General features: G+C 62.1%; 47 protein-coding genes (2 of these 47 cut by a window edge). 26 read left to right on the top strand and 21 right to left on the bottom strand.

Annotation, left to right across the window (positions count from 1 at the left end):
• From HBN54_RS03950 to HBN54_RS03940, 3 genes are all read right to left on the bottom strand, one after another.
• A protein-coding gene (locus tag HBN54_RS03950; protein ID WP_168671863.1) for a WD40 repeat domain-containing protein crosses the window boundary here: on the bottom strand, nucleotides 1–515 show its start. It extends 583 nt beyond the left edge of the window; only the first 515 of its 1,098 coding nucleotides appear in the window; it begins with the start codon at nucleotides 513–515; its stop codon lies beyond the left edge, outside the window.
• A gap of 121 nt (nucleotides 516–636) precedes the next feature.
• Nucleotides 637–1,995, bottom strand: coding sequence for a glycosyltransferase 87 family protein (locus HBN54_RS03945; protein WP_168671862.1), 1,359 nt, complete (start codon nucleotides 1,993–1,995; stop codon nucleotides 637–639).
• Between the two features lie 28 nt (nucleotides 1,996–2,023).
• Entirely contained in the window at nucleotides 2,024–2,785 is a 762-nt protein-coding gene (locus HBN54_RS03940) for a L,D-transpeptidase family protein (RefSeq protein WP_210427942.1), read from the bottom strand.
• A gap of 178 nt (nucleotides 2,786–2,963) precedes the next feature.
• On the opposite strand from HBN54_RS03940, the gene HBN54_RS03935 reads away from it, so the two are divergent.
• The 4 genes from HBN54_RS03935 to HBN54_RS03920 all read left to right on the top strand — a co-directional run bounded on the left by HBN54_RS03935 (nucleotide 2,964) and on the right by HBN54_RS03920 (nucleotide 8,810).
• Nucleotides 2,964–5,447: a beta-propeller fold lactonase family protein gene (locus HBN54_RS03935; protein WP_168671860.1), complete on the top strand. Its 2,484-nt coding sequence runs from the start codon at nucleotides 2,964–2,966 to the stop codon at nucleotides 5,445–5,447.
• A 103-nt stretch (nucleotides 5,448–5,550) separates the two neighbouring features.
• Nucleotides 5,551–6,216, top strand: a complete 666-nt coding sequence (locus tag HBN54_RS03930) for a DUF2461 domain-containing protein (protein ID WP_168671859.1) — start codon at nucleotides 5,551–5,553, stop codon at nucleotides 6,214–6,216.
• An 811-nt stretch (nucleotides 6,217–7,027) separates the two neighbouring features.
• A complete protein-coding gene (locus HBN54_RS03925) occupies nucleotides 7,028–7,774 on the top strand; it encodes a DUF4386 domain-containing protein (RefSeq protein ID WP_210427941.1) in 747 nt (248 codons plus the stop codon).
• A gap of 304 nt (nucleotides 7,775–8,078) precedes the next feature.
• Nucleotides 8,079–8,810 carry a CPBP family intramembrane glutamic endopeptidase gene (locus HBN54_RS03920; protein ID WP_168671858.1) on the top strand — a complete coding sequence of 244 codons (732 nt, stop codon included), beginning with the start codon at nucleotides 8,079–8,081 and terminating at the stop codon, nucleotides 8,808–8,810.
• A 300-nt stretch (nucleotides 8,811–9,110) separates the two neighbouring features.
• Here the strand turns inward: HBN54_RS03920 and HBN54_RS03915 are convergent, their stop codons facing one another.
• From HBN54_RS03915 to HBN54_RS03885, 7 genes are all read right to left on the bottom strand, one after another.
• On the bottom strand, nucleotides 9,111–9,368 hold the full coding sequence (locus HBN54_RS03915) for a transposase (RefSeq protein WP_168671857.1): 258 nt from the start codon (nucleotides 9,366–9,368) through the stop codon (nucleotides 9,111–9,113).
• A 349-nt stretch (nucleotides 9,369–9,717) separates the two neighbouring features.
• Entirely contained in the window at nucleotides 9,718–10,599 is an 882-nt protein-coding gene (locus HBN54_RS03910) for a carboxypeptidase-like regulatory domain-containing protein (protein WP_168671856.1), read from the bottom strand.
• 1,234 nt (nucleotides 10,600–11,833) lie between these two features.
• Nucleotides 11,834–12,337: a DUF6702 family protein gene (locus HBN54_RS03905; RefSeq protein ID WP_168671855.1), complete on the bottom strand. Its 504-nt coding sequence runs from the start codon at nucleotides 12,335–12,337 to the stop codon at nucleotides 11,834–11,836.
• Nucleotides 12,338–12,517: 180 nt separating this feature from the next.
• Nucleotides 12,518–13,864 carry an RIP metalloprotease RseP gene (gene rseP, locus HBN54_RS03900; protein ID WP_168671854.1) on the bottom strand — a complete coding sequence of 449 codons (1,347 nt, stop codon included), beginning with the start codon at nucleotides 13,862–13,864 and terminating at the stop codon, nucleotides 12,518–12,520.
• 113 nt (nucleotides 13,865–13,977) lie between these two features.
• Nucleotides 13,978–15,150 carry a 1-deoxy-D-xylulose-5-phosphate reductoisomerase gene (locus HBN54_RS03895; RefSeq protein ID WP_168671853.1) on the bottom strand — a complete coding sequence of 391 codons (1,173 nt, stop codon included), beginning with the start codon at nucleotides 15,148–15,150 and terminating at the stop codon, nucleotides 13,978–13,980.
• 53 nt (nucleotides 15,151–15,203) lie between these two features.
• Nucleotides 15,204–15,914 carry a GAF domain-containing protein gene (locus HBN54_RS03890; RefSeq protein WP_168671852.1) on the bottom strand — a complete coding sequence of 237 codons (711 nt, stop codon included), beginning with the start codon at nucleotides 15,912–15,914 and terminating at the stop codon, nucleotides 15,204–15,206.
• Nucleotides 15,915–16,129: 215 nt separating this feature from the next.
• Nucleotides 16,130–16,834 (bottom strand): GAF domain-containing protein, encoded by a 705-nt coding sequence (locus HBN54_RS03885; RefSeq protein WP_168671851.1) that lies wholly within the window; start codon nucleotides 16,832–16,834, stop codon nucleotides 16,130–16,132.
• Nucleotides 16,835–16,940: 106 nt separating this feature from the next.
• On the opposite strand from HBN54_RS03885, the gene HBN54_RS03880 reads away from it, so the two are divergent.
• The 4 genes from HBN54_RS03880 to HBN54_RS03865 all read left to right on the top strand — a co-directional run bounded on the left by HBN54_RS03880 (nucleotide 16,941) and on the right by HBN54_RS03865 (nucleotide 22,013).
• Nucleotides 16,941–18,101: an NAD(P)/FAD-dependent oxidoreductase gene (locus HBN54_RS03880; protein WP_168671850.1), complete on the top strand. Its 1,161-nt coding sequence runs from the start codon at nucleotides 16,941–16,943 to the stop codon at nucleotides 18,099–18,101.
• Between the two features lie 161 nt (nucleotides 18,102–18,262).
• A complete protein-coding gene (locus HBN54_RS03875) occupies nucleotides 18,263–19,270 on the top strand; it encodes an SMP-30/gluconolactonase/LRE family protein (protein ID WP_168671849.1) in 1,008 nt (335 codons plus the stop codon).
• Between the two features lie 223 nt (nucleotides 19,271–19,493).
• The gene (locus HBN54_RS03870; RefSeq protein ID WP_168671848.1) at nucleotides 19,494–21,038 is read left to right on the top strand and encodes a SulP family inorganic anion transporter; all 1,545 of its coding nucleotides are present in this window, start codon (nucleotides 19,494–19,496) and stop codon (nucleotides 21,036–21,038) included.
• A 402-nt stretch (nucleotides 21,039–21,440) separates the two neighbouring features.
• The gene (locus HBN54_RS03865) at nucleotides 21,441–22,013 is read left to right on the top strand and encodes a hypothetical protein (protein WP_168671847.1); all 573 of its coding nucleotides are present in this window, start codon (nucleotides 21,441–21,443) and stop codon (nucleotides 22,011–22,013) included.
• 36 nt (nucleotides 22,014–22,049) lie between these two features.
• On the opposite strand, the gene HBN54_RS03860 is transcribed toward HBN54_RS03865, so the two are convergent.
• Complete coding sequence (locus tag HBN54_RS03860; protein WP_168671846.1) at nucleotides 22,050–23,519, bottom strand: glutamate synthase subunit beta; 1,470 nt, start codon at nucleotides 23,517–23,519, stop codon at nucleotides 22,050–22,052.
• Between the two features lie 194 nt (nucleotides 23,520–23,713).
• Complete coding sequence (gltB, locus tag HBN54_RS03855) at nucleotides 23,714–28,237, bottom strand: glutamate synthase large subunit (protein ID WP_168671845.1); 4,524 nt, start codon at nucleotides 28,235–28,237, stop codon at nucleotides 23,714–23,716.
• Nucleotides 28,238–28,708: 471 nt separating this feature from the next.
• Between gltB and HBN54_RS03850 the strand changes: the two genes are divergently transcribed.
• The 6 genes from HBN54_RS03850 to ureG all read left to right on the top strand — a co-directional run bounded on the left by HBN54_RS03850 (nucleotide 28,709) and on the right by ureG (nucleotide 34,121).
• Entirely contained in the window at nucleotides 28,709–29,275 is a 567-nt protein-coding gene (locus HBN54_RS03850) for a HupE/UreJ family protein (RefSeq protein ID WP_168671844.1), read from the top strand.
• A 243-nt stretch (nucleotides 29,276–29,518) separates the two neighbouring features.
• On the top strand, nucleotides 29,519–30,259 hold the full coding sequence (locus HBN54_RS03845; protein ID WP_168671843.1) for an urease subunit beta: 741 nt from the start codon (nucleotides 29,519–29,521) through the stop codon (nucleotides 30,257–30,259).
• Between the two features lie 31 nt (nucleotides 30,260–30,290).
• Entirely contained in the window at nucleotides 30,291–30,701 is a 411-nt protein-coding gene (locus HBN54_RS03840) for a hypothetical protein (protein WP_168671842.1), read from the top strand.
• A gap of 29 nt (nucleotides 30,702–30,730) precedes the next feature.
• Entirely contained in the window at nucleotides 30,731–32,452 is a 1,722-nt protein-coding gene (gene ureC / locus HBN54_RS03835) for an urease subunit alpha (protein WP_168671841.1), read from the top strand.
• Between the two features lie 144 nt (nucleotides 32,453–32,596).
• A complete protein-coding gene (locus tag HBN54_RS03830) occupies nucleotides 32,597–33,268 on the top strand; it encodes an urease accessory protein UreF (RefSeq protein ID WP_168671840.1) in 672 nt (223 codons plus the stop codon).
• Between the two features lie 100 nt (nucleotides 33,269–33,368).
• Complete coding sequence (ureG, locus tag HBN54_RS03825) at nucleotides 33,369–34,121, top strand: urease accessory protein UreG (protein ID WP_168671839.1); 753 nt, start codon at nucleotides 33,369–33,371, stop codon at nucleotides 34,119–34,121.
• 90 nt (nucleotides 34,122–34,211) lie between these two features.
• Here the strand turns inward: ureG and HBN54_RS03820 are convergent, their stop codons facing one another.
• Nucleotides 34,212–34,955, bottom strand: a complete 744-nt coding sequence (locus tag HBN54_RS03820) for a LytR/AlgR family response regulator transcription factor (protein WP_168671838.1) — start codon at nucleotides 34,953–34,955, stop codon at nucleotides 34,212–34,214.
• A 179-nt stretch (nucleotides 34,956–35,134) separates the two neighbouring features.
• Nucleotides 35,135–36,160, bottom strand: a complete 1,026-nt coding sequence (locus HBN54_RS03815; RefSeq protein ID WP_168671837.1) for a sensor histidine kinase — start codon at nucleotides 36,158–36,160, stop codon at nucleotides 35,135–35,137.
• Between the two features lie 211 nt (nucleotides 36,161–36,371).
• Here HBN54_RS03815 and HBN54_RS03810 point away from each other — a divergent pair, with 211 nt between their 5' ends.
• Nucleotides 36,372–38,789, top strand: a complete 2,418-nt coding sequence (locus tag HBN54_RS03810; RefSeq protein WP_168671836.1) for a TonB-dependent receptor domain-containing protein — start codon at nucleotides 36,372–36,374, stop codon at nucleotides 38,787–38,789.
• Nucleotides 38,790–38,817: 28 nt separating this feature from the next.
• Here the strand turns inward: HBN54_RS03810 and HBN54_RS03805 are convergent, their stop codons facing one another.
• Nucleotides 38,818–39,723, bottom strand: a complete 906-nt coding sequence (locus tag HBN54_RS03805; protein WP_168671835.1) for an urease accessory protein UreD — start codon at nucleotides 39,721–39,723, stop codon at nucleotides 38,818–38,820.
• 127 nt (nucleotides 39,724–39,850) lie between these two features.
• Here HBN54_RS03805 and HBN54_RS03800 point away from each other — a divergent pair, with 127 nt between their 5' ends.
• The 3 genes from HBN54_RS03800 to HBN54_RS03790 all read left to right on the top strand — a co-directional run bounded on the left by HBN54_RS03800 (nucleotide 39,851) and on the right by HBN54_RS03790 (nucleotide 42,483).
• On the top strand, nucleotides 39,851–40,600 hold the full coding sequence (locus HBN54_RS03800; protein WP_168671834.1) for a J domain-containing protein: 750 nt from the start codon (nucleotides 39,851–39,853) through the stop codon (nucleotides 40,598–40,600).
• A gap of 126 nt (nucleotides 40,601–40,726) precedes the next feature.
• Nucleotides 40,727–41,230, top strand: a complete 504-nt coding sequence (locus HBN54_RS03795) for an ankyrin repeat domain-containing protein (RefSeq protein ID WP_168671833.1) — start codon at nucleotides 40,727–40,729, stop codon at nucleotides 41,228–41,230.
• A 608-nt stretch (nucleotides 41,231–41,838) separates the two neighbouring features.
• Nucleotides 41,839–42,483, top strand: coding sequence for a TonB family protein (locus HBN54_RS03790; RefSeq protein ID WP_168671832.1), 645 nt, complete (start codon nucleotides 41,839–41,841; stop codon nucleotides 42,481–42,483).
• Between the two features lie 144 nt (nucleotides 42,484–42,627).
• Here HBN54_RS03790 and HBN54_RS03785 read toward each other — a convergent pair whose 3' ends face one another.
• The 4 genes from HBN54_RS03785 to HBN54_RS03770 form a co-directional block, all read right to left on the bottom strand.
• A complete protein-coding gene (locus HBN54_RS03785; RefSeq protein WP_168671831.1) occupies nucleotides 42,628–44,265 on the bottom strand; it encodes an SBBP repeat-containing protein in 1,638 nt (545 codons plus the stop codon).
• Nucleotides 44,266–44,820: 555 nt separating this feature from the next.
• The gene (locus HBN54_RS03780; RefSeq protein ID WP_168671830.1) at nucleotides 44,821–45,267 is read right to left on the bottom strand and encodes a hypothetical protein; all 447 of its coding nucleotides are present in this window, start codon (nucleotides 45,265–45,267) and stop codon (nucleotides 44,821–44,823) included.
• A gap of 14 nt (nucleotides 45,268–45,281) precedes the next feature.
• Nucleotides 45,282–47,501, bottom strand: coding sequence for a methylmalonyl-CoA mutase (scpA, locus tag HBN54_RS03775; RefSeq protein WP_168671829.1), 2,220 nt, complete (start codon nucleotides 47,499–47,501; stop codon nucleotides 45,282–45,284).
• Between the two features lie 124 nt (nucleotides 47,502–47,625).
• Nucleotides 47,626–49,410, bottom strand: coding sequence for a methylmalonyl-CoA mutase family protein (locus tag HBN54_RS03770; RefSeq protein ID WP_168671828.1), 1,785 nt, complete (start codon nucleotides 49,408–49,410; stop codon nucleotides 47,626–47,628).
• Between the two features lie 199 nt (nucleotides 49,411–49,609).
• Here HBN54_RS03770 and HBN54_RS03765 point away from each other — a divergent pair, with 199 nt between their 5' ends.
• From HBN54_RS03765 to HBN54_RS03750, 4 genes are all read left to right on the top strand, one after another.
• A complete protein-coding gene (locus HBN54_RS03765; RefSeq protein WP_168671827.1) occupies nucleotides 49,610–50,377 on the top strand; it encodes a 5'-nucleotidase C-terminal domain-containing protein in 768 nt (255 codons plus the stop codon).
• A 111-nt stretch (nucleotides 50,378–50,488) separates the two neighbouring features.
• On the top strand, nucleotides 50,489–51,427 hold the full coding sequence (locus HBN54_RS03760) for a bifunctional metallophosphatase/5'-nucleotidase (protein ID WP_168671826.1): 939 nt from the start codon (nucleotides 50,489–50,491) through the stop codon (nucleotides 51,425–51,427).
• 152 nt (nucleotides 51,428–51,579) lie between these two features.
• The gene (dnaA, locus tag HBN54_RS03755) at nucleotides 51,580–53,142 is read left to right on the top strand and encodes a chromosomal replication initiator protein DnaA (RefSeq protein ID WP_168671825.1); all 1,563 of its coding nucleotides are present in this window, start codon (nucleotides 51,580–51,582) and stop codon (nucleotides 53,140–53,142) included.
• 50 nt (nucleotides 53,143–53,192) lie between these two features.
• Nucleotides 53,193–53,669 carry a Uma2 family endonuclease gene (locus tag HBN54_RS03750; protein WP_168671824.1) on the top strand — a complete coding sequence of 159 codons (477 nt, stop codon included), beginning with the start codon at nucleotides 53,193–53,195 and terminating at the stop codon, nucleotides 53,667–53,669.
• 2 nt (nucleotides 53,670–53,671) lie between these two features.
• Here the strand turns inward: HBN54_RS03750 and HBN54_RS03745 are convergent, their stop codons facing one another.
• Both HBN54_RS03745 and HBN54_RS03740 read right to left on the bottom strand, forming a co-directional pair.
• Nucleotides 53,672–54,166 (bottom strand): hypothetical protein, encoded by a 495-nt coding sequence (locus tag HBN54_RS03745; protein ID WP_168671823.1) that lies wholly within the window; start codon nucleotides 54,164–54,166, stop codon nucleotides 53,672–53,674.
• A gap of 210 nt (nucleotides 54,167–54,376) precedes the next feature.
• The gene (locus HBN54_RS03740; RefSeq protein WP_168671822.1) at nucleotides 54,377–54,811 is read right to left on the bottom strand and encodes an OsmC family peroxiredoxin; all 435 of its coding nucleotides are present in this window, start codon (nucleotides 54,809–54,811) and stop codon (nucleotides 54,377–54,379) included.
• Nucleotides 54,812–54,989: 178 nt separating this feature from the next.
• Here HBN54_RS03740 and HBN54_RS03735 point away from each other — a divergent pair, with 178 nt between their 5' ends.
• The 4 genes in view from HBN54_RS03735 to HBN54_RS03720 are tightly spaced (at most 18 nt apart) and all read left to right on the top strand, a layout consistent with a single transcriptional unit that may run on beyond the window.
• Nucleotides 54,990–56,486: a GH3 family domain-containing protein gene (locus HBN54_RS03735; RefSeq protein ID WP_168671821.1), complete on the top strand. Its 1,497-nt coding sequence runs from the start codon at nucleotides 54,990–54,992 to the stop codon at nucleotides 56,484–56,486.
• Nucleotides 56,487–56,504: 18 nt separating this feature from the next.
• Nucleotides 56,505–56,729: a hypothetical protein gene (locus HBN54_RS03730; RefSeq protein ID WP_168671820.1), complete on the top strand. Its 225-nt coding sequence runs from the start codon at nucleotides 56,505–56,507 to the stop codon at nucleotides 56,727–56,729.
• Entirely contained in the window at nucleotides 56,730–57,173 is a 444-nt protein-coding gene (locus HBN54_RS03725) for an HAD family hydrolase (protein ID WP_168671819.1), read from the top strand.
• A 9-nt stretch (nucleotides 57,174–57,182) separates the two neighbouring features.
• Nucleotides 57,183–57,671, top strand: the 5' portion of a protein-coding gene (locus HBN54_RS03720; RefSeq protein ID WP_168671818.1) for a hypothetical protein. Its footprint extends 93 nt past the window's final position; 489 of the gene's 582 nt are visible here — the first part of the coding sequence; the start codon lies at nucleotides 57,183–57,185; its stop codon lies beyond the right edge, outside the window.

The following is a 57,671-nucleotide window of genomic DNA, read 5'->3' as shown; positions in this document are numbered from 1 at the left end:
TGGGCCACTATCCAGGTATCGCGGCCGTTGGCGTGGCGCACGGCGGCCAGCTTTTCGGCCACCGGCTGAATGAGCAGCAGGTTCACGCGGGGCAGGTCGCCGAAACCATCGGCGCGGGTCATGTCCACTATCGAATAGCGCAGGCCGTTGGGCGTGCCCTGCGGGGCTACCGTGAAGATATAGAAGATGTTGCCCGAACCCGGGTCGGGCACGATGAGGGCCGATTGGGTGCTGCTGCCGCTGCCCATCAGCTGGCGGCCGTTGGGCATGGGCTGGTGCTTGCGGTTCCACACGGTTTCGCCGTTGGTGTAAAAGAGCAGCTCGCCCTTGGCCGTAGTGGCTACGGCGCAGCCCTCGTAGGTGCTCATCTTGCCGTCGTTCAGGGGCTTGGGCGTGTTGCCATCGGCAAAGGTGAGGCCGGCCTGCTGGCCGAAATACCAGATGTCGGTAGGGCGCTGGGCGCGGGCCGCCATGGTGAGCAGCAGTGGGAGCAGGGCAAGAAAAAAGCGTTTCATGGGCAATAGAAGCGTATGGTAATGCGGCGTAAACGAAAAAACCGTGCCGGATGGTGTAACCTCACCCCCGGCCCCTCTCCCGCGGAGAGGGGAGCCACGGCGGTACAGCCGGTTGCAATCGTCAGGCTCCCCTCTCCGCGGGAGAGGGGCCGGGGGTGAGGTGAAGGGGCCGCGCCAGCAACAGCCCCAGCACCCCCAGCAGCCCCAGGGGCGGCAGGAAATACAGAACGTGCAGCCCCACCGGGTTGCCCAGCGCCAGCGCAATGCCATTGAGCGGCAGCAGCAGCGGCAGCATGAATACCAGCAGCCACCACTGCAACCGGCGCGGCAGGTACCGGCTGAACAGCAGCAGCGGCAGCAGTAGAATGGCATCGTAGTACAGGTGGTAGGTGGTGAGCAGCGTGAGCGTGCTCAGGACCAGAAACAGGTGCCAATCGGCCAGCCGCCGCTGCCGCCGCTGCCGCCGGAGCCATAGCAGCCGCAGGCCGGCCGCCAGCCACAGCGCGCCGTGCAGCAGCAGGTGCCAGGGGCTACTGCCGGGGCGCAGCCATTCCAGCACGTTGGCCAGTTCCAGGCGCAGCGTCAGGCCCTGGGTGAGGGGGTAATCGGGGTCGGCGGGGTCGAAGGACTGGGCGCGCACCTGCGCCACCAGGTGCTGGTAGGTGGGCAATAACCCCGCTGGAAAAGCGGCCCAGTAGAACGCCACCGCACTCAGCAGCGCCACTACGGCAGCGGCCACGGCCAGCGTCAGCCACTGCTTTTTCCAGAGAAACCACGCGGCAAAGGGCAGGAGCAGGGTGACTTTGAACGCGGCCAGGCCTAGCAATACGCCCGCTATTATCGGCGTCCAGAGCGGATTTTTTTGGGCGGCTGGGGTAGCTGTTGCTTCTTTCGGAGCGGTTGCCGCCGTTGGTTTGCCGGTGGTGTCGGTGCCATCAAAAGACCGTTTCACCCCGCCGCCCACCGCCAGCGCGCCCACGCCCAGCGCCAGCGCCGCAAACGTGGGCTGGCCGGTGAGCAGGGCCGGTACGGTGCCTTTCAGCGCCACGGCGGCCAGCAGAAAATGCCACCACGGCACCGTATCCGCATTTTCAATGTGCAGCGCTTTGGGCCACAGCCTGGCCAGCAGCACCAGACTCAGCAGGGCCAGCCCGTACCACAGCGGCCACGCCAGCGCATAAGGCAGCTGGCCAATGGTGCCGCCGAACAGCCCCGCCGCCCACGGTGGGTACAGAAACGGCAGGTTGGGCAGCCCCGGCTGGGTGCGGCTAACTATATTCTCTTGCTGAACGATGCGCTGCCAGCCGGCTTTCAGCACTGCGTTATCGTAGGGGTTTTCGCCCTGGCGCAGCACCTGCTGGCCCACGTAGCAGGTGCGGAAATCCATGGGCCGGTCCGCATCGGGGCGGGGTTCGCGCAGCACGCGGCTAACGTTGAACAGGGCAATAAGGGCCAGGAAAAGCAGGAGGAAACGCGGCACGGCAGCAAGGTAGCAGCTAAAGTTCGCGCTACTTCACGGCCAGCTCCATCAGTTCCGCCGGCTCATGCTGCTTTTCAAAATGAGCATAGCCCGGCATCAGACCCCGCCAGAAGATGAGGTGCGGGCTGGTGGCGTGCCTAGCCAGCTCTACTTCGGTGATTGGAAACGGGAAAATGTGCACCGGAATCACCGCCTGCCCCGCCGCCCGGGCCGTGATGGCCAGCAGGTACACTTCCTCGATGCCGGCATCGGTGATGGGCAGGCAGCCAACGCTGGCCGCGCCGCCGTGGATGAAAATGTCGCCGCCGGGATTGGGCTCGCCCAGCGCCAAATCGGCGGCATTGGGGTAGTTGAGGCCCAGCGAGAGGAGGAAATTGCTGTTGGGGTTGAAGCGGTCGATTTCATAAAAGCCCTCCGGCACCTGGTAGTCGCCGGCGCGGCGCTTGGGGCCGAGCGTGCCCGAGGTGGCCGCCAACGGGTAGGCGTGCAGCAGTTCAAATGGCCCGCCGCCCCGGTTGCGCGCCCACACTTCCAGCTCCACGCGGGTTTTCACGAGGCGGAACATAATTTCCAGTCGGCGCGGGTCGAGGTAGTGGGTGCGCAACCGGCTGGCCACGGCCGGGCCAGCCGTAGCTTCGGCTGCCCGCACCCGGGGAAACAGCCGCTGCTGCCGCCAGAAATCGGCCGGGTTCGGGCCGGACTGTCCCTCGGCGGGTGGGGTGCAGGACTGGGCCAGCAGCTGAAAAACGGGCAATAGCAGAAGCACGCAACACGAGAGTCGACGCAGCATAGAAACAAACCGGAATGAATAGGAATGCGGCTACAACGGCATTCAGGAGTTTCTATTTTATGCGCTTGATAAAAGTTCAGGCACCGCATCCGTAACGCCCGCGTAATGGGCGCGGCGCGGCCCGTCCGCTACCTTCGCGGCGGCTGGCGTGGTTGTTCCTGCGTCCGGCCGCTTGCTTATGCTGATTCCCTTTACATCCCGCCGCCTCGCCCTCTTCTTGCCGTTGCTGGCGCTGCTTGGCTGCTCTGGCCACCCCAGCACCCAGGCCGCGCCCGAAGCGCCCGGTGTGCTGCCCGGCCCCATTGCCGGCACCATCCAGACGCTGCTTTCCAACGGCTGGAAACTCAGCCCCGCCGGCACCACCACGCCCCTCGGCGACCTCCCCCTGAGCCTCGAAACCAGCCCCGACGGCCGCCTGGCCGCCGTGACCAATGCCGGCTGGGGCGAAAACTCGGTGCAGCTCCTCGATGCCGCCACCGGCCAGGTGCTCGATACCCGCGTGGTGCCGGCCGCCTGGGCCGGCCTGTCTTTCGCGCCCGATGGCCGCACGCTTTACGCCTCCGGCGGGCAGCACAATCGTATTCACTGCTTCCGGATTGAAGGCCGGAAGCTGCTGCCTGACAGTGCTTTGGTGCTGGGCGCAAAATGGCCCAAGCAGAAAATCGGCGTGGCCGGCCTCGCCGTCGATGGCCGCCGCAACGTGCTCTACGCCGTGACGCGGGAGGATAATTCGCTCTACACCTTCGACCTGAAAACGCGCCGCATCCTGCGCACCCTCCGGCTGCCGGCCGAAGCCTACGGCACCCGGCTTAGCCCCGACGGCGCCCGGCTTTACATCACGCTCTGGGGCGGCCACGCGGTGGCGGTTTACGATGTGGAAAAACAGCAGATGCTGGCTTCAATTCCCGTCGAAAGCCACCCCAACGACCTGGTGCTGACCCGCGACGGCCGCCGCCTGTTCGTGGCCAATGCCAACAGCAACTCGGTTTCGGTGATTGATACCCGCCTTGGCCGCGTGACCGAAACGCTCAACACGGCCCTGTTTCCCGCCTCGCCCGCCGGCAGCACCCCCGATGGCTTGGCCCTGAACGCCGATGACAGCCAGCTGTTTATCGCCAACGCCGACAACAACTGCCTGGCCGTGTTCGACGTGCGCGATGCCGCCGCCAGCCGGCCGTTGGGCTTTATCCCCACCGGATGGTACCCTACGGCGGTGGCCGTGGCCGGCAACCAGCTGCTGATTGCCAACGGCAAAGGCAGCACTTCCCGGCCTAACCCCAACGGCCCCAACCCGGTGCGCGACGACGGCGAAAAAGGCAAAGGCTACATCGGCGGGCTGCTGCTGGGTTCGCTCTCGCGCCTGCCCGTGCCCGACGAAAAAGCCATGGCCGCGTTCTCGGCCCAGGTGTATGCCAACACGCCCTTCACCAAAGCCCGCGAGGCTGCGCCCGAAGTGCCCGCCGGCAGCCCCATACCCCGCCGCGTGGGCGAGGCCTCGCCTATCAAACACGTCTTCTACATCATCAAGGAAAACCGCACCTACGACCAGGTTTTGGGCGATTTGCCCGCCGGCAACGGCGATGCCAGCCTCTGCCTCTTCCCCGACAAGGTGACGCCCAACCACCACGCCCTCACCCGGGAGTTTGTGCTGCTCGATAATTTCTACGTCGATGCCGAAGTGAGCGCCGACGGCCACAACTGGAGCACCGCCGCCTACGCCACCGATTTCGTGGAGAAAAGCTGGCCCGGCAACTACAGCGGCCGGGGCGGCGAGTACGATTTTGAGGGCAAGCGCGGCGAAGTTGCCGAGCCCAAAGACGGCTTCCTGTGGGATTACTGCCGCCGCGCCGGCCGCAGCTACCGCAGCTACGGCGAGTTTGTGTACCAAGGCAAAGCCAGCCTGCCGGCCATCGAAGGCCACTTTTGCGAACCCTACGCTGGCTTCGATCTGCACGTGCGGGACGTTGACCGCGAAAAAATATGGGAGCAGGATTTCGACCGTCTCGTGGCCGCCAACCAACTGCCCGACCTCAGCATCATCCGCCTGCCCAACGACCATACCTACGGTGCCCGCAAAGGCGAGCTCAGCCCGCTGAGCTACGCCGCCGACAACGACCTGGCCCTGGGCCGCCTCATCGAGCACCTCTCCAAAAGTGCCGTCTGGAAAGAATCGGTGGTGATGGTGGTGGAGGACGACGCCCAAAACGGCCCCGACCACATCGACGCCCACCGCTCCACCGCCTACCTCGCGGGGCCCTACATCCGCCGCCACGCCGTGGTGCACACCGCCTACACCACCTCCGGCATGCTGCGCACGCTGGAGCTCATCCTCGGCCTGCCGCCCATGAGCCAGTACGATGCCGCCGCCCTGCCGCTCTGGGCCTGCTTCACCGCGAAGCCCGATTTCAAACCCTACACCTCACGCCCCGCCACCACCCCGCAGGACGTGCGCAACACCGCCTTCAACGCCCCCGCCCGCCGCTCCCTCAAGTTCGACCTGAGCCGCGAAGACGCCGCCCCCGACCTGGCTTTCAACGAGAATATCTGGCAGGCCATTCGGGGCGAGCACAGCCGTATGCCTGCCCCGCGCCGCAGCGCCGCCGTGCGCGAAGCCAAAACGAAACACGAGGCGGAAGAGGAAGATGACGACGATGTGCGGTAAGCTTTAGCTTGCCGTAAGTAGTTGTGGTTATCAACATCAACCGCTAACCAAGGCATTTTTCACCTTACCTGATACGGCAAGCTAAAGCTTACCGCACAACTCCATGCAGCTCAAACCCCTCTTCACCTTCCTAACTGCCCTCACCAAACACAACGACCGGCCCTGGTTCCAGGAGCGCAAGCCCACCTACGACCAGCTTCGCAAGCAATTTGAGGAAGATGCCGAATTCTGGTTTCAGGAACTACAGAAACTCGACCCGGGCGTAGCCGGCTCCGACGGCCGCAAAAGCATCTTCCGCATCTACCGCGATGTCCGGTTCAGCAACAACAAGGACCCGTACAAAACGCACTTTTCGGCCTACTTCACCGCCAGCGGCAAGGACATTGAAACGCCCGGCTACTACGTGCAGATTGGCCCCAATGGCAACACGCTCATCGGCGGCGGATTCTACCAGCCCGATAAAACCCAGCTGGCCGCCATCCGACAGGAAATCGACTACAGCGCCGAGGAGCTAAAAGCCATTCTGAACGCGCCCGATTTCCGGCGCTACTTCGATACCATGAGCGGCGACAAGTTGAAAAAATCCCCCGCTGCCTACTCCGTCGACCATCCCGAAATCGAGTTGCTCAAGCACAAAAGCTTCACCGCCACGCATCAGATGGCCGATGAGGCCGTGCTGAGCCACGCCGATTTCCGCGCCCACGTAGCGGAGGTTTTTGCGGCGATGGTACCGTTCTGCCAGTTCCTGCGCGGGGCGATAGCGAAGTAACATGAGCTTGTAGGCGTTCCCTCAGAAAGTGTAAATACAGCACGTTAAGACACGGAGAACGGCTGCTGAGACAGTGATTTTACGTGCTGGGCACAACCGTTTGTAACATGTGAAAGGGCCTTCTCGGCTCATTTAAATCACCGTTCTCGTAAACTCGAGTGGCTGTTGCAGAACTCCGAACTAATCATCGAGCATCGGTTGATTAAGCTCGAATCAGCTTCAAAAGAACCCTTTCTGGACCTTTTCCTCCGCTTGACGTTTACTTCGGCCGCTTTTCAGGTCGTTGAGCAACATTCTGCACCAGCCACGAGCGTTATGGCTTGCGATTGCGCATGGGGTTTTAAGAACTGCCCATGCGGGTTGAAAATCAAGTATGCCGCCGTTAGATTTAGCCGCCCTCATCGAATTCCTCATTGGAGCGCCCCCCCCTTAAGCTGCGACAATAGGTTCACTGTTCGCCGATGGATGCTCGACAGTCTCATTCTTATTGAGCCGAAGACGCGTTGCCCATTGCTTTCGCGTCGCTGACGCGCGACTCAACGACTTGATTGGTGGTTATTCGGACGGCGAGCCGCAGGCTCGAAGCCAGCAGGCAGCGTGTCGGAGACGCGCGCCAGCGGGCGGGTTGAGGCTGCGTCGGTTGCCTGCCGGGAGAACTTTTATTTTCCAGGCAGGCAACCTGCGCCGGTTCGCCGGCATCTGCCCGTCAGGGCCGCTTGCCAGGACCTCATGCTGGTTTGCTGCCCCCCTGTGGCCTTCGCCACCGGGTCCTTTCCACCCACTGCTTGCCCCCCTAGGAGCCTCACTGCTTATGCGTTCGGTTAATGCCTCGCCTCAAGGATACGCCCGCCTCGGCGGGGCGCTGTATTTGGCCATCATCCTATTTGGGGCTTTTTCGGAGGGATTCGTCACGAACAAGCTGCTGGTCGCGGGCGACGCGGCTGCTTCGGCGCGCAACATTCTGGCCGCGCCCGGGCTCTGGCAGGGGGGCGTGGCGGCCAATGTGCTCGTCGTGTTGTTGGCCGTCCCCCTGTTGTGGATTGAATACTTGTTGCTGCGGCCGGTGAGCCGGTCCCTGGCGCTGCTCTCGTTGCTGTTCAACGCCGTTTCGCTCGCAGTAGAGGCCGTCAGCAAAGTGTTTCTGCTGCTGGTGATGCCCACGTTGGCTAATGCCGGGTACCGCCACGCGTTTGGGGGCGCGCAGGTTTCGGCGCTGGCCAACATGGCCTTGAAGTCGCACGAACTGGCTTTCAACCTGGCGCTGCTCTTTTTTGGCGTCACGTGCCTGCTCAACGGGTACTTGATTGTCCAGTCGGGCTACTTGCCCAAGGCGGTGGGCCGGCTGCTGCAAGTGGCGGGGGCCAGCTACCTGCTGGCCTGCTGGGCGGCGCTTTTTGCCCCCGCCCTGGCCGATGTCCTGCTGCCCGGTATCCTACTGCTGCCCCTGCTGGGCGAGTCGTCGTTTTGCCTGTGGCTGCTGATTAAAGGCGTCGACGTGGCCAAATGGCCAGTCCCCGTAACGCCATACCGGACCGCCAGCGCCCCGGTTACCGCCTAACTTCAACCAAGCCAATGCCCTTTCACCCCCGTGCCCTCTTCCATCGCTCCGAACGCCACGAAGGCGTCCGCCGCATTCATCTCTACGCCTTGCGCCTGGTGTACGGGATGGCCAGGGGGGCGGTTCGGCGGTGACGAAACACCTCCCGTCGGGGTCCTTCGGCAACGGTGCACCCGGCGCTCACCCTCCGCTGGGCTATCTGGGCCGGCGCCTTTGGTGATGCGGGGCACGGGCAGGTGGGTGGAGCGCCGGTTCCAAAAGCCTTAAACCTCCGTCAGTTTCGGGAATACAAATGCAGTAGCCAATGCTTCGCCAAGCTCATTCTGCTTACTTAAACCAGCACGTCGGAAGGCGTACTAACATGAAATCAACAATGGATAACAGAGAAAGCCAGGGAAAAACGCACATGATTATTGGCGTGTTGATGGCTGTTAGCTTTCCATTCATTGTATTGCTGAGTGGCCCGCAATTTCCGAGTTTTTTGAGCTATGGTTACGCAAAAAAACTCATTGTTTGGATTTGGCTCCTGTTAATCTATCTATATGCCGTCAAAATAGAAAAGCAACGTCTTCTTTTGTGGGCAGACGAAAAACAGCCGGTCCTCTTCTATTTTATCTCTATTATCTCAGTTCTAGGATTATCCTTTCTTGCCGGGGCATTACAACCGCTTCTCTCTAAATTCGGGGTGAAAGCACAAACCAGTCAAGTAGTACATGAGATGTTAGCCTACATGCACGCGCATCCAGTATTGCTTGTACTTACTTGTGTTACGGCCGGTGTGGTAGAAGAATTAATTTTTCGTGGTTACTTAATCCCAAGACTCAACATTTTATTCAAAAACAGCTATTTGCCTGTTATATTCTCCGCCTTACTATTTGGAGCAGCTCATATCGGATATGGCACATTAATAAATATGTTTGTGCCCTTTCTGCTTGGATTAATTTTTGGTGCCTATTACCAAAAATACCGAAATATAAAAGTGCTTATCTTTTGTCATTTCTTTATAGATTTCTTATCGTTAAGTCTTGGAAAATGACTTTGTAAACAATTGATTTAAACGCCGGCCATCATTACTTTTTGAACTTAGCAGCACCGCCTATAACATTCGGTTCGTTGCGATGCTGGCGAACGGAGTAACAACCGGCTTTTGCGATGCCATCCGCTACTATCGGTCAGGCGTAATTCTCTCCGCTTCAGCAAGTGTTTGGGAATGAGGGGCTCCGGGCGCTTACTTCTCGCGCAGACTATCAAGCGAATCCGCTGCTTTGACAGGGGCCGAATCCACGACCTGCGTATCGCCCGCTAATAGCCCCGCGTACACGTACTGGGCAAACACCTAGTCAAAGAGGTGCTCGAACACGGCGGTGGGGTACCGCTGACGGGTGCGGCTACTCGTCGAGTGCCAGGGTAAGTCTTCGGCTACTTCATCGCCCGGGAAGTAGCGAATAGCTAGGCGCCGGGCGCACTGCTCGAGCAAGCGCCGGTCGCTGACAATATTTTCCAAGCGCCCCACGAGCACCAACTTGAAGACGACGACCGGGTCGAGCGAGGGCTGTCCAGTGTGGCTGTAGTCGGGGCGGGTCTGTTGACGCAAAAACGCCCAAGCTAACACATCGCGCAAGCGGCGATGGAAATTATGCTTTGGCACTCGCTCCGAGAGGCGAAAGTGCACGCTGACTTTATCGTGACAGTCTTTCCGGCCTTGCCTGCGCTTTATACGACTAGTCTACCTGTCAGGCACTTCTGCTCGTTGGTAGCACGTAAAACACTGCGCCCATGAGTCGGCGGTTTTGCCCTATTTGTTTGCCAATACCCAAAGAGATTCGCCCGACGACCCAGTAGCTTTTTTCGCCCGACATGCCAGCAGCCCCAGCCGAAACGAAACAGCCAGGCACTAACGCGTTATCAGGAGCACGGAGCAGCGCGGTAACGGTAACTATTCTTTAATCCTTCACGGTGGCATAGAGGGCCACGACCGGCCGCATTCCCAGCGCGGGCATATTGCTCGTAAAGCGGGGTTTGGTCCAGGGGGCTTGGCTGGTGCGCCGGAAGTAGAGCTGGGCCCCATACTTCATGGCCCCCCCGAAGCTGATGCGCTGCGTGAGGTCGGGACCCGCCGGCAGCGGGTTTTTCACCCACTCCAGCGCCAGCAAAAAGTCTTCGGTGAGCACCAAGTGGTCGGCCGTGATGTCGGCACTTAGCACGCCGGCCTCGGGCGTAGCGGTTATCAGCACGTCGCGCGCCAGGAGCTTTTCGGTCGTGGGCAGGCCCTGGGCATCCAGGCGATAGATGTTCAGCCGAAAGGTGAGGGGGCCCGCCTCGTTTTTGAGCACCACTACGTGCAGGCTTTGCACCAGGGCGGGTCGGTGTTGCAGGTGCACGAGGCAGCCCAGCTCCGTGCCCAGCTCGTTGGCACTCAGGTGAAGGCTCATGCGCGGCGCAGCTTTGGCCAGTCCCGCGGTATTGGGATGCTGGTAAGCCCCGGCTGCCGTCACGCTCACCTCGTTGAGCGCCACCGGTTCGGGCACCAAACCAATGGCCGGCGCGGCCAGCAGGGCTGCGAAGGGAAGCAGCAGCGGCTTAAAGCCCACGCTGGAAATGCGCACCGTGTCGGCTGCGTAGGCCGCATTATAGGGCAAATGGTAGCGGCCCTGCTCGTCGCTCACCGTGCCCAGGCCGCGCTGAGGAAGGCCTATATTAACGAATGGAATGCCCTGTCCCGTGGAGCGGCTGCTGACGGTACCCACCACCGGGGCCGTAGATTGAGCGTGCGCCGGGGCCAGTATTGCCAGCAAACAAAACAGCAGCGGAGATTGGCGGAGCATATGACAGATTGAGCGTTGAAAAATCCGATGCGAACCGCTTCCCCGATTGCTAAGAATGGGGCCCGCGCCAGGCACGTAAGCTACCGCAACTGAAATCAAGATGCTCGTACGCCAGAATGGTTGCCCAGAACCCCGCAGCGCGCGAGGCCCGCAGTTGGTTGGCATGTCAGAAACGGGATGGAACATAAGGCTCGAAACCGGAAAAACGCCACGTCGGCCGTGCCCCGGCCGGGGGCCCGAAACCACCACGATTCCGAGAGAGCCCTTGTAACACCATTTGGCTGAATGGATGCCACGAGTAGAAGCAAATGGTAACTAACTTGCCCTGCATGACCCACCTGCTCCGGTTGTCTGCGCTGCATGCCTTGACGGGCTGGCTACTGCTCGGGCCCACCGGGGGGGGCTCCCCGGCGCCGGCGCCGCCGGAGGTCAGCCGCTGGGTCGTGTTTCGCAACATGGACGACGGGGCCCGGGGCGAGGCCCGGTTTGTGACCGTGGTGGTCTCGTACCCGCGAGTGCCCAGCGTGGGCGTGGCTGGCGCGTACGTGCGGCTGCAAGTCGTGCTCGGCCGGCTCCCCGGCCCGGCGTTGCCGGCCCACGTGGCGAACCGCGTCGTGCTCGACCTGCTGGTGCGCCGGGCCGGCCGACAGTTGCGGTACTGGCCCGAATTGGTTTCCACCGCGTTGGACGGGCGCATGCCCTGCCAAGCGGCCGAAACCCCCTTGCTGGACTTGGGCGACACGCTCCACACCGCCCGAACGGGACGCTACCAAACCTGCTACACCCAGTTGGAAACGAACCTGTTCGCCGTCACCCCCCCTGCCCGGCACGGCGGACACGCTCTACCACTACCAGGTGGCGACCGTGGCCTCGTCGACCAACGGGCCCCAGGTGGGCGGCCTCGAGGTGGACCAGCAGCTGCGCTTGCGCGGCGTCTGGTACCGGCTGACGCGGGGCAGCCGGCGGCGCGGGTTTCGGGACGAGTGGTTTTTCTTCCACGGCCGGGCACTCCTGGCGCCCGCACTCCCGTAACCGGACCCCGGGGGCTGCCTAAAAATCCCTCCTTTCAATGAATGGTAGGAACTAGCGCGGCACCTACTGGTCAGATGGCCCTTATAGCGCGGGGTGAGTTTAAGAAATCCATCTACGAATCAACGTTTACGAAATGCACGAAAGGGATGAGTTTCGTAAACGCCCAAAGGTGCGGGGACGCGGACTAAAAGGCCACGCTATGCTACCACGCCAGGGTTTCCTCCTCGTGGCCGGCGCGGAACAGCGCACTTTGGTTCTTGCCGTTGGCCTCAATGTTCACGATGTTCATCTGGTCGGCAAAGGTGTCGAGGAGCACGGCCTGGCGCAGCTTCACGGCCGTGACCGGGCCGGGCAGCGGCACTTTGCAATAGAACCAGCAGCCGTCGTTTTCGGCCTGCATGCCCAGCACTTGCAGCAGCAGCGGCTTGCCCGTCACCACGCTCACCTGCAGGGTGCGCTGGAAGTAGGCCGTGGCCAGCACCAGCGGGCGCGGCCCGGCATCGGTGAGGTTCACGCGTGTGGGCTGGCCATGCGAAAGCGCCTTTTCGAAGTCATCGACGAAGACTTTAACCGAAATTTCCAGCTGCTTTTTGGCCGCGTTGTAGCGCAGCTCCGTGATGGTGGAGTGGTAGGCGTGGAACGCCGGCGCGGCCCCGGCCAGCGGAAACAGCAGCAGCGCAGCCGCTAGGATGGTGAGGAGGCGCATGGGCGGGGGAAGGAGGGGAAATAGGACGAATGCAAACAAAAAAAAGAACGTCATGCCGAGCGGAGCCGAAGCATCTTGCGTGCCATAGTAACTCAATCGTTGGACGAGGGGATTACTACCACACGCGAGATGCTTCGGCTCCGCTCAGCATGACGTTCTTCTGTGGTGGTTCGGTTCCGCTTAGTGGAACAGCTTCATCACCTGCTTAAACACAATCACATACGCCATCAGGGCCAGAATCATCACCGTGCCCACGCGCTGGGCACCTTCCAGAAACTTGTCCGACGGCTTGCGGCGCAGAATCATCTCGTAGAGCAGGAACACGACGTGGCCGCCATCGAGGGCCGGAATGGGCAGCAGGTTCATGAATGCCAGCACCATGCTCAAACCGCCGGCCAGGCCCCAGAAGTGCTGCCAGTCCCAGATTCCGCCGAACTGCTGCGCAATCTCCACCGGTCCGCCCAGGCTTTCCGAGGCCGAAGCCTCGCCCTTGAAAATCTTGCCGAAGGCCCGCGCCTGCAAGCCAATCACCCCAAAAGCCTTGCTCACGCCCTGCGGAATGGACTCGGCCAGCGTGTACTGGCGGGTGCCGAGCTGCAGGGTCGACTTGCGCTCGAAACCGATGCGGCCCGAGCTGGTGACCGGAATGTTGAGCGTGAGGGGCTGGCCGCCGCGCTGCACCAGCACGGGCACGGTTTTGTCCTTGTTGGCCAGCAGGGTGGCTTGCAGCTCGTCGAAAAACTGCACCGGCTGCCCGGCCACATTCGTAATCACGTCGCCCACCTGCAGGCCGGCTTTGGCGGCGTTGCCGCCGGGCGTCACGCGGTCCACGGCGAAGGTTTCGCGGGGGCGCACCAGCAGGCTGTCGGCGCTTTGCTTGCCGAATTTATCGAGGAAGTTTTTGGGGATTTTGATGTCGGCCAGCTGGCCGTTGCGCTCCACGGTGTAGTAGGAGTTGTCGCCCATAATCACCTCCGGCTTATACACATCATCGAACTCGTCAAACGGCCGGCCGTTGATTTTTACAATCTTGTCGCCGGTGCGGAAGCCGATTTCGCGGCCCAGGCCGTTGGGCAGAATGCCGTAGCGGGCCTCCGAAGCCGGCAGGAACGTGTCGCCGTAGTGCGCCGTCATCGCCGTGAAGATGATGATGCCCAGAATCACGTTCATGATGATGCCGCCGAGCATTACCAGCAGGCGCTGCCAGGCGGGCTTGCCCCGGAACTCGTCGGGCTGCGGCGGGCCGGCCAGGGCCGAGGCGTCCTGCGTCTCGTCAATCATGCCGTGAATCTGCACGTAGCCGCCCAGCGGGAACCAGCCAATGCCGTACTCCGTCTCGCCAATCTTCTTTTTGACCAGCGCGAAGTTGGCCACGTTGGGCATTGGAAACAGGAAGTCGAAGAAGATGTAGAACTTATCGACCCGGATTTTAAAGAGCTTGGCGAAGGCGAAATGGCCGAATTCGTGCAAGCCAACGAGGATAGAAAGGGCCAGCACAAGCTGGCCAATCATGGTGAGGATAGCCAAGGAAGAATTGAATTAAGAATTAAGAATTAGGAATTAAAAATTAGCAAGTATGAACAGTAACAAAGAATCAAAGCAGCATTGTGGCTCCGGTCTCAATTGTTAATTCATCATTATTAACTCTTAATTAGTCGCGCAGCAACCCGCCGCGTTTCCGCGTCGGTAGCCACCAGGTCGGCCAATAACGGCTCTGCAAGGTACGATACCCGCGCCAGGCACTCAGCTACGAGGTCCGACATTTGGCGGAAGCCCACTTGCTCCCGCAAAAATGCAGCCACGGCCACTTCATTGGCCGCGTTGAGGATGCAGGGCGCGTTGCCGCCCCGCCGCATGGCCCCGAAAGCCAGCTCCAGGTTGGGGAATGCGGCCCGGTCAGGCGCTTCGAAGGTGAGCGTGGGGTAGTCGAGGAAGGAGAAGCGCGGGAAGGTATTGGCCAGCCGCTGCGGGTAGCCCAGGGCATACTGAATGGGCAGCTTCATGTCGGGCAGGCCGAGCTGGGCTTTCAGCGAGCCGTCCTCGAACTGCACCAGTGAGTGCACAATGCTTTGCGGGTGCACCACCACGTCAATCTGCTCATTGGTAAGCCCGAAAAGCCATTTGGCTTCAATCACTTCGAGGCCTTTGTTCATGAGGGAGGCCGAGTCGATGGTGATTTTCGCGCCCATGTCCCAGTTGGGGTGTTTCAGGGCCTGGGCCTTGGTCACAGACTCCATCTGCTGGGCGGTGCGGCCCCGGAACGGCCCTCCCGAGGCCGTGAGGATGATTTTCTCGATGGGGTTGGCTTCCTCGCCCACCAAGCACTGGAAAATGGCCGAATGCTCCGAATCGACGGGCAGTAGGCGCACGTTGTGCTGCCGGATGAGGCTGGTAATCAGCTCGCCGGCTACTACCAGCGTTTCCTTGTTGGCGAGGGCAATGTCCTTGCCCGCCCGGATGGCGGCCACCGTGGGCAATAGCCCGGCGTAGCCCATGAGGGCGGTAAGCACGATGTCGATTTCGGGGCGCGTGACTACTTCGGCCAGGGCGGCGGTGCCGGCCAGGACTTCGGTTTCGGGCTGGTCGGCCAGGGCCTCTTTCAGGGGCTGATAAAAGCTTTCATCGCCAATAACAACGGCGGCGGGCCGAAACTCGCGGGCCTGCCGGGCCAGCAGCTCCCACTGTCGCTGCGCGCTCAGCACCGCCACCCGGAACCGGCCCGGCTGCTGCCGCACCACTTCCAGCGCCTGCGTGCCAATGGAACCCGTAGCGCCGAGCAGGGCCAGCGTTTTTACCTTTATTTCTTCAACCATAATGATGCAAACACGGAAACGGGGCAAAAGTACACCGTCCCCGCGCTCAAGGGCTACACCCGCTTCAGCGTGGCGGCCACAAACTGGTCAACCACATCGGCGATGCCCTGCACTTCGGCCACCACGGACTCGGTGAGCTGGGCGGGGCCGCCGGGGGGCGTGGTGCGCTCGGCCAGGGCGCTAAGGCGCGCCAGCTGCCCGCCAATGGCGCGGTACACGGGGTCCCAGAGCACGGCGGTGCTATCGGCGTGCGCGCCCAGGGTGCGGCGCAGCTCCAGCAGGCGCATCACCAGGCCGGCCAGGGTGGCCAGCAGGGCGCGCTCGACGGGCGCAAACTGCCGGGGCGGGCCGTCGTACACGCACAGCGAGCCAAGGTTGTAGCCCTCGGGCGTGCGCAGGTTGTGGCCGGCATAAAAGCTCAGGCCCAGCTGCTGCAGCAGGGAAATATCGACGCCGGGGGCGCTGGTCTGGTTGAGGTCTTCGAACACGGCCGTGTCGTGTTGCAGAATGGTGGCCGAGCACAGGCTTTGCTCGCGGGGGATGCGCTCAATGGCCACGGGCAGGTTGTAGGGCGCTTTCACCAGCACCTGGTCTTTCTCCACGATGGAGAGCATGGCATTGGACACGCCGAAGAGCCGGGCCGTGGCGGCCACCACGTCATCGAGCACTTTTTCGCTGCGCGCATCCAGCAGGTGGTAGCCTTCGAGGGCGTGCAGGCGGGCCTCGTCGTTGGCCGGTATCAGGGAAATAGAATTATCAACCAAAATAAAAGAGGGTAAGAGGGAGCGGCCAGCAAGAAACGAATGGCGCCGGCTGGCCGGGAGGCGGATGCTGCTACCGCCGTACCGCCGAGCCAGTGGTATTGGCTTGTACCCCGGGCAGGGGTTCAGGGTTGCGCGGCAGCGCCGGGCGGGTTACGGCTTCTTCTACGTGAACCCCAACCGGGCCGGGATAATTCTCCGGCTGCCCAACAGCGCGGCTACCGGCGTCGCATAGTGGCCGTTACCAGCTGGTCGAGGTTGGCCACGATGCTGCCCGCTTCCCGGGCCACGGCCGGGGCAAGGGGGCTGGCCGCCGAAGCGGAGTCCCGGGTCAGGTTGCTGAGCGCCGCCAGCTGCTCGCTCATGCTGCGGTAGATGGTGCCCCAGAGCAGGGCCGTGAGACCGGAATGGGGCCCCATAATGCGGCGCAGCTCCAGCAGGTGCATCACCAGGCCGGCCAGCTGGGCCAGCAAATGACGCTCGGCGGGGGGGAAGTGCCGGGGCGGGCCATCGAAGAGGCAGAGCGTACCAATGTTGTAGCCCTCGGGCGTGCGCAGGTTGTGGCCGGCGTAAAAATGCAGGCCCAGCTGCAGGATAAGGGAAATATCGACGCCAGGCGCGCTCTTCTGGTCGAGGTCTTCGAACACGGCCGTGTCGTGTTGCAGAATGGTGGCTGAGCACAGGCTTTGCTCGCGGGGGATGCGCTCGATGGGCACGGGCAGGTTGTAGGGCGCTTTCACCAGCACCTGGTCTTTCTCCACGATGGAGAGCATAGCGGTGGAAACGTCGAAGAGCCGGGCCGTGGCGGCCACCACATCGTCGAGAATTTGTTCGCGGTGCGCGTCCAGCAGCTGGTAGCGGCTGAGGGCCTGGAGGCGGGCCGCGTCATCGGCCGGGAGCAGGATGTTCGGTAGAGCAGTCAAGGCCAGGAAATGAAGTGCAGATGAATATACGCAAAGCCGCCGAAAATGTGGCCGGGCCACCCACGTGGCGGCCCACTGCCCGGGCGCGGCTGCTACCTTTGGGCTCGTGCCTGTTTCTTCCCCCTTTGATTACGACGTGGCCATCGTTGGTGCCGGGCCGGCCGGCGCGGCCTGCGCGCTGGCTTTGCGCCACAGTGGCCTGCGCGTGGCCCTGTTGGATAAAGCCCGGTTCCCGCGCGATAAAGTGTGCGGCGATGCCATTCCCGGCCAGGCCTTCAAAGCCCTGCGCCAGCTCGACCCGGCGTTTGTGGAGGCGCTTTGGCAGCTGCAGCCGCGCGATGATGTGCGCGACTCCCGCCTGGTGGCTCCCAGCGGCACCAGCCTCACGCTGCAATGGACGCTGCCCAGCTTCAACAGCCCCCGCGAAACGTTCGACGCGGCCCTGCTGGCGCTGGTGCGCCAGCATTCAGCCACCGAAATTCTCGAAAACACCGGCCTCAAAACCCTGCAAATCGAGCCCGACCACGCCCGCCTGACAACCACCGAGGGCCGCGAAATCACCGCACAGCTAGTCATCGGCTGCGATGGGGCCAACTCGGCCGTGGGCCGCAAGCTGCTGCCCGCGCCGCTCGACCGCGCCCACCACTGCGCCGGCGTGCGGGCCTACTACGAAAACGTGGGCGGGGCCAGCAGCGGCACCACCGAGTTTTTTCTCAGCAGCGACTACCTGGCCGGCTACGTGTGGCTGTTTCCGGTGGGCGGGGGGCGCTACAACGTGGGCCTGGGCATGCTGGCCGAAATCGTGTCGCAGCACAAAGTAGACCTGAAGGAAACGCTGACGCGGGTGCTGGCCACGCACCCCGAGCTGGCCGGCCGCTTCGCCCAGGCGCGGGCGCTGGGGCCGATTGTGGGCTTTGGCCTGCCGCTGGGGGGCGGGCGGGTGCGCAGCATCAGCGGCCGCCGGTTTATGCTTTGCGGCGATGCGGCCTCGCTCATCGACCCCTTGCAGGGCCACGGCATCGACACAGCCATTCAGAGCGGAATATTGGCCGGGACGCAGGCAGCGGCCTGCTTTGCGAAGCAGGATTTCAGCGCCGAACTCATGCGGGAATATGATGCGCGGGTGGCCGACAAAATTGGCCGGAAGCTGGCCCAGAGCTACCGCCTCATGCGCTTCCTCAGCAACAAAGCGTGGCTGGTGAACGCGGCCGTGCGTCTGGCGCGGGTGCCGGGCCTCAAGCCCTGGGTGCAGCGGGCGATAGGGTAGGGGGCCGAAGCGAGCCGCCGCTGGCCGGGCGTAGTAGAATGCCGGGTTTTAATGCGCTTTTAATGCCGTTTAGACTGAATTAGCTCCTTTTTGGGCAGCCGCGCCCTGTTGGGCTTCGTACAAGCAAACTGCTCATTCATTGACCATTATTCCTGCTTGTTATGACTACCCAATCATTTGCGGCCCCGACCGGGCTGGCTACTTTGCCGCGCGTTGTGCGCCTCACGGCCCTGGCGGCGGGCCTGCTGGGGCTGCTGCCCGGCTGCTCCAAAGACTCTGAGCTGGTGGCGGCCGAGCCCGCCGCGCCTGCTCGCATCTCGGTGCCGCAGCCGGCGCTCTCGCCCGAAGGCATTCAGTACGACGAGGCGAATAAGCGCTTTTACGTGAGCTCCCGCACCAAGGGCACCATTGGTACCGTGCGCGACGACAGCACCTACACGGAGTTCGGCAAGGATTCCCGCCTGATTTCTACCATCGGCCTCAACCTCGACGCCGGCCGCCAGCGCCTGCTGGCCGCCGTGTCCGACAACGGCTTCAATCCCAGCGTGGTGAATGCGCCCACTAAAGGCAAGCTGGCCGCTCTGGCCATCTTCAATACCGGCACCGGCGCGCTCACCAGCTACGTCGATTTGGGCGGCCTGCGGCCCACGGGCGCGCACTTTGCCAACGACATTGCCGTGGACAAAGACGGCAACGCCTACATCACCGACAGCATGTCGCCCATCATCTACAAAGTCGATTTGCAGGGTAATGCAACCGTATTTCTGGAGAATGCGCAGTTGAGCGGCGGTACTGGCTTCGGCCTGAATGGCATCGTGTACCATCCCGATGGCTACCTGCTCACAGCCAAAACCAGCGATGGCACCCTGTTTAAAGTGCCCATCAGCAACCCCGCCGGCTTCACCACGGTGAGCAAAGCACAAAGCCTTGTGGGGGCCGATGGGCTGCTGCTAACCGACCCCACCACGCTGCTCGTAGTGGCCGGCAACCAGCGCACGGTGTACCGCATGACCAGCGCCGATGCCTGGGCCACGACCACCGCCACGGGCAGCTTCGCCACGGGCGCCGTCAGCCCCACCACAATCACCAAGCGCGGCTCCGATGCCTACGTGCTGTACCCGTACACGGCTACCGCGCCGCGCTTCGCCATTGTGAAAGCGGTGTTTTAGGTGAACGTTCGGCCTATACAGAACGTCATGCCGAGCGAAGTCGAGGCATGACGTTCTGTTTTATGCCCTAAACTTGGCGGCCTTACCTTTGCAGGCAGATATGCCCTCCTTTATCCCCGCTATTTTCAAGCTCACCCCACCCTGAGGACTGGCCCGAAACCCTGGTGCCGCCGCTTCCCGCCGGAAGCGTGCGGCTTTTCTTTTGCCTTTTCCCTGGTTGTTTATGACTTCTGTTTCTTCCTATTTATCACAGTACCGACGCAACGCTAAAAACGAAATCCTGGCCGGCCTCACCACCGCGCTGGCGCTGGTGCCCGAGGTGGTGGCGTTTGCGCTGCTGGCCCACATCAGCCCGTTGGTGGGCATTGGCTCAGCGTTTATTATTTGCCTGATTACGAGTGTTTTCGGTGGCCGTCCGGGCATGATTTCCGGCGCGGCCGGCTCGGTGGCCGTCGTTATTGTGAGTCTGGTGGCGCAGCACGGCGTCGAATACCTGTTTGTGGCCGTGGCGCTGATGGGCCTGATTCAGATTGCCATCGGGCTGCTGCGGCTGGGCAAGTTTATCCGACTGGTGCCGCAGCCGGTGGTATATGGCTTCGTTAATGGATTGGCCGTTATCATCTTTATGGCGCAGTTGGAGCAGTTTAAGGTGCGCGACGCGGCCGGGGCCGAGCATTGGCTCATGGGTACGCCCCTGCTGCTGATGGCCGGGCTGGTGGCCCTCACCATGGCCATCGTGTATTTCCTGCCCCGCCTCACCAAGGCGGTGCCGGCCTCGCTGGTGGCCATTGTGACGGTGTCGGCGCTGGTCATTTTTGGCGGACTGCAAACCAAGGCCGTAGGCGACATTGCCTCCATCGCGGGCGGGCTGCCCACGCTGCACCTGCCGCAGGTGCCGCTGAGCTGGGCCACGCTGGCCCTTGTGCTGCCTTATTCCATCATCATGGCGCTGGTGGGCCTCACCGAAAGCCTGCTCACCCTCACCGTGGTGGATGAGATGACCGACTCGCGCGGCCGGGGCAACCAGGACTGCGTGGCCCAGGGCCTGGCCAACGTGGCCTCGGGCCTGACGGGCGGCATGGGCGGCTGCGCCATGATTGGGCAGACGATGGTGAACCTGGAGTCCGGCGGGCGCGGGCGGCTTTCGGGCGTGGTGTCGGCCGTGGCGCTGGCGTTGTTCGTGGTGGTGGGCGCGCCCGTAATTGAGCGGCTCCCGCTGGCCGCGCTGGTGGGCGTGATGTTTATGGTGGTCATCGGCACGTTTGAGTGGGCCAGCCTGCGCATCCTGCGCCGTATGCCGCTCACCGACGTGTTGGTAATGCTGCTCGTGACGGCCGTAACCGCCATTTCGCAGAACCTGGCGCTGGCCGTGCTGCTGGGCGTGGTGGTGTCGGCGCTGGCCTTTGCCTGGGAGAATGCCAAGCGCATCCGGGCCCGCCACCACATAGACGCGGCCGGCGTGAAGCACTACGAAATCTACGGGCCGCTCTTCTTCGGCTCGGTGCAGGCCTTCGGCGAGAAGTTCGACGTGGCCACCGACCCGGCCGAAGTCATCGTGGATTTCCGCGAAAGCCGGGTGGCCGATATGTCGGCCCTCGACGCCCTTCACAAGCTCACCGAGCGCTACCACCGCGCCGGCAAAACCCTGCATCTACGCCACCTCAGCCCCGACTGCCGCCAGCTACTGGGCAACGCGGGGGCGCTTGTTGATGTGAATATTGAGGATGACCCGCTGTATTTGGTGGCGGGCGCGAACCGGGCATATTGAGGCTGGGCGCAAAAAAGAAATTGTACGGCTCGCCTTCATAACTAATTGTTGGCCGGCCGTGTATATTTACATCAAGGTTGTAAAAAATAAGGCAGCCAGGCGCACGACCCGACTGCCTTACCAACTACCGAAGCAGCTGCGTGAGCAAGAAAAGGCCAATTGCCTTACCTACTCCGCTGGCCACTCCAATCAAAACAGCTTTGCAGACCGTTTGAAGTAGTTTTTTCGCGCTGTCCTTTTTCATCTTTGCCAAGAAGTAAAGGGTTGCTTCATAACCCCCACACTTCTCGAAGCCCGACTGTTCCTAGGCAGCCGGGCTTCTCTTTTTACAAAGAGTGCCGTTGGGCTAGGGGACATACCAAACGCGAGTATTTCAAAGATAGGGGCTAAATACTGTGACTAATGCGACTGAAATACCTTTCGATTTGCCTGTTGCTTTGTATTTCTCCAGCCTGCGTTAAACAAGAGGAAGAATGGACAAATGCACCAGCTTTTGCTAATAAATTCCAAACGGTAGTTCAAGCTGTAGGCCGTAATCTTGGAGATTACAAAGTCATTGACGTAGCTAGAATGACTGGTTTTGCTTGGGACAGTCTCTATTATTTCTATGATGATTCAGACAACAATACCCGAGATGTCATTTTGTACGTCACTGGATGTTCTTGGAATGGGCCGGATTTTCGGGACGATTGTGTGCGATTGGTATTTACCCATAAAGGCCAAGTAAGCGCTTTCGTTGATTATATCGACAGGGATAAAGGCCGTGAAGGACATTCCCCGCTGCCATTGCGCATATTCTTTGATAGGCGGTCTGGCTTAGTTTGCTCTTTCGATAGTTCTAAGCTGGCCATTGTTCGTAATTGTGACGAGTATGGCGTAGCGCGCACATTCGCCCTAATGCGAGAAAAAAATGCGGAGCGCAACCGGCAACTTATCATTGAAAATTGCCAACAGCAAGCTATTAGCGCTAATTAATAGATATGGGTTTTAATCCCATTCAGTGATAAGCTCTCACGCAAACATCCCCACCGCATTCTTGCTCGGCAGGGCCGTCTTACCCGTCAGGAACACGTCGACTTCCCGCGCCGCCTCGCGGCCTTCCGAGATGGCCCAGACGACCAGCGACTGGCCGCGGCGCATGTCGCCAGCCACGAACACGTTGGGGCGGGAGGTGCGGTAGGCTTGTTCGTCGGCGCGCACGTTGCCGCGCTCGTCGAGGGCCACGCCTAGTTCGGTGAGCAGGCCGGTTATGCGGGGGCCGGTGAAGCCCAGGGCCAGCAGCACGCGCTGGCAGGGGATTTCGCGGTCGGAGTCGGGCACTTCCTCGAAGCGGATGCGGCGGCCCATGACGTCTGTTTCCCAGGTCACGTCGCTCACGAGCAGGGCGCGGAGGTTGCCGGCCTCATCAGCTAAAAACGCTTTGGTGTTGATGCCCCAGTAGCGCTGGCAGCCTTCCTCGTGCGAGGTGCTGCTGCGGAAAATGTGGGGCTCCTGCGGCCAGGGCGTGTGGGCGGGGCGCTCAGTGCCGGGCTGGTGCATGAGAGCAAACTGCGTGACCGAGCGGGCCCGCTGGCGGTTGGCCGTGCCCACGCAGTCGGAGCCGGTGTCGCCGCTGCCAATCACCACCACATCCTGGCCTTCCACCCAGATTTCATCGTCCTCGATGCCTAATTCGCTCACCCGGCGGTTGTGCTGGGTGAGGTAGTCCATGGCGAAGTAGATGCCGGGCAGCTCGCGGCCGGGAATGTTCAGGTCGCGCGGCACGCTGGCGCCGCCGGCCAGCACCACGGCATCGAAGGTGGCGGTGAGCTCGGCCCCCGAGATGTCGCGGCCGATTTCGACGCCGCAGCGGAAGACGATGCCGTCGTCTTCGAGCAACTGAATGCGCCGGTCAATGACCCACTTATCGAGCTTGAAATCGGGGATGCCGTAGCGGAGCAGGCCGCCGGGCCGGTCGTCGCGCTCGAATACCGTGACGGTGTGGCCGGCCCGCGCCAGCTGCGCGGCCGCCGCCAGCCCCGCCGGGCCGGAACCCACCACGGCCACCGTCTTGCCCGATTTCAGCAGCGGAGCCGTGGGCTGCACGTAGCCCTTGGCGAAGGCGATTTCGATGATGTGCTTCTCGATTTCCTCGATGGCCACCGGGCTGCTGTGGATGCTGAGCACGCAGGCCGCCTCGCACGGCGCGGGGCAAATGCGGCCGGTGAACTCCGGGAAATTATTAGTGGCGCTGAGAATCTGGTAGGCGTCTTCCCACTTTTCTTCCCGCACGGCGTCGTTGAATTCGGGAATGATGTTGCCCAGCGGGCAGCCCGAGTGGCAGAACGGAATGCCGCAATCCATGCAGCGGGCGGCCTGCCGGGTGAGCTGGTCTTCGGCGTAGGTGCCCACAAACTCGCGGTTGTGGGAGATGCGCTCCTGCGGGGTGGCTTTGGAAGGGAGCTCGCGGGAGAATTCTTTGAAACCGGTGGGGTTGGGCATGGTTGGTAGTGGTTTTATTCATAAAGCTGGCGCGCGTCTATGACGCGTGCCGATTGGGTTCGAGCCTGTGGCTCGGGTATTGAATGGCGCGGGCGCGGGGCGTTGTAACGGTTGTTCTGGAGCGAGCCACAGGCTCGAATCCAGTCGGCACGCGTCATAGACGCGCGCCAGCGGTGCGCCCGCCATTCGGGCCGTTACCCCACCGTCGCGTACCGTGCCTTCGCCAGCACCTTCTTGTACTCGCTCGGAAACACCTTCACGAACTTCCCGGCTTCCTCCGCCCAGTTGCCCAGCAGGAAGGCCGCCACTTGGCTGCCGGTCAGCTCCATATGCTGCCGCAGCAGCTCCTGAATCTGGTCCTCGTCCTCCGCGTCGAGCGGGTCGAGCTCAACCATTTCGGGGTTGCAGTTTTCGGGGAAGGTGCCGTTGGGGTCGTAAATCCAGGCGATGCCGCCGCTCATGCCGGCGGCGAAGTTGCGGCCCGTCTGGCCCAGGATGAGGGCGCGGCCGCCCGTCATGTACTCGCAGCCGTGGTCGCCCACGCCTTCGACTACGGCCGTAGCGCCGGAGTTGCGCACCGCGAACCGCTCGCCGGCCTGCCCGCGCACAAACAGCGCGCCCGAGGTGGCTCCGTACAGCGCCACGTTGCCGATGAGGATGTTGTTTTCGGGCACGAAGGTGGCCGTGGCATCGGGGAAAATAGCCAGCTGCGCCCCGCTCAGGCCCTTGCCCACATAGTCGTTGGCCTCGCCTTCGAGCGCGAATGACAGGCCCGCTACGCTGAACGCGCCGAAACTCTGCCCCGCCGAACCGCGGAAGCGGTAGTTAATCGTGTTGTCGGGCAGGCCGGCGGCGTGGTAGCGCTTGGCAATCTCATTGGAAAGCAGCGTGCCGATGGTGCGGTCGGTGTTATGCACCTCAAACTCGCCGAATACCTGAGTCTGCTCATTCAGGGCCGGCTGGGCGTGTTCCAGCAGCCGCCAGTCGAGAATATTATCGAGGCCGTGGTCCTGCGCTTCGCTCTGATACAAGGTGCCGCCGGAGATGTTGGCGGCGGGGTGCAGCATGCCGCTTAGGTCCAAATGGCGGGCTTTCCAGTGGGTGATGCCTTCGCGCACTTTCAGAAACTCGGGGCGGCCCACCATTTCGTTGATGGTACGGAAACCCAGCTCAGCCATGATTTCGCGCAACTCCTCGGCCAGGAAGCGGAACAGGTTCACGATGTGCTCGGGCTGGCCGGTGAATAGCTTGCGCAACTCCGGGTCCTGGGTGGCCACGCCCACGGGGCAGGTGTTGAGGTGGCATTTGCGCATCATCACGCAGCCGCCGGCCACCAGCGCGGCCGTGGCCACGCCCCATTCTTCGGCCCCGAGCAGGGCGGCTACGGCCAGGTCGCGGCCGGTTTTCAGCTGGCCGTCGGCTTGCAGCACCACACGGCTGCGGAGCTGGTTCTGCACCAGGGTCTGGTGGGCTTCGGCCAGGCCCAGCTCCCAGGGCAGGCCGGCGTGCTTGATGGAGCTGATGGGCGAGGCCCCCGTGCCGCCGTCGTAGCCGGCAATGAGAATCACGTCGGCGTGCGCCTTGGCCACGCCCGCCGCGATGGTGCCCACGCCCGCCTTGCTCACCAGCTTCACGTTGATGCGGGCGGCGCGGTTGGCGTTTTTCAGGTCGAAGATGAGCTGGGCCAGGTCTTCGATGGAATAGATGTCGTGGTGGGGCGGGGGCGAAATCAGGCCCACGCCGGGCGTGGCGTGGCGCACCTTGGCAATCCACTCGTCCACCTTGTGGCCGGGGAGCTGGCCGCCCTCGCCGGGCTTGGCACCCTGGGCCATCTTGATTTGCAGCTCGTCGGCGTTAGTCAGGTAGTGGGCCGTGACACCGAAGCGGGCCGACGCCACCTGCTTGATGGCCGAGCGCATGGAGTCGCCGTTCGCCATCTTTTCGTAACGCATAGGGTCCTCGCCACCCTCGCCGGTGTTGCTTTTGCCGCCGATGCGGTTCATGGCAATGGCCAGCGTGCTGTGCGCTTCGTGCGAAATCGAGCCAAACGACATGGCCCCGGTCGCAAAGCGCTTCAGGATATTTTCGGCCGGCTCTACTTCGTCAAGGGCAATGGCCTCGCGATGATGCGCAAAATCCAGCAGCCCGCGCAGGGTGAACATCTGCCGGGTCTGCTCATTAATCAGCCGGGCGTAGCGCTGATATGTCGCGTAGTTGTTGGTGCGCGTGGCAAGCTGGAGCAGGTGCACCGTTTCGGGGTTGAACATGTGGGCCTCACCGCGCCGCCGCCAGTGGTAGAGGCCACCGTCGGGCAGCAGCGTCTGCTCCTCCGGCGTCGTGGTTTTGAAGCCTTGAAAGTGCTTGTACAGCGTTTCGCGGGCAATTTCATCCAGCCCCAGCCCGCCAATTCGCGTGACCGCGCCGCAGAAATACGCATCCACCACGGCCTGGTTGATGCCCAGAATCTCGAACACCTGCGCGCCGTGGTAGCTCTGCAAAGTCGAAATTCCCATCTTCGAGAAAATCTTCAGCAGCCCGTCGCACACCGCTTTGATGTAGTTGTAGGTGAGCTGCGACTGGTCGAGGGAGGTGTTCAGGTGGCCCGCTTCGCGCATGGTCCGCACCGTGGAAAGGGCCAGGTAGGGGTTGATGGCCGTGGCCCCGAAGGAGAGCAGGCAGGCGAAATGGTGCACTTCCCACACGTCGCCGGCCTCCACCACCAGCCCTACCGAGCCCCGGAAACCGAGCTTAATCAAGTGGTGATGCACCGCCGAAACGGCCAGCAGCGATGGAATGGGCGCGTGCTCGGAGTCCACGGCGCGGTCCGATAGAATCAGTACCTCGAAGCCGTCGTTCACTGCGTCCTCGGCGTAGCGGCAGAGGCGGGCGAGGCCGCGCTCCAGGGAGCCGGGCAGGCCGTCGGCCTTGAAATAGGTTTGCAGCGTCTTGGCATTGAACATGCCGGTGTCGATGCTGCGCAGCTTTTCCAACTCGTGGTTACTCAGGATGGGCTGGCGCAGGGCCACGCAGTGGCAGTGGTGCTTGTCTTCGTCCAGAATGTTGCCGTTGTTGCCCAGGAAGGTGGCCAGGCTCATCACCAGCCGCTCCCGAATGGGGTCGATGGGCGGGTTGGTGACCTGCGCGAAAAACTGCTTGAAGTAGCTGCTCAGGTGTTGCGGCTGGTCGGAGAGCACCGCCAGGGGCACGTCCACGCCCATCGAGCCGATGGGTTCCTTGGCGTCCAAGGCCATCGGCGTAATCAGCGCATCAATATCCTCGCGGGTGTAGCCGAACACCTGGTGGTACTTGAAAACCGCGTCGGCGGCCAGGTCCGTGAACATCTGGCGGGGCTCGGGCAGCTCTTCCAGGCGAATCTGGTACTCGTTCAGCCACGCGCCGTAGGGCTGGCGGCCGGCGGCCTGGGCCTTCAGCTCCTCGTCGGTAATGATGCGGCCGGCCACGGTATCCACGAGCAGCATCTTGCCGGGCTGCAGGCGGCCTTTCTGCACCACGGTGGCGGGGTCGATATGGAGTACGCCGGCCTCGGAGGCCACCAGCACGCGGCCGTCGGTGGTTTCGAGGTAGCGCAGGGGGCGCAGGCCGTTACGGTCGAGCATGGCCCCAATCTGCTGGCCGTCGGTGAAAATGAGGGCGGCCGGGCCGTCCCAGGGCTCCATAAAGGTGGCGTGGAACTCGTAGAAGGCTTTTTTGAACGGGTCCATCTGGGTGTTGCCGTCCCAGGCCTCGGGCACCAGCATCATCATCACGTGCGGCAGCGGGCGGCCCGAGTGCAGCAGGATTTCCACTACGTTATCGAGGCAGGCTGAATCCGACTGCCCGGCATCGACCACCGGCAGTAGCATGTCCATCTCCTCGGCCGAGAAGTAGGGCGACACGTAGTTGCGCAGGCCGGCGTAAAACCAGTTCAGATTCCCGCGTAGGGTGTTAATTTCGCCATTATGCGCCAGGAAGCGGAAGGGTTGGGCCAGCTTCCAACTCGGGAAGGTGTTGGTGGAAAACCGCGAGTGCACCAACCCGAAGGCCGACACCACCCGCTCGTCGCTGAGGTCGGGGAAGTATCCGCGCACCTGGTAAGTAGTGAGCTGGCCTTTATAAACAATGGTTTTGCAGGAGAGCGAGGCGAAGTAGAACACGTCCATCGCGGCCGGCACCGTCTCGCGCACCGTCTTGAAAATCAGGCGGCGCAGTACGTAGAGCTTGCGCTCGAAGTCTTCAGCGGTGACGATGCCGGCCGGGCGGCCGAAAAATACCTGCTCCATCACCGGCTCGGCGGCCAGCGCCGTGGGGCCGATGCCGGCCGGGTTCACCGGCAGGGGCCGGTAGCCCAGCAGCGGGAAGCCCAGCCGCGCCGCTGCGCCATTTATCACGTCGTGGCAGGCGGCGCGCAGAGCTTCGTCTTTCGGCAAAAAGGCGGTGCCCACGCCGTAACTGCCCGGCTCAGGCAGGCGGATGCTCAGGGCGGTGCACTCTTCGAGCAGAAACCAGTGCGGAATCTGGATGAGCAGGCCGGCCCCGTCGCCGGAGTCGGTATCGCAGCCGCAGGCCCCGCGGTGCTCCATGTTTTCGAGCATGGTCAGCGCATCGACGACGGTCTGGTGCGTCTTGCGGCCGTTGAGGTGGGTGATGAAACCGGTCCCGCAGGCATCGTGCTCAAATTCGGGGCGGTAGAGGCCTTGGGCGGTGTCGGTGGGTTGCATCGCAATTCTAATAATTCATGAAAAAGGGTGCCGCTGCTCAGCGGGGACATTCGCACGGGCAAACGTAAAATCAGCCACTCGCACACAGTCGTTTACAAGTAACGGCCCACCGCCGGGAGTTAAAATGGCGTTATCCGCCGCTTTACTATTTCCAGTTCGTAGTATTAGCTAATAAATAACTGGTGGGTAATGGGTTGTGTGCTGCGATTGTACAAAGTCAAAACCAGTCGTTAGCGTACCCTGCGGCTACTGAACGAACGTTTCCCTGCCGTCTGCCAGGCGGCACGGAATGGTAAGTTACGGGAGCTTTTTCCAGATTCAGCAGTTATTCCGGAAAGTTTGGATTACTTTTTCAAAAAAATCCAGTTGACATAAAATTTGCGGGCCCCAAACGTTTCCAGTTACTGATTCTACTTTATTACCCCTCAAATGCAAGGCCTGTTGCCCATTTTATTCGCTTCAGTGGCCGGAATGGGGCACGCATTTGAACCCGACCACCTGCTGGCGGTGGCGAATCTGATTTCGCGCCGCAACACCCTCGCTGAGGCCCTTCGCGATGGCATCTACTGGGGCCTGGGCCACACCACCACGCTGGTACTGGTGGGGGCCGTTATCCTGCTGGGCCGCGTAACGTTCCTTACTTCGCCGTGGTTTGAAGTCGCGGTCGGGGTGCTGCTCGTGGGCATGGGCGTTAGCCGCCTGCTGGAACAGCGCCGGCCGCCTGCCAAAGTGCGGCCGGGCGCTGCGCCGTCGCGGGCGGCCTTTGCCGTGGGCCTGCTGCACGGCCTGGCCGGCAGCGGCGCGCTGGTGCTGCTGGTGATGAGCGAAATCCGCAGCGTGTGGGTGAGCGTGCTGTATTTCGCGGTATTCGGCGTAGGCTCTGTTCTGGGGATGTTCATCGTGGCCGGGCTGTGCAGCGTGCCGTTCACGCAGCGTATGCGGATTAGCCGGGTGGTGAAGCTTAGCGCCGTTACCTTGTCGTCGCTGCTGTGCATCGGGTACGGCGGGTGGATGATTTGGGAGAATGTGCGGTGGTGAGCCAGATGTCGTGCGCCCGTCAACCTCACCCCCTGACCCCTGCCGGGCACGGCCCCTCTCCCGTGTAGAGGGGGCACCGGTTCTGCGCAGTTACAAAATCGTCAGGCTCCCCTCTCCGCGGGAGAGGTGCCGGGGGTGAGGTGACGGCGTCAGGCGGCGCGAGCGAGATGCCTCGGCTACGCTCGGCATGACGTTCTTGTAACCCCTCCTGCCCCACACCCGCCTACCCTCAACCTAACGCAAATGCACCTCTCCCCCAAAGACCTCGACAAGCTCATCCTCCACCAAGCCGGCGTCGTGGCCCAAAAACGCTACGCCCGCGGCCTGCTCCTGAACTACCCCGAAGCTCTGGCCCTCATCGCCACGCAGCTGCTCGAGTTCATCCGCGACGGCGAGCGGGTGGCCGTGCTCATGGACAAGGGCAAGCAGCTGCTGGGCCTGGCCGACGTGCTGCCCGGCGTGGCCGACATGATTCACGAAGTCCAAATCGAAGGCACCTTCCCCGACGGCACCAAGCTCGTGACCGTGCACCACCCCATCTGCCGCGAAACCGGCGATGCCGCCCTGGCCCTCTACGGCTCCGGCCTCAGCCGCGCCCTGGCCCCCGGCGCCGCGCCCGTCAACGCCAGCCACCCCCAGCCCGGCGAATACCTGCTGCACCCGACCGAAATCATCCTCAACGAAAGCCGCGCCACGGTGGACGTGGACGTCGTGAACATGGGCGACCGGCCCGTGCAGGTCGGCTCGCACTATCCCTTCTTCGAAACCAACGCGACACTGCACTTCGACCGCGCCGCCGCCTACGGTTTCCGCCTCAACATCCCGGCCGGCACGGCGGTGCGCTTCGAGCCCGGCGAGCGCAAGCGCGTGCGCCTGGTAGCCCTGGCCGGCGAGCGCATCGTGTACGGCGGCAATGGGCTGATTGATGGCAAGCTGGATGATGCTGGCAAGAAGCAGCAGGCGCTGGAGAAACTTGAGAAATAATGATATTGCTTGAACACTAATTCTACTAAAAATGAAATGCTGTTTGCTTGCCGCTGTCTCAGTGTTTTTTATAAATACACCACACAAGGACTGTGTGTTAATTACCGCTCAACAGCAGTTAAAAAACAAATACAGCATTCAAATTAAGAATACTTGTAGCGACTCTGTATTCTATCAAGTTGGGCTTTATGGTTCTGATAAATTGAATGGAACAAGCTGGACGTGTATTTACAAAGATGTAAAAAGTAAGAAGCCTTGTGATATGAGTATTTCAACAATGACTCTTCTCGAGAATACTGAAACAGCAGATTTTACGTGTGAAGTGCCTTCATTAAAACATAGTAAATACTTCAAGTTTGAAGTCTATTATTCCGTTTACAAAAAAGGCATAAAGGGCACTGCTGATGGTCGTGTCTTTTCCAAGCCTTTCAAAAACGAATAGTGGGGTCGCCAATCCAACAAAATTAAAACATGTCCCTCCCCATCTCCCGTCGCGCGTATGCCGACATGTACGGCCCCACCACCGGCGACCGGGTGCGCCTCGGCGATACCGGCCTGCTGATTGAAGTTGAACGCGACTACTGCGTGTACGGCGAGGAATGCAAGTTCGGCGGCGGCAAAGTGCTGCGCGACGGCATGGGCCAGGCGGCAGGAATCGGGCCGGCCGATGCGCTGGACTTGGTCATCACCAACGCGCTGGTGGTCGATTACACCGGCATTTTCAAGGCCGACATCGGCATCAAGGGCGGCCGCATCGTGGGCATCGGCAAGGCCGGCAACCCGCACATCATGCCCGGCGTCACGCCCGGCATGGTGGTGGGCGTCACCACCGAAGTCATTGCCGGCGAAGGCCAGCTGCTCACCGCCGGCGGCATCGACTGCCACATCCATTTCATCAGCCCCCAGCAGATTCCCGAGGCGCTGGCCTCCGGCGTGACGACCATGATTGGGGGCGGCACCGGGCCGGCGGCGGGCACCAACGCCACCACCTGCACGCCCGGCGCGTTCTACCTCGAAACCATGCTGAAGGCCACCGAGGCCTACCCGCTCAACTTCGGGTTTCTGGCCAAGGGCAACTCCTCCCGGCCCGAGGGGCTGCGCGAGCAGGCCGAGGCCGGGGCGCTGGGCTTCAAGCTGCACGAGGACTGGGGCACCACCCCGGCGGCCATCGACATGTGCCTCAGCATTGCCGAGGAATACGACGTGCAGGTCTGCATCCACACCGATACGCTGAACGAGAGCGGCTTCGTGGAAACCAGCACGGCGGCGTTTAAGGGCCGCACCATCCACTCCTACCACACCGAAGGGGCGGGGGGCGGCCACGCGCCCGACATCATCAAAATCTGCGGCGAGCCGAACGTCATTCCGTCGAGCACCAACCCCACGCGGCCCTTCACGGTGAACACCATCGACGAGCACCTCGACATGCTCATGGTCTGCCACCACCTCGACCGCAACATTCCCGAAGACGTGGCCTTCGCCGAAAGCCGCATCCGGGGCGAAACCATCGCCGCCGAAGACATCCTGCACGACCTGGGCGCGCTCAGCATCATCAGCTCCGATTCGCAGGCCATGGGCCGGGTGGGCGAGGTCATCACCCGCACCTGGCAAACGGCCCACAAAATGAAGCAGCAGCGCGGCCCCCTGCCCGAAGACGCCGCTTCCACCGGCCAGGCCGATAACTTCCGCGTGCGCCGCTACGTGGCCAAGTACACCATCAACCCGGCCCGCGCCCACGGCATCTCGCACGAAGTCGGCTCGGTCGAAATCGGCAAGCTGGCCGATTTGGTGCTCTGGAAACCCGCCTTTTTCGGCGCCCGCCCGGAGATGATTCTCAAAGGCGGCATCATCGCCCAATCCCAGATGGGCGACGCCAATGCCTCCATTCCCACGCCGCAGCCCTCGTTCTCGCGCCCCATGTTCGGCGCGCTGGGCGGGGCCATCGGGAAGAGTTCTATGGTGTTCGTGTCGGGCGCTTCAGTTGAAAGAGTGCGGGCTGATTACGGCCTGACCAAGCAGGTAGTAGCCGTGAAGAACTGCCGGAATATCGGCAAGAAGGACATGGCGTTGAATGACTATTTGCCCAATATTTCCGTCGACCCCGAAACTTATAGGGTGATGGTGGATGGGGTGCATTTGACGTGCGAGCCGGCGGAGGTGCTGCCGCTGGCGCAGCTGTATAACTTGTTCTAGCGGCTCACCTCACCCCCTGACCCCCTCTCCCGCGGAGAGGGGGCACCGGTCATGCTCCTGACGGAAATCGTCAGGCTCCCCCTCTCCGCGGGAGAGGGGGTCAGGGGGTGAGGTGAACCGTTCGCGCTGACCCCAACCATCCTCATGCACTTCGCCCGCCTCCTGCACCTCGTCGATTCCGCCCTGCCCACCGGTTCGTTCGCCTATTCCTACGGCCTGGAAAGCAGCCACACCTTCGGCCTGCTTGCCTCGCCGGCTGCCCTGCGCAATTACTTGTATTCCTACCTCCAGCAAGCCGGCAGCGCGGAGTTGCCCTTCATCAACTCCGCCTTCCAACTCACCGAGCAAAGCCCCGAATTCCAAACCCTGGCCGAAGAATACGATGCCCAGCTGCTGGTTCCCGGCCTTTACAAAGCCAGCGCCGTGCAGGGCCGCAGCTGGCTGAAGCTGCTGGCCACCTTCTACCCCGAAGCCGCACTGGAAACCATTACCCAGTGGTTCAGACGCCAGCACATCCCGCCGCATTTCACGCTGGTGTTCACGCTGGCCTTGCGGCGGGTGGGTTTTACTTTGGAAGAATTGCAGGCCATGTACCTGCACATGGTGCTGCGCGACCAGCTCAGCGCCGCCATTCGCCTGGGGTTGCTGGGGCCGCTGGAGGGCCACCAGCTGCAGCACGACTTTTATGCGGTGTTCGAGCACATTCTGGCGGCGCAGGCGGGTAAGGGGTATGGCGAGGCCAGCCGCTCGGCTTTTCTGCTGGAGATGGCGCAGGTGCTGCACGAGGATATTTACTCCAAATTATTTCAGAACTAGTAGGGGCGGGGCTTGCCCCCGCCCGTCGTTGAACGGAATCGTTGATTTGACGCGAACGACCGGGCGGGGGCAAGCCCCGCCCCTACATCATATTTAACCTATGGCTTTTGTCGAAAAACTTGCCCTGCTTCTCCACGGCCACCAGCACGAAGCCTACGAGTCGCCCGGCGACTTCAACGAGCGCGAAACCCGGCGCTTGCCCAGCTACCGCAACTTCCGCAAGCGCGCCTTCACCGTGGGCATCGGCGGGCCGGTGGGCACGGGCAAAACGGCCCTGCTAAAAGCGCTATGCGAGCGCCTGCGGCACGAGTTCGAACTGGGCGTGGTCACCAACGACATCTTCACCCGAGAAGACGCCGAATTCCTCATCCGCCACAGCGCCTTGAGCGAAGACCGGATTGTGGGCGTCGAAACCGGCGGCTGCCCGCACGCCGCCATCCGCGAGGATATTTCGCTGAACATGGACGCGCTCGAAGGGCTTATGCAGCGCTTCGAGTACAAGCTGGATTTCCTGTTCGTGGAGAGCGGCGGCGACAACCTGGCCGCCCACTTCAGCCGCGAGCTGGTCGACTACTCCATCTACGTCATCGACGTGTCGGGCGGGGACAAAATCCCGCGCAAGGGCGGCCCCGGCATCACGCAGTCGGACTTGCTCATCATCAACAAAATCGACCTGAAGGATTTGATTAAAGCCGATTTGGGGGTGATGGAGCGCGACTCGAAGAAGATGCGCGGCGATGGTCCCTTCCTGTTTGCGCGGGCCGTGGATGGGTTTGGACTGGAGGAGATTATCGGCCACATCAAAGCCGCCAAGGCGCGGGGGCTGGCCGCCGTGCGCGAGGACCGGCGGTAGTAGCGCGGACTCTGTAGTCCGCGTCCCCGAGCCGTTAAAACTCGTCTGATGGCGCGGGGACGCGGACTACAGAGTCCGCGCTACAGCGCGCTACTGCTCCCGAATCTGCCGGTACAGCTGCTCGCGGTAGGTTTCGCCCACCGGAATCTCCTTGTCCTGAATATAAATCGTGTTGCCATCGACCATGCGAATCTTATCCAGCGACACGATAAATGACTTATGCACCCGCAGAAACGGCGGCTGCGGTAGCGTCTCGGCCAGCTCCCTGAGCGTTTGGTACGTCACCACGCGCTGCGTGGGCAGGTGGATGGATACGTAGTTGCTCAGCCCCTCGATGTAGAGAATATCGGCGTAGTTGACGCGCAGAAACTTGTTCTTGCTCTCGCCTTTCACAAACATATGGCCGGCGGGCGGCGGGGCCAGCACGGCCGAAACCGGCGCTGCCAGCGGGGCGGGCGCGGCGGGCTCCGGCGCGGGGCCGGGCAGCAGCGCCAGGGCCTTTTGCGCCGCTTTAAAGAACCGCTCGAAGGAAATGGGCTTGAGCAGGTAGTCTACCACGTCGTTTTCGTAGCCTTCGAGGGCGTATTCGGGGTAGGCGGTGGTGAGAATGACTTTGCAGCGATTGCCGGCCAGCTTGAGGAATTGCAGGCCGGTGAGCTTGGGCATCTGGATATCGAGAAACACCAAATCGACCAGGCCCTGCTGCACCATGGTGAGGGCTTCAATGGGGTTGGTGGTGGTGCCCACCAGCGTGAGGAAAGGCAACTGGCCAATGTAATCGGCCAGGATGAGCAGGGCAGGGGCTTCGTCATCGACGGCGAGGCAGCGAATCATGGGCAGGGAAGGGTTTAGGGGGCAAAGTACGGCAGGCGGGTCACCTCACCCCCTGACCCCCTCTCCTTGGGGAGAGGGGGAACCGGAAATGCGCCCGACGAAAACTGTTTTGAAAGCGCCAGGCTCCCCCCTCCCCAAGGAGAGGGGCCGGGGGTGAGGTGAACGCGGAGGGCTACCCGCTACCCCACCAGCCGCAACGACGTTGTGAACTGCTCCCCGCGCTCCTCCACCTGCAGCGCGTGGCGCTGCGGGTACAGCAGCGCCAGCCGCCGGCGCAGGTTGGGCAGGCCAATGCCGGTGGTGGTGTCCTTGTTGGCATCGCTGCGGTGGTTCTGAACTTCAAACTGCAGCTCCTCGCCTTTAATAGTCAGGCGAATGTGCACCGGGTTTTCGGGGTCGTCGAGCACGCCGTGCTTGATGGCATTTTCCACGAAGGGGATGAGCACGAGCGGGGCCACGCGGCGGCCGGCTGGGTCGCCGGTCACCTGGAAATCGACATGGAAGCTGTCGGGGAAGCGCAGGCGATAGAGGTCCAGGTAGTTGTGCAGGTACTCGATTTCTTTTTCGAGGTCTACCTGGCCGTCGGGGGTGTCGAGCAGCATGTAGCGCATCAGCTCCGATAGTTTCAGGATGGCATTGGCCACGGGTTTGGCCACGGGGTAGGCCATGCTGAAGAGCATGTTGAGGGTGTTGTAGAGGAAGTGCGGGTTGATTTGAGTTTTGAGGAAGGCCACTTCGGCTACGCGCTTTTCTTCACGCAGCTGGCGGTTTTCGCGCTCGCGGTGCACGGCCGCACTGCCAGCCCATAAAGCGGCGCTCACGACAATCATGGGGCTGCCAAAAAACATATTATCGAAGATGTAGTACCACACCTTCGTGTCGGGCGAGTAATTGTGGAAGCCCAGTACGGCGGGATAAATCACCTCCTCAATGAGCGCCCGCGCCCCGATGTAGAGCGCCAGCACACCCAGCAGCGTAGCCACTAGCTGCGGGGCGCGGCCCGAGCGCAGCAACCGTGGATACACCACCAGGTAGCATAGGTAGAACTCCGCGAAGCGAATAAACAGGACCGAGGCCGTGAGCCAAAGCCCGATGCGCAGTCCCGCCTGATGATGCATAAATACGCCCAGGAATTCGTAGCCGCCATACAGCAGCCAGCCCAGAACGTGCCAGCGAAGAGCGGATTTGGTCAGGAGGGAAGCCATAGGAAGGGGAGAATAATTGAGTGGCCAAAACTACCGCTCCCGGCCGGGCCCCGCACCTTTTTTATGCCAACCCCCGGTTTTGGGATGCCAACCGGGGAACGGCCCGAAAAGGGCGCTGGCACCGGGTTTTGGCGGGTTGGCATACTATTTTTTGACCTGAAAATGGGGGCGCTAACCTTTGATTCGTCATTCAGCCAACCCCTTTTTCGTGATGAAAACGCTACTCCGCCTCCGCCTTTTTCTACTGCTGCTCGTGCTGCCGGGGCTTGCCCAGCGCGCCGCTGCTCAGTCGGCCACCGCCACCGGCTCCATTCTCGATGCCGCCGGCCAGCCGCTGGCTTTCGCCACTGCCGTGCTCGTGCAGCTGCCTGATTCCGCCATTGCCAACTCCCAGACGACTACCGAGCAGGGCGGCTACGCTTTCAATAGCATCAAGCCCGGCCGCTACTGCGTGAAGGCGCTGCTGATGAGCTACCGCAGCGCCCGGAGCGCCGCTTTCGTGGTGGGCACGGCGCCCGTGGCGGTGCCGGCGCTGCGGCTGGCCCCCGCCGCCACGGCGCTAAAGGAAGTAACCGTGACCGGCACCACGCCCATGCTGGAGCTGCACGCCGACCGTACCGTGCTGAACGTGGAGCGCCTGAACACGGCCGGCGAAACGGCCCTCGAAATCCTGAAAAAAGCCCCCGGCGTGACGCTGGACAAGGACGACAACATTGTGTACCGGGGCAGCACCGGGGTAAACGTGCTCATCGACGGCAAGCTGACCTACATGAGCGGCGCGGCCCTGAGCAACTACTTGAAATCGCTGCCCGCCTCGGCCATCAGCCAGATTGAGATGATGCCCAACCCGCCCGCTTCCATGGATGCCGCCGGCACGGCCGGCGTGCTCAACATCAAGCTGTGCCGCAACCAGCGGCCCGGCCTGAGCGGCACCTACAACCTGAACCTGGGCCAGGGCCGCTACGAGAAAAGCTGGGCCGGTGCCAACCTGGCCTACAACGTGGGCAAAGTGCGCCTCTTCGCCCGCCTCAACGGTGGCCGCTACAACTCCTTCAACCGCATGACCATGGTTCGCACCATCCGCGACAGCCTTTTCAACCAGGAAAACGTGTGGCGGCCGCTTATGTACGATGGCACCTACGCCACCGGCGCCGACGTGGCCCTGACCACCCGCCAGAACATCGGCCTGCAGCTGCGCGGTGGCCTCAATACCACCGACGCCGTGCGCACCAGCAACTCCGTGACCACCGACGCGGCCGGCAACCCCGGCGGCCGCCGCCAGATGACCAACCCCGAAACCAGCAACAACAACAACCTGGCCCTGAACGGCTACTACCGCTTCGCCCTCGACAGCACCGGCCGCGAGCTGAGCGCCGACCTCGACTACGTGCACTACGCCAGCGCCAGCAACCAAAGCTTCCGCAACCTGGTGTTTGCGGCCGGCAGCGACGAGGGCCGCCCGGCCGAGCAGCTGCGCAGCGCGGCCTCGTCCGAAACCACCATCCGGGCCGCCAAAATCGACTATGTGCACCCCTTCGCCGGCACCAAGTGGCGCGCCGAAACCGGCCTGAAAACCAGCTGGGTGACGTCGCGCAGCGCCATTCAGTTCGATAAGCTGGCCGGCAGCGAATGGCTGCTTGATGCACTGCGCACCAACCAGTTCCAGTACGACGAGCACATTTCGGCCGGCTACCTGAGCCTGAACACTAGCTACGGCAAGCTGGAGCTGAAAGCCGGCCTGCGCGGCGAGCTGACCCAGACCAGCGGCCACTCGGCCACCACCGGCGACCAGGTTGACCGCCAATACTTCCAGCTGTTTCCCAGCGCCTTCGCCAGCTACAAAATCACCGAGGCCGACCAGGTAAGCGCCTCCGTCAGCCGCCGCATCACCCGCCCCAACTACCAAAGCCTGAACCCCTTCCTCAACTACTCCGACTTCTACACCGCCCAGCAGGGCAACCCTTTCCTGGCCCCCTCGCTCTCGCAGTCGTTCGTGTTCAACTACCTGCACAAAGACTTCCAAATCCTGAGCCTGAGCTACCTGCGCGAAACCAATTCGGTGAACGAAGTGGTGACTCAGAACGACGTGACCAAGATATCGACCGGCACTCCGCAGAACCTGGCCCAGACCAGCACCCTCACCCTGAGCTCGGGCGGCCACACCGATATCACGAAGTGGTGGGGCGTGGATAACCAGCTGAGCGGCAGCTACACGCAGGTAGCCACGCAGGTCGAAGCCCAGCCTGTGCGCCTCTCCAGTTACAGCTGGGAAGCCAGCTCCAGCCACACCTTCGTGCTGCCCCGCAGCTACAAGCTCACGGTGAGCGGCGAGTACAGCTCGCCCGCCGTGCAGGGCCTCTACCAGGCCAAAGCCAGCGGCTCGGTAAACCTGGGCCTGAAAAAGCAAATCTGGGCCGAAAAAGCCAGCTTCAGCCTGCGCGTCAGCGACGTGTTCAACACCAGCCGCTTCCGCAGCACCCTCCAATACAACAACGTGAACCAGACCTGGAACAACCAGTGGGAAAGCCGCCGCGTGACGCTGACCTTCAGCTGCAAAATCGGCAGCGGCAAAACCCAGGCCCGCCACGCCGCCAGCAGCACCGAAGAAGAAGGCCGCGTAGGGAATTAGGGCGCAGCCCAGACGCACAGCGTCCTCGCTACATTTTCCGTCCCAACGGGTTGTATCCCAGCAAATCCTCGCTGGCCAGGGCCGCCAGCAGGGCCTCACACAGCGGCTGCAAGGCCATGCGGCTGTGCGCGGCGGCCCGCAGCACCCACACATTCTCCCGCGCCCGCGCCACCGACACCACCACTTCCTGGCTGCTGAGCCGAAAGTGCGGCCCCGTGCCGCCCGGCATCTTCTGCCGCGCCAGTACCTCGGCCAAAACCTGAAAGCGCGCATCCACCGGGTTGCCCACTAGGTACACCGAAAAGAAGCTCTGATACCCGGCGAAGTTGGCCGGCGAGGCGGCTATGTTTTCCTCGGGCTGAAAGCCGAATATGTCCAGTAGCACCAGCCGGCCGCCCACCCGCACCCGCAGCTCCGAGTGCAGCGAGGTGTAGGCAAACCGCTCACCCTGGTCCATGCGGCCGGAGTGGAACCAGTCGACCAGCAGCAGCAGGGCCGTGGGCTGCAGCTGCCACGCCTGCGTCTGGCGGTAGCGGCTGCCGGCCTGCGGCACCACCGGGTCGGGGAATACCACGGCCAGGGCGTCGTTGCCCACTTCGCCCACCGTGTGCTGCTCGGCCACGGCCCCATCAATGGAGCGGAAAACCCGGGTGCTGGCCTGGGTGCTCAGCACCAGCTGCGCCCCGGCCTGCACCGCCACCCGCAGCCGGATAACGTCGCCCGCCACCAGGCCGCCGCCGTAGCTGCTCAGCACCACATGACAAAAGCTGCCGGGCGCTGCGGGCTGCAGCAGCTTCAGCGGCTGGATATTTTTGCAGGCAATGAGCCGCGTTTTGCCGCGCACCACGGCCGCCTCCAGCATGCTCCAGGGCGGGGTGGTGGGGGTGGGGGGCAGCGGCAGCAGCACAGGGGATACTTCGGGCACAGGCATCATGGGCCGCTAATTACGGGCCTGGCGCCGGTAAGCGGCCGGCGCCCGGGCCCTGTGCAATAGCCTTGGCCCCCGCCGCGTTTGAAAATAGCTGCGCGTCTGTATTTTCGGGCATTGCCGCGCTTCGTCTATGCAGAATTATTACCACGTTTTGGGGGTCGGGGCCTCGGCCACGGCCCGGGAAATTGAGCAGGGCTACCTGCGCCAGCGCACCCGGCTCCGGCAGCTGGCCGCCGACCCCGCCATGCGCGCCCGCCTCACCGAGGTAGAGGCCGGCTACGGCATTCTGGGCCACCCGCGCCGCCGCGTGGCCTACGATGTGCTGCTGGCCCAGGAGCCCGATATGCCCGTGCTGCCGCCCCACTACGCGGCCGCCGAGGCGCGCTGGTACCACCACGCCCGCCTAGCCCGCAGCCTGAATGTGGCGCTGCTGGCCTGCTGCCTGCTGCTGGGCTTCGACTGGGCGCTGCCGCTGCGCCAATACCCCCTCGAAACCGTGCAGAGCCGCTTCCCGGTATCGGTGCCGGCCGCGCTTTCCGCCCCCGAGATGGCCTACCGCGTGCACACGGCGCACACCAGCTTCCGGCTGCCCAGCGCCATTGGCCACCGGGTGCGCATGGGCCAGGCCATCGTGGTATGGCAAACGCCCCTATTAGGCATCGTGCAGCGCATCAGCGTACCCGAGTCGCCCGATGGCCCGGCTCCCTTCCGGCCCTACGGCGGCACCATCTACGGGACCTTTTTCCTGCTGCCGCTGCTGCTGGCCGCCGTGGCCGCCGTGGGCACCTGGCCCGGCCACTCGCCCGAAACCTACGTGAATACCGCCGCCGTCGGGGCCCTGCTCACCATCCTGACGCTCGTTATGCTGCTTTGTTTCTGAGGCCGAAAGCCAGTCGCCAAACCTGCCCAGCATATCAAATACCGAAGTAATCCGTAAGCACGAGCCAGGGGCTGCCTAACACTACGCCCCGTTCTGTGTTCCATTCCTTATTGATTCCCTCTGTTCATGGATATTACCACTGCCAGTTCCCAGGAACTCCTGTTTGATGCCGCCCGCCGCGGCGACGTACCCGCCCTGCGCGACCTTCTGGCCACCGGCCTCGCCATCGACTCGGCCAACCCCAAGGGCTTCACCCCCCTCATTCTGGCGGCCTACGACAACCATCCCGACGCTACCACTTTTCTCCTCGATGCCGGGGCCAATCCCAACGCTCAGGACGCCAGCGGCAACACCGCACTGATGGGCGTCAGCTTCAAGGGATACCCCGGCATTGCCCAGCGGCTCATTGCCGCCGGGGCCGACCTCAACCTCCAGAACGGCAACGGCGGCACGGCCCTCATGTTCGCCACCATGTTTGGCCGCAACGAGCTGGTGCAGTTGCTCCTCGATGCCGGTGCCAGCCGGACCATTGCCGATGCGCGCGGCCTCACCGCGCTGCACTTAGCCGGCCAGCAGGGCAACGAGCAAGCCTGGGCGCTGCTGGGCGGCGAAGAGCAGGCGGCGGAATAGCCTCCTGCCGAGTTTCTGGTAGTTAGTGCGCTTCTAGCCACATACAAAGGCCCCGCCAACACGCTCACCAGCGTGTTGGCGGGGCCTTTGTATGCGCAACACCCTGCGCAATTTATCAATCCAGAGTACCTTTTAAGATAATACTTGGAATAATGTAATTTTGATTATGGCTTGATTGCCGTGGATATTATAAATATTTATTGAAAGGCAATAGTGTGCCGGCAAAGCTATTGGTTTGATTTGCGCATCATTTATGTTTAATTTGCATAAATATAAACGCTGCTAACAAACGGCTGACCATTACCAGGGTATTCTCATAGTATGAAATAAGGAAGACGAGCAAACGTTTGCTTTCTGTGAATTATTGAATATATACCCGGAAAAAATCAATTAATGTAGCCAGACTTATTTTTGTTCCGCCTGCGTATTGGTTTTCCCTGCTGAAAACGATTGTGGCTTATCAAAACACTGGATTTCCACACGTACCTGCTTCGTAACTAATTAATTCATTTCACCAAAATCCCGCCCATATGCTGCTCTCTATACTATTTGTTGCTGCGCAATTGCTGGTTGCTGGCCCATCGTCTGCGTCGAAAACCACCCCAGGCTTGCCTGCTGTTCTGGCGGCTCCCGCCGTGGCGGGCCGCGTTACCAACGAGGTCGGAATGCCGCTGCCGGGCGTGTTTGTGGCGGTGCAGGGCACTCCCCAGGCCACGAGTACCAATTCCGCCGGCGATTTTCTGCTCACGCTCACCAGCGCAAAATCCGTCCTGCTGTTCAAATGCCAGGGCTACCGCGACCAGACCATGGCCGTAGCCGCCGGCAACTCGCTGACCGTCAAAATGCAGTCGCTCACCAAAGCCGTGGCCCCGCCCGCCGGCCCGGTGCCCGTAGCCGCCGAAGCAGAAGCCGAGGCTGCCAGCCCGGCCACGGTGCTTAAGTTCTCGGAAGTGCTGCCGGCCTATCCGGGCGGCGAGTCGGCCTACTATGCGTTTGTGCGCCAAACGGCCCATTTCCCCGAAGAAGCCCTCAAGCAAGGCCTGTCGGGCACGGTGTACGTGAGCTTTGTGGTGGACCAGCAGGGCCGCATCGTCGATGCGGAAGTGGCCAAGGGCTGCGGCCACGGCTTCGATGAAGAAGCCCTGCGCATAATCCGCCTCATGCCGTGGTGGACGCCCGGCCTGGTGGGCGGCAAGCCCGTGCGCGTGGCCCGCACCATGTCGGTGCCATTTGCCTTCCGCTCGCGCGACTAGCCAACTACCAAGCGGCGCACCAAGGCCGGCAGGGCTACCCGCCCAACGAGAAGCTGGCTGAGCTGTTGCATGGCCACGCAGGAAAAAGAGGACGCCCCGGCCTGCTACTGTAGCGGGCCGGGGCGTGCCGGTTTGGGCCCCGCGCTAGTGCTGCACCGTCACCATCTGGGTGGTGGTTTTGCCCTGCGCGGCCACCCGCAGCACGTACAGGCCATCGGGTAGGGCGGAGGTGTCGAAACTAATATCAGCCGCAGTGGGCTGAATGGCGTGGGAGGCCACGGGCCGGCCCAGGTGGTTGTAGAGCGTGGCTTGCCCGGCCCCGGCCGGGTCCGTGAGCCGCAGCGTGAGCTGGTTTTGGGCGGGATTGGGAAACAGGTTGAGGGCCGGCGTATGGAAATCGTCGTTGTCGTCATTGCCTGCGTTGCGGCCGTGCTGGCGGCTGCCGTAGCGCGCCAGATAGGCCTGGGTAGCCGTGCTGTTGCGCTCCAGGGCTCCAAAATGGCAGCTGCCCGTGAATATACCCGTCGAATACACGTTGTTATCATCATCCAGGGCCAGCGAGCCACTGGAGCTGGTGCCCGGACCACCCACCCGTTCGGTGTGCTTCACCCGGCCGTTGGCATTGAGGGTGGCCAGAAAAGCCTGATTAGTGCCCGCCGAAGTGTAATTCATCATGCCCGAAGCAAAGACTTTGCGCGTTTTCTGGTCCACGGCGATATCGCCTACCACGTCGTAGTTGGGGCCGCCCAGGGCCGTTACCCAGTCCAGGTCGCCGGTGGGGTCGTAGCGGGCCACGTACCCATCGGCGTCACCGTCGCTGGTCAAGGTGATGCCGTCGAAGGCCACCGTGCCCGAGAAGCCGCCCCCGATGCACACGTCGCCCAGCTTATCGAGGGCCAGCGCCTGCCTGGCGCCGTTGCCGGGAATGGCTTTGGCCCAGCGCGGCCGGCCGGAGCCGGCATCGAACCGCGCCAGGTAATCGGCTTCGCCCGCGATAACCAGCGCGGTGCTGCCCAGCGTCCAGCCCCCGGCGCTGTGGCCCAGCAGGTAGCAGCTGCCCGCCCCGTCGGCCCCCACGTCGCCCGGCTGGTAGTAGTCGGTAGTCGCGCTGCGATGCGTGAGCACCTGTGCCCAGCGCATCTGTCCCTGGGAGGTGTAGCTTGCCACGAAGCCATCGCGCCGGTGCGCCCCAAAGGTTCGCGCCCCAAACCGGACCAGGCTGCCGTTTACCAGGCCGCAGATGTAGCTGTTGCCGGCAGGGTCCACGGCCACGCCCGTACCGTAGCTGCCGCCATACTGGTCGCTCTGCTGCCCATCGGCCTGCTGCACCCAGCGTACCTGGCCATTGGCCCCGCACTTGAGCAGGAAAACGGCACTACCCGATGCGCTCTGCAGCTGCGACGACGTGCTGCCGCCCGCGTAGCTCAGCGTGCCCAGAAAGCTGCCCGTCACGTAGCTGTTGCCGTTTTTGTCCACCGCAATAGCGCGGGGCAGCACATCGGTGGCCCCTTCCAGCTTGGTTGCGCGCAGTACCTGCCCGGCGGGGCTCACCTTGGCAATAAACAGGCAGGGTCCCGGCTGGGAACTGCTGAGCACCGTCCCGCCCAAATCCAGCGAGCCCGTGAAGCGCCCGGTGAGGTAAACGTTGCCATCGGGACCGGTGGCCACGGCCATGGCCCCGTTCAGGTCTGCCACGGGCAGGGCGAAGGTCCAGGCGGAGGATTGGGCGCGCGCGCCGAAACTGGCGCATATAAGTAGTAGTAGAATAAGCAGTTGTTTCATGGTGTTTGGGGTGAGATGTGGAACAGTAGGGGCCAGCGTCCGGGGCACCTCCCCCGGGGCATCAGGGGTAATTGGCTTTGCCAACGGGTGCGGGCTGCAGACCGGGGTTAAAGAATAAATATATGAATTAATGCATTATAAAGATGCTAAAAACGTGTTAATTTTTATCGCCTCAACCGTTCGTGGCTATCCACTGCCGTTGGCGGGCTGTGGCCTGCCAAGGCCCCGCTGCTGCTGCACCCGGCTTGGCCACGGCCCAACAAAAAAGGCGCGGATGCTACATCCGAACCTTTTACTTAGGGGAATCGGGCAGCCAATTTCAGCAGCGCCATTTCGATGTGCAGGGTATCGTCGCTGCCGTTCTGGAGGCGAGGGCATCGGGCAATAAGAAGGCCCGCCGGGTGGGGCGGGCCTGGGATTAGCTAGCGAGTAAGGCGATTTCTAAAGAAACTTTTGCAGCACCCGCTGCTCCTGTTCCGGGGCCAGGGGCCGGAGGGCGTCAAGGTCGGCTTTGAGGCGGTCTAGGGCGGCGAAGAGGGGCATAGGGGAGGGGAACTATGCTACTGCTGAAGTATCCAACTTGACCAAATCCGCCACTGAAAAAGGGAGCTGCGTTTGGGTAATGATGGCTGCTATATCGGGGGGCAAATCGGCCACTAGCAGCGCCCGAGGCGGCCGTGCTACTAACTGGTAGACGCAGGAGTCATGATTATTATAATCCATCCGGTCAAAGGAAAAGAATCCGCGCCTGATGTATTCCAGATAGGTTCCTAAATCGCCATCGGGGGTAGCATCCGTAAACGTTGCTTCAATTTCTTCATCGGTCGACAGTTCTGGTAGCTTGCTGAAGTAGTCTTCGAGCGTTTTCAGGTTTTCTCCGGATGCTGCCACTGAGGCGGGCAGTATACCGCCCCATGAAGTGAGATGCACGAGATAACCGTCTGCATCCACCGCGAACCAGTCAAAGTCATAGCCCCACTGCTCGCCTTCAGGAATGGTCATATCGGTTCTAGAAATTACTCCCCCAGCTTCCCCAGAATCTCCAGCGCCGCCGTGGCAATGACCGTACCCGGCCCGTACACGCCCGCCACGCCGGCATCGAAGAGAAACTGGTAGTCCTGGGCGGGAATTACGCCGCCGGCAATCACCAGAATGTCTTCGCGGCCGAGCTGCCGCAGCTCCGCGAGTAGTTGGGGGAGCAGGGTTTTGTGCCCGGCGGCGAGGCTGCTCACGCCCACCACGTGCACATCGTTGTCGGCGGCCTGGCGGGCTACTTCGGCGGGGGTTTGGAAGAGGGGGGCAATGTCGACGTCGAAGCCCACATCGGCGAAGCTGGTGGCGATGATTTTGGCACCCCGGTCGTGGCCGTCCTGGCCCATTTTGGCTACCAGCATGCGGGGGCGGCGGCCTTCGTGGGTGGCAAATGCTTCAGCGGCGGCGCGGGCCTGCTCGAAGGCCACGTTGTGGCTCATTTCCTGCGAATACACGCCGGCCACGGTGCGCGTAGTGGCCTGGTGGCGGCCAAACTGCGCTTCGAGGGCATCGGAGATTTCACCGAGGGTGGCGCGGGCGCGAGCGGCGATGATGGCCAAAGCCAACAAGTTATTTGAGTTAAGAGTTAAGAGTGAAGAGTGAAGAGTTGATTCGGCAGAGGCTCCCGCTTCAACTCTTAACTCTTCACTCTTAACTCCTAACTCATCAAGGCGTACTCCGGCCGCCTCAGTGATGGCAGCCAAGGCAACTTTCACGGCGATGGGGTCGCGGTCGGCACGCACTTGTTTCAGGCGGGCAATCTGGCTTTCGCGCACTGCATCGTTGTCGATGTCAAGTACTTCGACCTCGGTTTTCTCGGTGGTCTGGTACTTGTTCACGCCCACAATGATTTCCTTGCCCGAGTCGATGCGGGCCTGCTTGCGGGCGGCGGCTTCCTCGATGCGGAGCTTGGGCAGGCCGGTTTCAATGGCTTTGGCCATGCCGCCGAGTTCTTCTACCTCCTGAATGAGGGCCCAGGCCTTGTCGGCCAGCTCGTGGGTGAGGGTTTCGACGTAATAGCTGCCGCCCCAGGGGTCTACCACCTTGGTTACGTCGGTTTCGAGCTGGAGGTAGAGCTGCGTGTTGCGGGCAATGCGGGCCGAGAAATCGGTGGGTAGGGCAATGGCCTCGTCGAGGGCGTTGGTGTGCAGGCTCTGGGTGCCGCCGAGCACGGCCGCGAGGGCCTCAATGGCGGTGCGGGCCACGTTATTATATGGGTCCTGCTCGGTGAGGGAGTAGCCCGACGTCTGGCAGTGCGTGCGCAGGGCCAGGCTTTTGGGGTTGGTGGGGTTGAAGGGCTTGATGAGCTTAGCCCACAGCATGCGGCCGGCGCGCAGCTTGGCAATCTCCATGAAGTGGTTCATCCCGATGGCCCAGAAGAAGCTCAGGCGCGGAGCAAACTCGTCAATCTTCATGCCCGCCGCGAGGCCGGCGCGCACATATTCCAGGCCGTCGGCCAGGGTGTAGGCCAGCTCCAAATCGGCGGTGGCCCCGGCCTCCTGCATGTGGTAGCCCGAGATGGAAATGCTGTTGAACTTGGGCATCCGGGCCGCCGTGTAGCTGAAGATATCGGCGATGATGCGCATGCTCGGCGCGGGCGGGTAGATGTAGGTGTTGCGCACCATAAACTCTTTCAGAATGTCGTTCTGAATGGTGCCGGCCAGCTTTTCGGGGCTCACGCCCTGCTCCTCGGCCGCCACGATGTAGAAGGCCAGGATGGGCAACACGGCCCCGTTCATGGTCATGCTCACCGACATCTGGTCGAGCGGAATCTGGTCGAAGAGAATTTTCATGTCCTCCACCGAATCGATGGCCACCCCGGCCTTGCCCACGTCGCCCTGCACGCGGGGGTGGTCCGAGTCATAGCCGCGGTGGGTGGCCAGGTCGAAGGCCACGCTCAGCCCTTTTTGCCCACCAGCCAGGTTGCGGCGGTAAAAGGCGTTCGATTCCTCGGCCGTGGAGAAGCCCGCGTACTGCCGGATGGTCCACGGGTTCTGGGTGTACATGCTGGCGTAGGGGCCGCGCAGGAAAGGGGCCTCTCCCGCCCCGAAGCCCAAGTGGTCGAGGTGGGCCACATCCTCCGGGCCATACACCGGCTTAATGGCAATGCCTTCGGGCGTGAGCGTGGCGGCCGTATCGGGCGCAGCAGCGGCGGCGGGGGCCGGGGCGGCGTTGTAGGGAATCGAAGAGAAGTCGGGCTTCATTATGGGGAATTCTGAATTATAAATTATAAATTATAAATGAGTAAAGCCACTACGAATCAGTACGATTAACCGCCCGTCAAGCCACTCATTTATAATTTATAATTCAAAATTTATAATTAATAAACTACCGTCCTTGCAATCGGGCCAGTACTTCCTCGGTCGTGTAGCCCTGCACTTTCATTTCCTGGAAGCCGAATACCCGCACCGCGTCGTGCATGGTGGCCAGGTCGGAGCTGAGCAGGGCCGGTGGAATGAACTGCTGCTTCTCAGTCGGAATCTGATAGATGAAGCGGGCAAACTTCTGGAACTGCTCGGGCGTGGCGTACATCAGCGTGGCTTCCTCGGCCGAGGAGTAGAGCAGCGACAGCGTGCCGGCCGGGTGGCTGGCGGCCAGCTCGGGCCGCTCGTGCTCCTGCAATAGCTGAATAAAGTTGTCCAGAATAACCTGGTTGGTGTTGGAGCCCAGCAGCACCACGGCGGCGCGCTTGCTCTTGCGGTCGCGGCGCTCGAAGTGCAGGGCCGTGGCCAGGCGCAGCACCTCGGTGGGGTAGGCGGCCCGCGTCACATCAAAATCAGCGGAGCGCAGCAGCTTTTTGGGGTGGAAGGAGAACTGCTCACCCTTGTTCTGGAAGCGGTTGGTGCCCACAATCACCTGCTGGCCGCTGGCAATGCGGCGGAAGGTTTCGGTAGCCACGGCTTTGATTTCTTCCAGCACCTGGGCCCGCACCGTCGGCAGCCCGCCCGCCGCCTCTATGCGCTGAAACAGCGCCCAGGCCTCCTGGGCCAGCTGGTCGGTGAGGGTTTCGAGGTAGTAGGAGCCGGCGGCGGGGTCCTGCACCCGGCCCAGGCCGGCTTCCTCGCGCAGCAGCACCGAGAGGTTGCGCGCCAGCCGGCCCGAAAACTCGTTGGCGTCGGCAAACAGGCAGTCGAACGGAGCCACGCTCAGCGAATCGGCCCCGCCCAGTACGGCGCTCATGGCCTCCGTGGTGTGGCGCAGCAGGTTGGTGTGGGCATCCAGGGTCGTCTGCGTCCAGGTGGCCGTGGTGGCGTGAATGCGCAGGTGGGCGTTCAGCCCGGTGGGCAGGCCGAAGCCGTGCAGCAGCGTGGCCCACAGCCGGCGCAGGGCGCGCAGCTTGGCAATTTCGAGGAAGTAGCCGGGCATCACGGCGATGTGTAGGTGCAGGGCGGCGGCTACTTCGGCGGCCGTGGTTTCGGCATCGGGCAGCTCGGCCAGCAGGGCGGCGGCGGTGTTCAGGCTGAAGGCAATCTGCTGGGTAGCAGTAGCGCCCCGGTTACCGAAAAAAGCCCCGTTTACGGCCAGCGCCCGGAAATCGGGCATGCCCGAGGTCAGGCGCACGCAGCGGCGCAGGGCGGCGCGGTAGTCGGCCAGCTCGGCCCCCTCGGGCACGGGGCCGGGGGCAAAGCGCATGAAGCCGCGCAGGGCGGTGCCGGGCGCGGCTTCCACCAGCTGGCTCAGGAGCTCGTCGGGGGCGGCCACCACGGTGTAGCCCACGAAGGTGCGGGCTAGGGGCAGCTGCTCGGCTAGGTAGTGCACGGCCAGCGCCGGAATGTCGTGGATAATGAAATGGATGCCGTCGGCCCCGTTGGCCAGGGCGGCGGCGGCCTGGTCAATCTGGGCACGTCCGTCGGTGCCGACGGGCACGGTCAGGGCGGGCACATTTAACCAGGGCTGCAAGGGGCGGGGCAGGGGCGCGGGCGGGCCACCCAGCGCCGCGAGGGCTTCGCGGTGGTAGAAGGGTTCCAGGGCAAAGCCGTCGGGCAGGGGCCAGCGCAGCGTGGCCGGGTCCCGGCCTTTAAGCTCACGGACCAGGCGGGCCTGCCACTCGGCAGTGGTCACGGCTGGGAATTCGGCAAAGGAAACGGGCGCGGCCGTGAGGGTGTCGGACATAAGTGGTAGTTATTTCAAAGGATGTAGTGCGGCGGCTCCCGCAACTACGACCCCCAGCTAAAACAGGCCGAAAGATACCGCGCCGGGCCCGAAGCCGCCATGTCGGGGCAACCGGTGGGCGGCGGACGGGTTCACATCGTAGCTTTGCGTTAACCTAGCCCGGGGTCTACCGGGCACCGTCTGCTTCCGCTCGCATTTCATGTTTAATTACTCATTCCGGGCTGCCTTTGCCCCGCTGTTGCTGGCTTTGGCCCTGGCCCCCGCCTGCCAGCGCGCCGCCTACGCTCCCACAGCCCATTTCGTGCCCGCCACGAGCCAGGTGGTGGGCAAAACCCAGGCCGAGGACCCCGCCATTGCGGCCCTCATCGCGCCCTACCACGACAAGGTGACCGCCCAGATGGCCGAGGTGCTCGGTACCGCCCCCGTCGCGCTCACCAAAGCCGCCGGCGAAAACCCCTTGTCCAACTTCGTGGCCGACCTGCAGCGCGAGCGCGCCAGCGCCGAGCTCAAGCAGCCCATCGCGCTGGGCGTAATGACCAACGGCGGCCTGCGCGCCGGCTTCGCGGCCGGCCCCGTCACGCTTGGTTCGGTGTTCGAGCTGATGCCGTTTGAGAATGAGCTGGTAGTCCTCGACGCCCCCGGCCCCGTGGTGCAGCAGCTGTTTGACTACGCCGCGCACATCAAAATGGCCATATCCGGCGCTACCTACTCGGTCACCTTCGATGGTATGCCCAAGGATATCCGCATCGGCGACCAACCTTTCGATGTGAACGATTCGCGCACCTATCCCATTGCCATCTCCGACTACCTGGCTACGGGCGGCGATAACCTCTCGTTCTTTAAAATTCTCACGCCGCGCCACACCAACGTGCTGCTCCGCACCGCCATCGCCGACCATGTCCGTGCCCTCACCAAAGCCGGCAAGCCGGTCACGGCCCGGGTCGAAGGCCGCGTGAAGGCTAATTAGGGTTGAATGTTAAGTGTTGAGGGTTGAATGCGCTGGCACTAAAATGCTCCGTAACCAGACTCACTCCACCTTAATCATTCAACCCTCAACATTCAAAACTCAACACTGAATATGCAGCGTCGCGAATTTCTCCGCAATTCCTTCCTCGGTACCGCCGGCCTCACCGTGCTGGGCGGTCTGGCCAACTCGGCTGCCGCAGCCACCACTGCCAAGGCTCCGCTCAAGCTCACCATTCTGCATACCAACGACATGCACTCGCGCATTGAGCCTTTTCCCGACAATGGCGGGCAGTGGGCCGGGCTGGGCGGCATGGCCCGGCGCGCGGCACTTATCAAGGAAGTTCGGGCCCAAGAGCCCAACGTGCTGCTGCTCGACTCGGGCGACATCTTCCAGGGCACGCCGTACTTCAACTTCTTCGGCGGCGAGTTGGAGTATAAGCTGATGAGCCAGATGGGCTACGACGCCAGCACCCTCGGCAACCACGACTTCGACAACGGCCTAGACGGCCTGCAGCGCCAGCTGCCCAACGCCACCTTCCCCTTCCTCATCGCTAACTACGACTTCTCGAAAACTCCGCTGGCCGGCCGCTTCGCTCCTTATAAGGTATTTGAGAAACAGGGCATTCGCATCGGCGTATTTGGCATCGGCATCGAGCTGAGCGGACTGGTGGCCGATAAAAACTTTGGCCAGACCATCTACCTCGACCCCGTGGCCAAAGCCAAAGAAATGGCCGCCCAGCTGCGCGGCCCCGAGCGCTGCGACCTCGTTATCTGCCTTTCGCACCTGGGCTACAAGTACGAAAACGATAAGCTCGACGACCGCAAGCTGGCTGCCCAGGTTTCCGGCATCGACCTCATACTGGGCGGGCACACCCACACGTTTATGGCCGCGCCCGAGCCCATCGCCAGTCCCGACGGCCACGCCACCCTCATCAACCAGGTGGGTTGGTCGGGCATCAACCTGGGCCGACTGGATTACGAATTCTCAATAAAAAATAAGCGCGCCGGGCTGGCAAGTGCCGCCGTAGTGCCGGTTCGGGCCGCCTGCTAAAAGCACGACATACACAAGGCTATTTCGGCTTTTTTAAGTGCGAAGTTTTCCACAATTTTGTCCCCCTCTAAAAAATAACGCCCGGCTCGGGTGGCTGATTTCGGCTCTCTTTTTGCTCCCGGTTTTTCGCCGGTTTCCTTTCAATCGTTCAAATGCTCAAGGATTTTCGCACGGTTTGGGCTGGCTGCTTGCGCAGCATCTCGGCGGAAATCGGGGAGCAGAGCTTTAGGACCTGGTTCCAGCCCATTGTGCCGGTCGAGCTGAAAGGCAATGTGCTCACCATTCAGGTGCCGAGCGCCTATTTCTACGACTGGCTGGAAGAGCATTACGTGGACGAGCTGCGCCGCGCCCTCTACCAGCAGCTGGGCTCCGAAGGCCGCCTCGAATACAGCGTGGTGGTAGACCAGGGCAACGACCAGACGCCGCCCCGCGCCCTGCACCTGCCGCCCACCCGCAAGCAGGCCGCCCCCGACCCGCGCGACGCGCCCCAGCCCATGCCAGGCACGCCCGCCATGGGCAACCCACTGGCCGGCAGCGCCCGCGCCGCCTCGGCCCGCTACGTGAACTCGGGCGCGGTGCGCACCACGCCGCGCGGCAATAACTTCGCCAACGGCGGCGGGGCCGACACCATGTCCCCGCCCCGCAACCCCTTCGACCAGGCCAAGCCCGTGGATGGCAACCTAGTACCGTCGCAGCTCAACGGCTCCTATACCTTCGACAATTACATTGAGGGCGACTGCAACCGCCTGGCTCGCTCGGCCGGCCTCGCCGTGGCCAACAAGCCCGGCACCACCAGCTTCAACCCGCTGATGGTGTACGGCGGCGTGGGCTTGGGCAAAACCCACCTCGTGCAGGCCATCGGCAACCACATTAAGGCCACCGCGCCCGAGCGGTTCGTGCTCTACGTATCAGCCGAGAAGTTCACAAATCAGTTCATCGACAGCGTGCAGCGCGCGCAGGTGCAGGACTTCGCGAACTTCTATCTGCAGGTCGATGCCCTGATTCTGGACGATGTGCAGTTTCTGGCTAACAAGGGCAAGACCCAGGAGATGTTCTTCCACATCTTCAACCACTTGCACCAGTCAGGCAAGCAGATTGTGATGACCTCCGACCGGCCCCCCAAGGACCTGCTGGGCCTGGAAGACCGCCTGCTGAACCGTTTCAAGTGGGGCCTGACGGCCGATGTGCAAAGCCCGGACTTTGAGACGCGGGTAGCCATTATCCGCAACAAAATGGAGCAGGACGGAATTGATATTCCGCCGGACCATGTGGTTGATTACCTGGCCAATTCGGTGCACACCAACGTGCGCGAGCTGGAAGGCGTCATCGCCTCGCTGGTAGCCCAAAGCAGCCTGAGCCGCCGCGACATCGACCTGGAAATGGTGAAGCAGGCCCTGCGCCACATCATTGAGGAAGTGGAGGCCGAGGTCAACCTCGACTTCATTCAGAAAACCGTGGCCGCATATTTCGGCATCTCGGTGGACTTGCTGAAGGACAAAACCCGCAAAAAGGAAGTGGTGACGGCCCGGCAGGTGGCCATGTATTTTGCCAAGCACCATACCGCCCATACGCTGAAAACCATCGGTTTCCACTTCGGCGGGCGCGACCACACCACCGTGATGCACTCGGTGCAAACCGTGTCGGATTTGGTCGATTCAGACAAAAAATTCCGCGACCAGGTGGATGAGCTGCGCAAAAAATTCGCCAAGAAGTAGGGGCACCGTTTCCGGCAAGGGCACGTTATATTTGGGAAAACCTTCGCCCTATGGAAACCCTTGCCCCGGAAATTTCCGACTACGAGCTCGAACGCGGAAAACCCATGCCCAGCCTGAACCATAGCATTGTCCAAGCCAATTCGATATTTGAGTTGAAATCCCGCTACCGGAAGCAGTTTCGCTTTATGTCGGAAATCAACATAGAAGTGGCAGGCCGAATAATGGTGCCGGACATCGGTATTTTCCCTGCAATGGCTGCCGATATGGCCAATGATAGTATCGTAGCGCAACAATTGCCGCTCACAACTATTGAGATTCTATCACCTTCGCAGGCGCTCAGTGAACTGATTGGTAAGGCCAACGCCTATTTTCAGGCTGGGGTAAAGTCCTGCTGGATTGTGCTGCCGGAAGTGAGCGGTATTTTCGTGTACAATGCTCCTGGCAAGTACACGTTTTTCCACGACGGCGAAACGCTCATTGACCCGGCTATTGGCGTTGAGCTGCCGCTTGCTCCACTTTTCGAATAGCTTTACGCCGCCGCCGTCGGGCTCACTTCCTGCAAGGGCAGGTTATACTTGGCGGCAAATGCTCGCACTTGCTCGCGGAAGCTCATCTTACGCATTTTGCCTTTCACTTCGCGCAGGTTGAGGGCGTATATTTCGCCGTCTTTCTGGCGCACGCGCAATACCATGGGCTTCAGCTCCAGGGCGGCAATGTTTTCGGCGGCGAAAACCTGCTTGGGGCGGAACAGGCCGTTTTTGTGCACAATGTAGCCGGGCGTGAACTCGAGGTAGCTCTGGGTGCCGAAGATGGGGGCGTTGTTCACCAGTACGTAGCCGAGGTACACGAACGTGAAAACCAGGAACACCCAGTGCAGAAAGTGGTAATCCTGCGCGCCGGTGTCGCTCAATATGCCAAACAGTACGTAGGCCAGCCAGAACAGGCCAATGGCGAGCTGGCCCCAGAACGGAACGCGGGAAGTGTTGGCGGGGCGAAGGCGGATGCGGGTGGTACCAGTGGGCATAAGGGCAAATTTAAGGGGCAGGAGCGGGTTGTTGTTTATCAGGGCTGAAAAGAACGTGCAACCTGCAAAAATAAGAACGTCATGCTGAGCGGAGCCGAAGCATCTCGCGTGGGGTGGTAAATCTTTTCTTGCGATTGGATTACTGCCCCGAGCGAGATGCTTCGGCTGTGCTCAGCATGACGTTCTTACGTCTTAGGTTCAGCTACGGGTCTAGCCCGCGAATTTCGCTTCCAGCGTCATTTTGGGCACGGCGCTCAGTACTTTCGATACCGGGCAGTTTTCCTTGGCGTCTTCGGCGTGCTTTTGGAAGTCGTCGGCCGTGATGTTGCCGCCCGTGACGTGGCCTTCGGTGCTCACGTGGATGTGCTCGATGACGGGATGGCCGTTGTTGGGGTTCATCGTCACGGTGCTGGTGGTGGTGATGTTTTGCACCGTGTGGCCGTGCTTGGTGAGCACGCTGGTGAGGTACATGGTGTAGCAGCCGGCGTGGGCCGCGCCGATGAGTTCTTCGGGGTTGGTGCCCTGCTTGCCTTCGAAGCGGCTACCCACGGAGTAGGGTGCATTCAGCGCGCCGCTGTCGGTGGTGAGGGTACCGCTGCCTTTGATGTCGCCGTTCCAGACGGCTTTGCCTGCATGGTCTGCCATGATGTGGTAAATGAGTAAGTGAGTAAATGAGTGAGGTAAGCTTTAGCTTGCCGTCCGAAAAAACAGCGCGGCCGTCAATTGCTAACGGCCGCAAGGTAGCGAGGTTGTCTTCCGGAAAACCGCGCATCCGGCCCAACGTACCTTCGCAGCCCTTCCAACGGCCTTTTACATCGCATCCATGGGACTAAAAGCCACGCTGAGCCAGCCCCTGGCCCGCTACATTGCCCGGCGCTACCAACGCTGGCAGCACCGCCCCGAAACCACCCAGCGCGAGCTGCTGGCGAAGCTGACGGCCACGGCGGCCGGCACCGCCTTCGGCCGCGCCCACGACCTGGGCGGCATCCGCACGCCCGCCGACCTGGCCCGCCAGGTGCCCGTGCGCGACTACGAGGCCCTAAAACCCTGGTTTGACCGCACCCAGGCCGGCGAGGCCGATGTGCTCTGGCCCGGCCGGCCGCTGTACCTGGCCAAAACCAGCGGCACCACCAGCGGCACCAAATACATTCCGATTACGAAGGACAGCATTCCGAACCACATTGAAGGGGCCAGGGATGCCCTGCTTTACTACATCTACCGCACCGGTCGCAGCCGGTTTCTCGACGGTAAGCTGATATTCCTCTCCGGCTCGCCGGCGCTGGAAATGCACCACGGCATCCGCACGGGCCGGCTCTCGGGCATTGCCAACCACCACGTGCCCGCCTACCTGCGCCGCAATCAACTGCCCAGCTACGAAACCAACATCATCGAAGACTGGGAAACCAAGCTGGAGCGCATCGTGGACGAAACGCTGGGCGAGAAAATGACGCTGATATCCGGCATTCCGCCCTGGGTGCAGATGTATTTCGACCGCCTCACGGCCCGCACCGGCCGGCCCGTAAAGGACCTGTTTCCCGATTTCAACCTGTTCGTCTATGGTGGCGTCAACTTCGAGCCCTACCGCGCCAAGCTCTTCGAAAGCATCGGCCGGCCGGTGGACAGTATCGAGCTATTCCCAGCCTCCGAGGGCTTCCTGGCCTTCCAAGACGAGCCCGGCAACCCGGGCCTGCTACTGCTGCTGAACAGCGGCATCTTCTACGAATTCGTGCCCACCGAGCGATTTTTCGAGCCCGACGCGCCCCGCCTCACCATCGCCGACGTGGAGGTGGACCGAAACTACGCCGTGGTGCTCACCTCCAATGCCGGCCTGTGGGGCTACAGCATCGGCGACACGGTGCGCTTCGTGAGCCTCGCGCCGCACCGCGTGGTAGTCACGGGCCGCATCAAGCACTTCCTCTCGGCCTTCGGCGAGCATGTGATAGGGGAGGAGGTGGAGCAGGCCCTGCGCGAAGTCATGGCCCAAACCCCCGAGGTCGAAGTCACCGAATTCACCGTGGCCCCGCTCGTGAGCGACGACCCCGCCACGCCCTCGCGCCACGAGTGGCTGGTGGAGTTCGCCCGCCCCCCGCACGACCCCGCCGCCTTCGCCGCCGCCTTGGATACCGCACTACGCCGCCGCAACACGTATTATGATGACTTGCGAAAGGGTAATATCCTGGTGTCGCTGCAACTCACGGCGCTGCCCGCCGGGGCCTTCCATCGCTACATGAAAAGCTTGGGAAGGCTGGGGGGGCAGAACAAGGTGCCGAGGTTGGGGAACGATAGGAAGGTGGCGGAGGGGCTCATCGCGGCGGGGTAGAAATCCGTAACTTTAGCCATGCTCCGCCTCGATAAAACCGCTTTTCGGGTTGTGCCGCTCCACTACGATGAGGACGCAGAAAACCGCGTCCGCTGGCAGGCAATGGCTTTCGCTGAAAAGCGGGAAATCGTCTGGCATTTGCAGCAACGCAAGCGTGAGCTGCATGCGCTCTGTGAGGTGGGGCGTGAGCAAGCCCGTGGCAATAATGCCGGGCGCTCCGCAAATAGCGAACGAGCTGACTAAATGCGCCTCGCCTTCGACCTCGACAATACCCTCATCCGCTGCGGCCACGACTTCCCTCTCGAAACGCCCAAACGGCGCTTCTTAGCTCGTATATTGAGCAATGAACAGCTACGCCACGGAATCAAAGAGTTGACCGATTCCTGCCGCCAGCGCGGCTGGGAAGTGTGGGTGTACACCACTTCCTACCGCAGCGCCTGGCGCATCCGGCGGCTCTTTTGGCTCCACGGCATCCGGCTGGATGGGGTGGTGAACCAGCAGCGGCACGACCGTGAAGTACAGGCCCGTTGCACAAAGCACCCACCCAGCTTCGGCATCGACTTGCTGATTGACGACTCGGAAGGCGTGCGGATAGAAGGGGAGCGGCACGGCTTTCGGGTGTTAGTAGTAGCGCCGGATGATAGACAGTGGACCGAGAAAGTGCAAGCCGCGCTGAATTCATTTTAACTTAGTCCCATGCTCAAGTTTCTCAGCCTCTTCAGTTGCTGGCTCATTGCCTCGGGTAGCATCTGCCAAAGCCCACCGGCTGACTTTCCCGATACGCCTACAATTACCGGGGAATCCGTGGGCAAGGCGCGGATTGGAATGCCTGTGGCCAAGCTGAAAGAGCTTTACAGAGGCTGTACGTTTACGCCTGTACACTTGCTGGCATATGGCTTCGATGATACCAATGCTAAACCCGGTGGCATGGTGGTAAAATCGGGTAACCAGCAGCTTTTTCTATACTTTGTCGATTGGCAAACCAAGAAAAAAGTGGCCTGCTTGCTGGCGTTTCATCCGGCCTATAAAACGGCCAACGGCATCCATGCTGGTTCGACCTCCGGCCAATTGAAAACGGCCTTACCCACCGTGCAGGTGGTTCCCAATATGATGCTTCCAAAATTCCAGACGGCCTTTTCGGGCGACCTGGAAAAACCTGGTTTAGCGTACATCTTCTTCAAACAG

It is taken from the genome of Hymenobacter artigasi (assembly GCF_012275535.1).
GTDB classification, from domain to species: domain Bacteria; phylum Bacteroidota; class Bacteroidia; order Cytophagales; family Hymenobacteraceae; genus Hymenobacter; species Hymenobacter artigasi.
Note: the sequence above shows the minus strand (reverse complement) of the source record. Positions and strands in the feature narration are given on the sequence as shown.

Coding starts and splice junctions, on each gene's coding strand:
- HBN54_RS03940 (WP_210427942.1), bottom strand. CDS start 2,785: ATGCTGCGTCGACTCTCGTGTTGCGTGCTTCTGCTATTGCCCGTTTTT.
- HBN54_RS03935 (WP_168671860.1), top strand. CDS start 2,964: ATGCTGATTCCCTTTACATCCCGCCGCCTCGCCCTCTTCTTGCCGTTG.
- HBN54_RS03930 (WP_168671859.1), top strand. CDS start 5,551: ATGCAGCTCAAACCCCTCTTCACCTTCCTAACTGCCCTCACCAAACAC.
- HBN54_RS03925 (WP_210427941.1), top strand. CDS start 7,028: ATGCGTTCGGTTAATGCCTCGCCTCAAGGATACGCCCGCCTCGGCGGG.
- HBN54_RS03920 (WP_168671858.1), top strand. CDS start 8,079: ATGCTTCGCCAAGCTCATTCTGCTTACTTAAACCAGCACGTCGGAAGG.
- HBN54_RS03910 (WP_168671856.1), bottom strand. CDS start 10,599: ATGCTCCGCCAATCTCCGCTGCTGTTTTGTTTGCTGGCAATACTGGCC.
- HBN54_RS03905 (WP_168671855.1), bottom strand. CDS start 12,337: ATGCGCCTCCTCACCATCCTAGCGGCTGCGCTGCTGCTGTTTCCGCTG.
- HBN54_RS03895 (WP_168671853.1), bottom strand. CDS start 15,150: ATGGTTGAAGAAATAAAGGTAAAAACGCTGGCCCTGCTCGGCGCTACG.
- HBN54_RS03875 (WP_168671849.1), top strand. CDS start 18,263: ATGACTACCCAATCATTTGCGGCCCCGACCGGGCTGGCTACTTTGCCG.
- HBN54_RS03870 (WP_168671848.1), top strand. CDS start 19,494: ATGACTTCTGTTTCTTCCTATTTATCACAGTACCGACGCAACGCTAAA.
- HBN54_RS03865 (WP_168671847.1), top strand. CDS start 21,441: ATGCGACTGAAATACCTTTCGATTTGCCTGTTGCTTTGTATTTCTCCA.
- HBN54_RS03860 (WP_168671846.1), bottom strand. CDS start 23,519: ATGCCCAACCCCACCGGTTTCAAAGAATTCTCCCGCGAGCTCCCTTCC.
- gltB (WP_168671845.1), bottom strand. CDS start 28,237: ATGCAACCCACCGACACCGCCCAAGGCCTCTACCGCCCCGAATTTGAG.
- HBN54_RS03850 (WP_168671844.1), top strand. CDS start 28,709: ATGGGGCACGCATTTGAACCCGACCACCTGCTGGCGGTGGCGAATCTG.
- HBN54_RS03845 (WP_168671843.1), top strand. CDS start 29,519: ATGCACCTCTCCCCCAAAGACCTCGACAAGCTCATCCTCCACCAAGCC.
- HBN54_RS03840 (WP_168671842.1), top strand. CDS start 30,291: ATGAAATGCTGTTTGCTTGCCGCTGTCTCAGTGTTTTTTATAAATACA.
- ureC (WP_168671841.1), top strand. CDS start 30,731: ATGTCCCTCCCCATCTCCCGTCGCGCGTATGCCGACATGTACGGCCCC.
- HBN54_RS03830 (WP_168671840.1), top strand. CDS start 32,597: ATGCACTTCGCCCGCCTCCTGCACCTCGTCGATTCCGCCCTGCCCACC.
- ureG (WP_168671839.1), top strand. CDS start 33,369: ATGGCTTTTGTCGAAAAACTTGCCCTGCTTCTCCACGGCCACCAGCAC.
- HBN54_RS03820 (WP_168671838.1), bottom strand. CDS start 34,955: ATGATTCGCTGCCTCGCCGTCGATGACGAAGCCCCTGCCCTGCTCATC.
- HBN54_RS03815 (WP_168671837.1), bottom strand. CDS start 36,160: ATGGCTTCCCTCCTGACCAAATCCGCTCTTCGCTGGCACGTTCTGGGC.
- HBN54_RS03810 (WP_168671836.1), top strand. CDS start 36,372: ATGAAAACGCTACTCCGCCTCCGCCTTTTTCTACTGCTGCTCGTGCTG.
- HBN54_RS03805 (WP_168671835.1), bottom strand. CDS start 39,723: ATGATGCCTGTGCCCGAAGTATCCCCTGTGCTGCTGCCGCTGCCCCCC.
- HBN54_RS03800 (WP_168671834.1), top strand. CDS start 39,851: ATGCAGAATTATTACCACGTTTTGGGGGTCGGGGCCTCGGCCACGGCC.
- HBN54_RS03795 (WP_168671833.1), top strand. CDS start 40,727: ATGGATATTACCACTGCCAGTTCCCAGGAACTCCTGTTTGATGCCGCC.
- HBN54_RS03785 (WP_168671831.1), bottom strand. CDS start 44,265: ATGAAACAACTGCTTATTCTACTACTACTTATATGCGCCAGTTTCGGC.
- HBN54_RS03780 (WP_168671830.1), bottom strand. CDS start 45,267: ATGACCATTCCTGAAGGCGAGCAGTGGGGCTATGACTTTGACTGGTTC.
- scpA (WP_168671829.1), bottom strand. CDS start 47,501: ATGAAGCCCGACTTCTCTTCGATTCCCTACAACGCCGCCCCGGCCCCC.
- HBN54_RS03770 (WP_168671828.1), bottom strand. CDS start 49,410: ATGTCCGACACCCTCACGGCCGCGCCCGTTTCCTTTGCCGAATTCCCA.
- HBN54_RS03765 (WP_168671827.1), top strand. CDS start 49,610: ATGTTTAATTACTCATTCCGGGCTGCCTTTGCCCCGCTGTTGCTGGCT.
- HBN54_RS03760 (WP_168671826.1), top strand. CDS start 50,489: ATGCAGCGTCGCGAATTTCTCCGCAATTCCTTCCTCGGTACCGCCGGC.
- dnaA (WP_168671825.1), top strand. CDS start 51,580: ATGCTCAAGGATTTTCGCACGGTTTGGGCTGGCTGCTTGCGCAGCATC.
- HBN54_RS03750 (WP_168671824.1), top strand. CDS start 53,193: ATGGAAACCCTTGCCCCGGAAATTTCCGACTACGAGCTCGAACGCGGA.
- HBN54_RS03745 (WP_168671823.1), bottom strand. CDS start 54,166: ATGCCCACTGGTACCACCCGCATCCGCCTTCGCCCCGCCAACACTTCC.
- HBN54_RS03740 (WP_168671822.1), bottom strand. CDS start 54,811: ATGGCAGACCATGCAGGCAAAGCCGTCTGGAACGGCGACATCAAAGGC.
- HBN54_RS03735 (WP_168671821.1), top strand. CDS start 54,990: ATGGGACTAAAAGCCACGCTGAGCCAGCCCCTGGCCCGCTACATTGCC.
- HBN54_RS03730 (WP_168671820.1), top strand. CDS start 56,505: ATGCTCCGCCTCGATAAAACCGCTTTTCGGGTTGTGCCGCTCCACTAC.
- HBN54_RS03725 (WP_168671819.1), top strand. CDS start 56,730: ATGCGCCTCGCCTTCGACCTCGACAATACCCTCATCCGCTGCGGCCAC.